The sequence below is a fragment of the Micromonospora sp. CB01531 genome, from assembly GCF_001905095.1.
In the GTDB taxonomy this organism is placed as follows: Bacteria; Actinomycetota; Actinomycetes; order Mycobacteriales; family Micromonosporaceae; genus Micromonospora.
Genome location: NZ_LWLS01000083.1, coordinates 113,146 through 170,816, shown reverse-complemented (window position 1 = coordinate 170,816; position 57,671 = coordinate 113,146). Strand labels below are relative to the sequence as shown.

49 protein-coding genes (1 of these 49 running past the window's edge) are annotated in these 57,671 nt (G+C 72.0%); 29 read left to right on the top strand and 20 right to left on the bottom strand.

Going from position 1 to position 57,671, the window contains the following annotated elements; translation table 11 throughout:
• Both A6A27_RS24640 and A6A27_RS24635 read left to right on the top strand, forming a co-directional pair.
• Positions 1-901, top strand: partial view of a metallophosphoesterase gene (locus A6A27_RS24640; RefSeq protein WP_443189999.1) — the 3' portion only. It extends 473 nt beyond the left edge of the window; only the last 901 of its 1,374 coding nucleotides appear in the window; the start codon falls outside the window, past its left edge; it ends in the stop codon at positions 899-901.
• Between the two features lie 94 nt (positions 902-995).
• On the top strand, positions 996-4,187 hold the full coding sequence (locus tag A6A27_RS24635) for a UvrD-helicase domain-containing protein (RefSeq protein ID WP_073837008.1): 3,192 nt from the start codon (positions 996-998) through the stop codon (positions 4,185-4,187).
• A 17-nt stretch (positions 4,188-4,204) separates the two neighbouring features.
• Here A6A27_RS24635 and A6A27_RS24630 read toward each other — a convergent pair whose 3' ends face one another.
• On the bottom strand, positions 4,205-5,200 hold the full coding sequence (locus tag A6A27_RS24630; RefSeq protein ID WP_083672823.1) for an EamA family transporter: 996 nt from the start codon (positions 5,198-5,200) through the stop codon (positions 4,205-4,207).
• An 87-nt stretch (positions 5,201-5,287) separates the two neighbouring features.
• Here A6A27_RS24630 and A6A27_RS24625 point away from each other — a divergent pair, with 87 nt between their 5' ends.
• On the top strand, positions 5,288-6,040 hold the full coding sequence (locus A6A27_RS24625; RefSeq protein ID WP_073837007.1) for an LppU/SCO3897 family protein: 753 nt from the start codon (positions 5,288-5,290) through the stop codon (positions 6,038-6,040).
• 183 nt (positions 6,041-6,223) lie between these two features.
• Positions 6,224-7,459, top strand: coding sequence for an ATP-binding protein (locus A6A27_RS24620; protein ID WP_073837006.1), 1,236 nt, complete (start codon positions 6,224-6,226; stop codon positions 7,457-7,459).
• A gap of 9 nt (positions 7,460-7,468) precedes the next feature.
• Here the strand turns inward: A6A27_RS24620 and A6A27_RS24615 are convergent, their stop codons facing one another.
• Positions 7,469-8,014: a GNAT family N-acetyltransferase gene (locus A6A27_RS24615; RefSeq protein ID WP_073837005.1), complete on the bottom strand. Its 546-nt coding sequence runs from the start codon at positions 8,012-8,014 to the stop codon at positions 7,469-7,471.
• Positions 8,015-8,160: 146 nt separating this feature from the next.
• Between A6A27_RS24615 and A6A27_RS24610 the strand changes: the two genes are divergently transcribed.
• Positions 8,161-8,706, top strand: coding sequence for a DoxX family protein (locus A6A27_RS24610; protein WP_073837004.1), 546 nt, complete (start codon positions 8,161-8,163; stop codon positions 8,704-8,706).
• Between the two features lie 204 nt (positions 8,707-8,910).
• On the top strand, positions 8,911-10,347 hold the full coding sequence (locus A6A27_RS24605) for a glycosyltransferase 87 family protein (RefSeq protein ID WP_073837003.1): 1,437 nt from the start codon (positions 8,911-8,913) through the stop codon (positions 10,345-10,347).
• A gap of 39 nt (positions 10,348-10,386) precedes the next feature.
• On the opposite strand, the gene A6A27_RS24600 is transcribed toward A6A27_RS24605, so the two are convergent.
• From A6A27_RS24600 to A6A27_RS24580, 5 genes are all read right to left on the bottom strand, one after another.
• Positions 10,387-10,818, bottom strand: coding sequence for a molybdenum cofactor biosynthesis protein MoaE (locus A6A27_RS24600; protein WP_073837002.1), 432 nt, complete (start codon positions 10,816-10,818; stop codon positions 10,387-10,389).
• A gap of 55 nt (positions 10,819-10,873) precedes the next feature.
• The gene (locus tag A6A27_RS24595; protein WP_073837001.1) at positions 10,874-12,133 is read right to left on the bottom strand and encodes a molybdopterin molybdotransferase MoeA; all 1,260 of its coding nucleotides are present in this window, start codon (positions 12,131-12,133) and stop codon (positions 10,874-10,876) included.
• 31 nt (positions 12,134-12,164) lie between these two features.
• On the bottom strand, positions 12,165-12,635 hold the full coding sequence (locus tag A6A27_RS24590; RefSeq protein WP_073837127.1) for a MogA/MoaB family molybdenum cofactor biosynthesis protein: 471 nt from the start codon (positions 12,633-12,635) through the stop codon (positions 12,165-12,167).
• Positions 12,632-13,123 carry a cyclic pyranopterin monophosphate synthase MoaC gene (gene moaC / locus A6A27_RS24585; protein ID WP_073837000.1) on the bottom strand — a complete coding sequence of 164 codons (492 nt, stop codon included), beginning with the start codon at positions 13,121-13,123 and terminating at the stop codon, positions 12,632-12,634. The genes A6A27_RS24590 and moaC overlap by 4 nt, the downstream gene beginning before the upstream one ends.
• Before the next feature lie 240 nt (positions 13,124-13,363).
• Positions 13,364-16,369 (bottom strand): AfsR/SARP family transcriptional regulator, encoded by a 3,006-nt coding sequence (locus A6A27_RS24580; RefSeq protein WP_158074039.1) that lies wholly within the window; start codon positions 16,367-16,369, stop codon positions 13,364-13,366.
• A 671-nt stretch (positions 16,370-17,040) separates the two neighbouring features.
• Between A6A27_RS24580 and A6A27_RS24575 the strand changes: the two genes are divergently transcribed.
• The 5 genes from A6A27_RS24575 to A6A27_RS24555 all read left to right on the top strand — a co-directional run bounded on the left by A6A27_RS24575 (position 17,041) and on the right by A6A27_RS24555 (position 22,818).
• Positions 17,041-19,527: a putative bifunctional diguanylate cyclase/phosphodiesterase gene (locus A6A27_RS24575; RefSeq protein WP_073837126.1), complete on the top strand. Its 2,487-nt coding sequence runs from the start codon at positions 17,041-17,043 to the stop codon at positions 19,525-19,527.
• 116 nt (positions 19,528-19,643) lie between these two features.
• The gene (locus tag A6A27_RS24570; RefSeq protein ID WP_083672821.1) at positions 19,644-20,981 is read left to right on the top strand and encodes a glycosyltransferase 87 family protein; all 1,338 of its coding nucleotides are present in this window, start codon (positions 19,644-19,646) and stop codon (positions 20,979-20,981) included.
• 10 nt (positions 20,982-20,991) lie between these two features.
• Positions 20,992-21,624 carry a phosphoribosyltransferase gene (locus A6A27_RS24565; RefSeq protein ID WP_073836998.1) on the top strand — a complete coding sequence of 211 codons (633 nt, stop codon included), beginning with the start codon at positions 20,992-20,994 and terminating at the stop codon, positions 21,622-21,624.
• 23 nt (positions 21,625-21,647) lie between these two features.
• The gene (locus A6A27_RS24560) at positions 21,648-22,028 is read left to right on the top strand and encodes a TFIIB-type zinc ribbon-containing protein (RefSeq protein ID WP_073836997.1); all 381 of its coding nucleotides are present in this window, start codon (positions 21,648-21,650) and stop codon (positions 22,026-22,028) included.
• 94 nt (positions 22,029-22,122) lie between these two features.
• Entirely contained in the window at positions 22,123-22,818 is a 696-nt protein-coding gene (locus A6A27_RS24555) for a maleylpyruvate isomerase N-terminal domain-containing protein (protein WP_073836996.1), read from the top strand.
• Positions 22,819-22,827: 9 nt separating this feature from the next.
• On the opposite strand, the gene A6A27_RS24550 is transcribed toward A6A27_RS24555, so the two are convergent.
• Positions 22,828-22,950, bottom strand: coding sequence for an SDR family oxidoreductase (locus A6A27_RS24550; protein WP_083672820.1), 123 nt, complete (start codon positions 22,948-22,950; stop codon positions 22,828-22,830).
• An 18-nt stretch (positions 22,951-22,968) separates the two neighbouring features.
• Entirely contained in the window at positions 22,969-24,372 is a 1,404-nt protein-coding gene (gene dnaB, locus A6A27_RS24545) for a replicative DNA helicase (RefSeq protein ID WP_073836995.1), read from the bottom strand.
• A 393-nt stretch (positions 24,373-24,765) separates the two neighbouring features.
• On the opposite strand from dnaB, the gene A6A27_RS24540 reads away from it, so the two are divergent.
• Positions 24,766-26,106 carry a hypothetical protein gene (locus A6A27_RS24540; protein WP_073836994.1) on the top strand — a complete coding sequence of 447 codons (1,341 nt, stop codon included), beginning with the start codon at positions 24,766-24,768 and terminating at the stop codon, positions 26,104-26,106.
• A 169-nt stretch (positions 26,107-26,275) separates the two neighbouring features.
• Here A6A27_RS24540 and rplI read toward each other — a convergent pair whose 3' ends face one another.
• From rplI to rpsF, 4 genes are all read right to left on the bottom strand, one after another.
• Complete coding sequence (rplI, locus tag A6A27_RS24535; RefSeq protein WP_073836993.1) at positions 26,276-26,722, bottom strand: 50S ribosomal protein L9; 447 nt, start codon at positions 26,720-26,722, stop codon at positions 26,276-26,278.
• A 14-nt stretch (positions 26,723-26,736) separates the two neighbouring features.
• Positions 26,737-26,976, bottom strand: a complete 240-nt coding sequence (rpsR, locus tag A6A27_RS24530) for a 30S ribosomal protein S18 (RefSeq protein WP_013289355.1) — start codon at positions 26,974-26,976, stop codon at positions 26,737-26,739.
• Positions 26,977-27,017: 41 nt separating this feature from the next.
• Positions 27,018-27,545 carry a single-stranded DNA-binding protein gene (locus tag A6A27_RS24525; RefSeq protein WP_198940427.1) on the bottom strand — a complete coding sequence of 176 codons (528 nt, stop codon included), beginning with the start codon at positions 27,543-27,545 and terminating at the stop codon, positions 27,018-27,020.
• 78 nt (positions 27,546-27,623) lie between these two features.
• A complete protein-coding gene (gene rpsF, locus A6A27_RS24520; RefSeq protein ID WP_073836992.1) occupies positions 27,624-27,914 on the bottom strand; it encodes a 30S ribosomal protein S6 in 291 nt (96 codons plus the stop codon).
• 671 nt (positions 27,915-28,585) lie between these two features.
• On the opposite strand from rpsF, the gene A6A27_RS24515 reads away from it, so the two are divergent.
• Both A6A27_RS24515 and A6A27_RS24510 read left to right on the top strand, forming a co-directional pair.
• The gene (locus A6A27_RS24515) at positions 28,586-29,368 is read left to right on the top strand and encodes a deoxyribonuclease IV (protein WP_073836991.1); all 783 of its coding nucleotides are present in this window, start codon (positions 28,586-28,588) and stop codon (positions 29,366-29,368) included.
• On the top strand, positions 29,365-31,533 hold the full coding sequence (locus tag A6A27_RS24510; RefSeq protein ID WP_073836990.1) for a hypothetical protein: 2,169 nt from the start codon (positions 29,365-29,367) through the stop codon (positions 31,531-31,533). The genes A6A27_RS24515 and A6A27_RS24510 overlap by 4 nt, the downstream gene beginning before the upstream one ends.
• 45 nt (positions 31,534-31,578) lie before the next feature.
• On the opposite strand, the gene A6A27_RS24505 is transcribed toward A6A27_RS24510, so the two are convergent.
• The 3 genes from A6A27_RS24505 to A6A27_RS24495 all read right to left on the bottom strand — a co-directional run bounded on the left by A6A27_RS24505 (position 31,579) and on the right by A6A27_RS24495 (position 36,721).
• Positions 31,579-33,111, bottom strand: a complete 1,533-nt coding sequence (locus tag A6A27_RS24505; protein ID WP_073836989.1) for a glycosyltransferase family 87 protein — start codon at positions 33,109-33,111, stop codon at positions 31,579-31,581.
• A 119-nt stretch (positions 33,112-33,230) separates the two neighbouring features.
• On the bottom strand, positions 33,231-36,062 hold the full coding sequence (locus A6A27_RS24500) for a transglycosylase domain-containing protein (protein WP_073836988.1): 2,832 nt from the start codon (positions 36,060-36,062) through the stop codon (positions 33,231-33,233).
• 194 nt (positions 36,063-36,256) lie between these two features.
• Positions 36,257-36,721, bottom strand: a complete 465-nt coding sequence (locus A6A27_RS24495; RefSeq protein ID WP_073836987.1) for a DUF5318 domain-containing protein — start codon at positions 36,719-36,721, stop codon at positions 36,257-36,259.
• Between the two features lie 174 nt (positions 36,722-36,895).
• Between A6A27_RS24495 and A6A27_RS24490 the strand changes: the two genes are divergently transcribed.
• Positions 36,896-37,534: a PadR family transcriptional regulator gene (locus A6A27_RS24490; protein ID WP_073836986.1), complete on the top strand. Its 639-nt coding sequence runs from the start codon at positions 36,896-36,898 to the stop codon at positions 37,532-37,534.
• Positions 37,535-37,558: 24 nt separating this feature from the next.
• Positions 37,559-38,638 carry an inositol-3-phosphate synthase gene (locus tag A6A27_RS24485; protein ID WP_073836985.1) on the top strand — a complete coding sequence of 360 codons (1,080 nt, stop codon included), beginning with the start codon at positions 37,559-37,561 and terminating at the stop codon, positions 38,636-38,638.
• An 83-nt stretch (positions 38,639-38,721) separates the two neighbouring features.
• On the opposite strand, the gene A6A27_RS24480 is transcribed toward A6A27_RS24485, so the two are convergent.
• Positions 38,722-39,201 carry a methylated-DNA--[protein]-cysteine S-methyltransferase gene (locus A6A27_RS24480; RefSeq protein WP_073836984.1) on the bottom strand — a complete coding sequence of 160 codons (480 nt, stop codon included), beginning with the start codon at positions 39,199-39,201 and terminating at the stop codon, positions 38,722-38,724.
• Between the two features lie 160 nt (positions 39,202-39,361).
• On the opposite strand from A6A27_RS24480, the gene A6A27_RS24475 reads away from it, so the two are divergent.
• The 4 genes from A6A27_RS24475 to A6A27_RS24460 are packed head-to-tail and all read left to right on the top strand — an operon-like array spanning position 39,362 to position 43,075.
• Positions 39,362-39,883 (top strand): SigE family RNA polymerase sigma factor, encoded by a 522-nt coding sequence (locus A6A27_RS24475; RefSeq protein WP_073836983.1) that lies wholly within the window; start codon positions 39,362-39,364, stop codon positions 39,881-39,883.
• Positions 39,880-40,980, top strand: coding sequence for a TolB family protein (locus A6A27_RS24470; protein ID WP_073836982.1), 1,101 nt, complete (start codon positions 39,880-39,882; stop codon positions 40,978-40,980). Before A6A27_RS24475 ends, A6A27_RS24470 begins: the two co-directional genes overlap by 4 nt.
• 39 nt (positions 40,981-41,019) lie before the next feature.
• Positions 41,020-41,541, top strand: coding sequence for an NfeD family protein (locus A6A27_RS24465; RefSeq protein ID WP_198940439.1), 522 nt, complete (start codon positions 41,020-41,022; stop codon positions 41,539-41,541).
• 28 nt (positions 41,542-41,569) lie between these two features.
• The gene (locus A6A27_RS24460; RefSeq protein WP_073836980.1) at positions 41,570-43,075 is read left to right on the top strand and encodes a flotillin family protein; all 1,506 of its coding nucleotides are present in this window, start codon (positions 41,570-41,572) and stop codon (positions 43,073-43,075) included.
• Positions 43,076-43,180: 105 nt separating this feature from the next.
• Here the strand turns inward: A6A27_RS24460 and A6A27_RS24455 are convergent, their stop codons facing one another.
• Positions 43,181-44,641, bottom strand: coding sequence for a CCA tRNA nucleotidyltransferase (locus A6A27_RS24455; RefSeq protein ID WP_073836979.1), 1,461 nt, complete (start codon positions 44,639-44,641; stop codon positions 43,181-43,183).
• 132 nt (positions 44,642-44,773) lie between these two features.
• Between A6A27_RS24455 and murJ the strand changes: the two genes are divergently transcribed.
• The 7 genes from murJ (at position 44,774) to A6A27_RS24420 (ending at position 53,321) form a co-directional block, all read left to right on the top strand.
• Complete coding sequence (murJ, locus tag A6A27_RS24450) at positions 44,774-46,513, top strand: murein biosynthesis integral membrane protein MurJ (protein ID WP_073836978.1); 1,740 nt, start codon at positions 44,774-44,776, stop codon at positions 46,511-46,513.
• Between the two features lie 529 nt (positions 46,514-47,042).
• Entirely contained in the window at positions 47,043-48,653 is a 1,611-nt protein-coding gene (locus tag A6A27_RS24445; RefSeq protein WP_073836977.1) for a protein kinase family protein, read from the top strand.
• Between the two features lie 43 nt (positions 48,654-48,696).
• Complete coding sequence (gene sigM, locus A6A27_RS24440) at positions 48,697-49,428, top strand: RNA polymerase sigma factor SigM (protein ID WP_073837124.1); 732 nt, start codon at positions 48,697-48,699, stop codon at positions 49,426-49,428.
• A complete protein-coding gene (locus A6A27_RS24435) occupies positions 49,425-50,471 on the top strand; it encodes a hypothetical protein (RefSeq protein ID WP_073836976.1) in 1,047 nt (348 codons plus the stop codon). Before sigM ends, A6A27_RS24435 begins: the two co-directional genes overlap by 4 nt.
• Positions 50,472-50,649: 178 nt before the next feature.
• Entirely contained in the window at positions 50,650-51,603 is a 954-nt protein-coding gene (gene trxB / locus A6A27_RS24430) for a thioredoxin-disulfide reductase (protein ID WP_073836975.1), read from the top strand.
• A 38-nt stretch (positions 51,604-51,641) separates the two neighbouring features.
• Positions 51,642-51,965, top strand: a complete 324-nt coding sequence (gene trxA / locus A6A27_RS24425; protein ID WP_073836974.1) for a thioredoxin — start codon at positions 51,642-51,644, stop codon at positions 51,963-51,965.
• A gap of 195 nt (positions 51,966-52,160) precedes the next feature.
• Positions 52,161-53,321 (top strand): N-acetylmuramoyl-L-alanine amidase, encoded by a 1,161-nt coding sequence (locus A6A27_RS24420; RefSeq protein WP_073836973.1) that lies wholly within the window; start codon positions 52,161-52,163, stop codon positions 53,319-53,321.
• 13 nt (positions 53,322-53,334) lie between these two features.
• On the opposite strand, the gene A6A27_RS24415 is transcribed toward A6A27_RS24420, so the two are convergent.
• Positions 53,335-54,000, bottom strand: a complete 666-nt coding sequence (locus A6A27_RS24415; RefSeq protein ID WP_073837123.1) for a GNAT family N-acetyltransferase — start codon at positions 53,998-54,000, stop codon at positions 53,335-53,337.
• Positions 54,001-54,407: 407 nt separating this feature from the next.
• Between A6A27_RS24415 and A6A27_RS24410 the strand changes: the two genes are divergently transcribed.
• Both A6A27_RS24410 and A6A27_RS24405 read left to right on the top strand, forming a co-directional pair.
• Complete coding sequence (locus tag A6A27_RS24410) at positions 54,408-55,721, top strand: aminotransferase-like domain-containing protein (RefSeq protein WP_073836972.1); 1,314 nt, start codon at positions 54,408-54,410, stop codon at positions 55,719-55,721.
• A gap of 7 nt (positions 55,722-55,728) precedes the next feature.
• Positions 55,729-56,727 carry a D-alanine--D-alanine ligase family protein gene (locus A6A27_RS24405; protein ID WP_073836971.1) on the top strand — a complete coding sequence of 333 codons (999 nt, stop codon included), beginning with the start codon at positions 55,729-55,731 and terminating at the stop codon, positions 56,725-56,727.
• A gap of 18 nt (positions 56,728-56,745) precedes the next feature.
• Here A6A27_RS24405 and A6A27_RS43360 read toward each other — a convergent pair whose 3' ends face one another.
• Positions 56,746-57,507 (bottom strand): hypothetical protein, encoded by a 762-nt coding sequence (locus tag A6A27_RS43360; RefSeq protein ID WP_241825438.1) that lies wholly within the window; start codon positions 57,505-57,507, stop codon positions 56,746-56,748.
• Positions 57,508-57,671 lie beyond the last annotated feature (164 nt).

The following is a 57,671-nucleotide window of genomic DNA, read 5'->3' as shown; positions in this document are numbered from 1 at the left end:
GGCGACCGGTCCCGCGAATCCGCCCCCGGCCGGCACCGCCACGGCACCGGCCCCCGGCCATGACCCGTCCCGCAGGTTGCTGCTCACCCGGGGCGCCGCGATCTTCGCCGGGCTCACCGCCGCCGGTCTCACCGGGTACGGCGTCCGCACGGCGATGGGACCGCCGCGGCTGGACCGGGTGCAGATCCCGCTGGCCAAGCTCCCCCGCAGCATGGACGGACTGCGGATCGCCACGGTCTCCGACATCCACCTGGGGCCGCTGCGCGGACGGTCGCACACCGAGCGGATCGTCGCGATGATCAACCGGCTCGACGCCGATCTGGTGGCGGTGGTCGGTGACCTGGTCGACGGCTCGGTCGCCGAGCTGGGCGCGGCGGCGGAACCGTTGCGCGACCTGCGGTCCCGGTACGGCAGCTTCTTCGTCACCGGCAACCACGAGTACTACTCCGGCGTCGAGGAATGGGTCCAGGAGGTGGACCGGCTCGGCCTGCGGGTCCTCCAGAACGCGCGCCAGGAGATCCGGGCCCGGGGCGGCGTACTCGACCTGGCCGGGGTGAACGACGTCACCGCCGCCGGCACCGGGCTGGCCGCCCCCGCCGACTACGCCGCCGCCCTCGGCGACCGGGACCCGAGCCGCCCGGTGGTGCTGCTGGCCCACCAGCCGGTGGCCGCGTACGAGGCGGCGAAGTACGGCGTGGACCTTCAGCTCTCCGGGCACACCCACGGCGGGCAGATGGTGCCGTTCAACCTGCTGGTGGGGCTTCAGCAGCCGGTGGTCTCCGGCCTCGGCGAGGTGGACGGGACCAAGGTCTACGTGACCAACGGCGCCGGTTTCTGGGGCCCGCCGGTGCGGGTCGGCGCGCCGCCGCAGGCGACCCTCGTCGAACTCCGCGCTCAATAGCCCGAACCGGCTGCCGGGTCCAGCAACGGATTGCTCAGGTCACGCGTACGCGTGGCGGCGGGCGGGCCGGGGACGGCTCGTGACAGGATGCGGCGTGCCTCCGTTCAGCGCCGTACCCCCCGGTGGCCTCCCGCCGTTCGTCGCGGATCTGCACATCCACTCGAAGTACTCGCGCGCGTGCAGCCGGGACCTGACCCTGCCGAACCTCGGATGGTGGGCCCGGCGCAAGGGCATCGGTGTCCTCGGCACCGGTGACTTCACCCATCCCGCCTGGTACGACCACCTCCGCGAGACGCTGCACCCGGCCGAGCCCGGCCTGTTCCGGCTCAGCCCGGATGCGGAGCGGGACATCGCCCGGCGGCTGCCACCCCGGCTGGCCAGCACTGCGGAGGCGGACCCGGTCCGGTTCCTGCTCAGCGTGGAGATCTCCACGATCTACAAGCGGGACGACCGGACCCGGAAGGTGCACCACCTCATCTACCTGCCGGACCTGGACGCGGTGGCCCGGTTCAACGCCGTGCTGGGGCGGATCGGCAACCTGGGGTCGGACGGCCGGCCGATCCTCGGCCTGGACTCCCGGGACCTGCTGGAGATCACGCTGGAGGCAAGCCCGGACGGCTACCTGGTGCCGGCGCACATCTGGACGCCGTGGTTCTCCGCGCTCGGCTCGAAGTCCGGCTTCGACGCGATCGCCGACTGCTACGCCGACCTGGCCGAGCACGTCTTCGCCGTGGAGACCGGCCTCTCCTCCGACCCGGAGATGAACTGGCGGGTCGGCAGCCTGGACCGCTACCAGCTCGTGTCCAACTCGGACGCGCACTCGCCGCCCGCGCTGGCCCGCGAGGCAACCGTCTTCAGCTCGGCCCGCGACTACTTCGCGATCCGTGAGGCGTTGCGCACCGGGGACGGGCTCGCCGGCACCATCGAGTTCTTCCCGGAGGAGGGCAAGTACCACGCCGACGGGCACCGCCTCTGCGGGGTGAACTGGGCGCCCGAGCGGACCCGGGAGGCCGGCGGCCGGTGCCCGGAGTGCGGCAAGCCGCTGACGGTGGGCGTGCTCAGCCGGGTCGAGGAGCTGGCCGACCGGCCCGAGGGGCACCGGCCGGCACACGCCCGCGAGGTGACCCACCTGGTGCCGCTGGCCGAGATCCTCGGCGAGATCAACAAGGTGGGTGCCCGGTCGAAGAAGGTCGAGGGGAAGCTCAACGAGCTGGTCGCCGCGCTCGGCCCGGAGCTGGAGATCCTGACCGGCACCCCGCTGGACGAGATCGGCCGGGTCGGCGGCGAACTGCTCGCCGAGGGCATCGGCCGGCTCCGCCGCGGCGAGGTGCGCCGGGTCCCGGGCTACGACGGCGAGTACGGGGTGATCACCTTGTTCGACCCCGCCGAGTTGGGTGGCGGTGCCGCGCCGAACGCGCAGGACACCCTCTTCGACGTACCCGTGCCCGCGCCGCGGAAACCCGCGGAGCCGGCGCCGAAGCCGAAGGCGAAGCGCCCGGCGACGGCCAAGCCGGAGCCGAAGCGGAAGCCCGTCCCGCCACCGCCGCCACCGATCGCGCCGGTGCCCTCTCCGCACGAGCCCTTCGAGCCGATGCTCGCCGGCATGGAGGAGGTCGGCACCGGCCTGCTGGACCGGCTCGACGCGATGCAGCGGGTGGCGGCCTCCGCACCGGGTGGCCCGCTGCTCATCGTGGCCGGTCCGGGCACCGGCAAGACCCGGACGCTGACCCACCGGATCGCGTACCTCTGCGCGGAGCTGAACGTCTTCCCGGAGCAGTGCCTGGCGATCACCTTCACCCGCCGGGCGGCCGAGGAGCTGCGGCACCGCCTGGACGGGCTGCTCGGCCCGGTCGCCGAGGACATCACGGTCGGCACCTTCCACTCGCTGGGGCTGACCATCCTGCGGGAAAACGCCGAAGCCGCTGGGCTGCCGGCGGATTTCCGCATCGCCGACGACGCGGACCGCGTGGCGGCCCGGACCGAGGCCGGTGCCGACGACGACCGGTACACCTCGCTGCTGCGCAAGCGGGACCTGGTCGACCTGGACGAGCTGCTCACCCTGCCGGTGGCGCTGCTGACGGCGGACCGGAAGCTGGTGCGCGAGTACCGCGAGCGCTGGAAGTGGATCTTCGTCGACGAGTACCAGGACGTCGACGCCGTCCAGTACGAGCTGCTGCGGCTGCTCAGCCCCGCCGACGGCAACCTCTGCGCGATCGGCGACCCCGACCAGGCGATCTACTCGTTCCGGGGCGCGGACGTCGGCTACTTCCTGCGCTTCTCCCAGGACTTCACCGACGCCCGGCTGGTCCGGCTGAACCGCAACTACCGCTCCTCGGCACCGATCCTGGCCGCCGCGGTGCAGGCCATCGCGCCGTCGTCGCTGGTCCGTGGCCGCCGGCTCGACCCGGCCCGGCTCGACCCGGAGGCCCCGCTGGTCGGTCGTTACGCCGCGGCCTCCGTCGCGGGCGAGGCCGATTTCGTGGTACGCACCGTCGACGAGCTGGTCGGCGGCCTCTCCCACCGTTCGCTCGACTCGGGCCGGATCGACGGCCGGTCCACCTCGCTGTCGTTCTCCGACATCGCCGTGCTCTACCGCACCGACTCGCAGGCCGCACCGATCGTGGACGCGCTGGCCCGGGCCAACATCCCGGTGCAGAAGCGCTCGCACGACCGGCTCCGCGACCGGCCCGGGGTGACGGCGATCGCCCGCGAGCTGCGGCACGCCGGGCTGGACGGCTCGTTGGCCGCCCGCGTCCGGCTGGCCGGGCAGATCCTGGCGGAACGCTTCGCCGTGCCGACGCTCGACGGCGCCGGCTCGGTACGCCCCGAGGACGTCCGCACCGCGGTGGACCTGCTCACCCCGCTGGCCCGGCGCTGCGGCGACGACCTCGGGCTCTTCCTCTCCCAGCTCGCCACCGGGGCCGAGGTGGACGCCCTGGACCCGCGCGCCGAGGCGGTCACCCTGCTCACCCTGCACGCGGCCAAGGGCCTGGAGTTTCCGGTGGTCTTCCTGGTCGGCGCTGAGGACGGGCTGCTGCCGCTGCGCTGGCCGGGGTCGGAACCGGGCGACGACGCGATCGCCGAGGAGCGCCGGCTCTTCTTCGTCGGGCTCACCCGGGCGCAGGACCGGCTGTACGTGAGTCACGCCGCCCGGCGGATCCGGCACGGGTCGGAGCGCGAGTGCCGCCCGTCACCGTTCCTCGACGTGATCGACCCGGGGCTCTTCGAACGGTTCGGCGAGGCCGAGCCCCGCCGCCCCAAGGACCGCCAGCTACGCCTGATCTGAAGGGAGAGGGGCCCTGCTCAACGGCGGACGGCCTGCCGGGGTGCCCGGTCGACCGACCGGCGGGGACGCTCGGTGCTGACCACCACGGCCACCCCGGCGACGATCACCGCCCCGCCGAGCAGCACCTGGGTGGTGACCGGTTCGGCGGCGAACAGCGCACCGAGCCCCACCGCGACCACCGGGTTCACGTACGCGTAGGTGGCGACGAGGGAGATCGGGGCGTGGTGCAGCAGCCAGACGTACGCGGTGAAGGCGACCAACGAGCCGGCCACCATCAGGTACAACAGCGCCGCCCAGGAGCGGCCGGTCACCTGGGCCGGGGAGAAATCGCGCAGCTCGCCCCGGACGGTGGCGAGCACGGTGAGCGCCGCCGCGCCGGCGACCATCTCGTAGACGGTGGCCACGAACGGGTCGGCGGGCATCCGGATGCGCCCGGAGAGATAGGAGCCGACGGACCAGCAGGTGGCGCCGACGACCACGGTGAGCGCGCCGACCATGGGTACGCTGCCCGGCCCACCGGTGGGAAGCACGAGCAGGACGAGCCCGACGAAGCCGAGGGCCACCCCGGCGAAGGTCCACAGCCGGGGCCGGTCGCCGCCGAGCGTACGCAGCAGCACGACCAGCAGCGGGACGGTGGCCACCAGCAGCGCGGCGATGCCGGAGGGCAGCGCCACGCCGGCCGGGCCGGACTCGGCGAGGACCACGAGCCCGTTGCCGCCGGCGAGCAGGAGCACGCCGACCAGGGCGGCGGACCTGAGCTGCCGAAGATCGACGCGGAGCGCCCCCGGCCCGCGGCGGAGCCGGAGCACCAGGGCGAGCACTCCGGCGGCGGCGGCGAACCGCATCGCCGCGGAGGCGAGCGGCGGCAGCGACTCGACCGCAACCCGGATGCCCAGGTAGGTCGAGCCCCAGAGCACGTAGACGAGGACCAGTGCGGTCCAGACGAACGCGGGACGGGCGGCGGTGGGAGCGTGGTCGACGGTCGACGTCGCAGCTGTGGGGCGTGAGCTCATCGGTGGACCAGGCTACGGTGACCAGGGCACGGTGTCCCCCGTTGGTGGCCGGCCTCTCACCCACTGGCGTACCCAGGAGGACGTCCCATGTCGAACTTCGGACCACCGGGTGGCGGCTCCCCTGGCCCGTGGGACGGACGGCGACCCGAGGACGAGTACGCCCCGCTGGCCGGCCCTCGCTACGACCCGGGGTACGCCCGGCAGCCGGGCGGGTGGGGCGAGCCGCCCGCCCAGCGGCACGAGCCGACCGTCGGCTGGGACACCGGGCAGCCGGTCCACCAGGGGTACCCGCCGACCGTGCCCGGCTACGCCGAGCCGACGTACGCCGAGCGATCGCCGTACGCCGGCCAGCCGCCCTACACCGAGCCGGCGCCGTACGCCGAGCCGACGCCGTCGAAGCGCGGCGGGGGCCGGCTGGTTGCGGTGCTGGCCTTGCTGGCGGTGCTGGCGCTCGGCGGCGCCGGGGCGTACTGGGTCCTCGGCCGGGACGAGCCGGCCCGGGTGAGCGGCTCCGGCGCGCCGGCCGATCCGACCTCGGGGGCGAGCACGCCCCCCGAACCGGCGACCACCACCCCGACTCCGGCGACCTCGACCGACTCGCGCTTCGTCAAGGCGGGTCAGTGCGTCCGCAACGAGGGCGCGGACGGGCAGCAGCCGAAGCTGGCGATCAGCGAGTGCGGCGCGAACTCCTACCAGGTGTTGCGCCGCTTCGACGGTCCGACCAGCGGCCAGAAGGACGCCGAGGCGAAGTGCGCCAAGGTCGAGGGCTACACCGACTGGTACTTCTTCGACAGCGAGTTGGACACCCTCGACTTCGTGCTCTGCCTCAAGCGCCGCTGACCTGCGTCGCTGACCTGTGCCGCTGGCTTGCGACGCGACGGCACGGCCGATGGTAACCAAAACTAGGGCTGTCTAGCGTGAATGCTAGACAGCCCTAGTTTTCTGTCGAGGAGCCCGACACGCCGGTAGCCCCATCTACGGATGTCTAGCCTCCCAGCTAGACGGCCCGATACTCTGCGATTCGTGGATCCGGTCCGCAACCCGTACGCCCCCGGTGCCGGCCAGCGCCCGCCCGAACTCGCCGGCCGGGGCCGCGAGCTGGACGTCTTCGACGTGGTGCTGGAACGGATCGCCCGGGGCCGCCCGGAACGCAGCCTGATGCTCACCGGACTGCGCGGGGTGGGCAAGACGGTCCTGCTGAACACCCTCCGCTCGCAGGCGATCAGCCACCTCTGGGGCACCGGCAAGATCGAGGCCCGGCCCGAACAGTCGCTCCGCCGGCCGATCGCCGCCGCGCTGCACATGGCGGTCCGCGAGCTGGCACCCCGGCACCGCGCCCCGGACCGGATCGACGCCTTCCTCGGCGTGCTCAAGGCGTTCGCCCAGCGCACCGCGCCCACCGGACGCGGCGGGGCCGCGCCGAAGCTGCGCGACCGCTGGCAGCCGGGCATCGACGTGCCGGCCAGCAGCGGCCGGGCCGACTCCGGGGACATCGAGATCGACCTGGTCGAGCTGCTCACCGACGCCGCGGCGGTCGCCACCGACGTGGGCACCGGCGTCGCGATCTTCATCGACGAGATGCAGGACCTCGGCGCGGAGGACGTCTCCGCGCTCTGCGCCGCCTGCCACGAGCTGTCCCAGCTCGGCGCGCCGCTGATCGTCGTCGGTGCCGGGCTGCCACACCTGCCGGCCGTGCTCAGCGCCGCGAAGTCGTACTCCGAGCGGCTCTTCCGCTACCAGCGGATCGACCGGCTGGACCGGATCGCCGCCGATCAGGCGCTCTGCGCGCCGGCCGAGCGGGAGGAGATCGAGTACGAGCCGAAGGCCCTCGACCTGCTCTACGAGAAGTCCGGCGGATACCCCTACTTCGTCCAGGCGTACGGGAAGGCCACCTGGGACCACGCGCCCCGCTCGCCGATCACCGCCGCCGACGTCCGGGTCGCCGCACCCGAGGCGGAGGCCGAGCTGGCCGTCGGCTTCTTCGGATCCCGGTTCGAGCGGGCCACCCCGGCCGAACGCGAGTACATGCGGGCGATGGCGACACTCTCCCTGGTGGAAGGGGAGGAGAACGGCCGGGACGACATGGACGCGGCGGTACCCACCGCGGAGATCGCCCGGGCGCTGGGTCGCAAGCCGGCCAGCCTCTCGCCCGCCCGGGACGCCCTAATCAAGAAGGGCCTGATCTACTCCGGCGAGCGCGGCACGGTCGCCTTCACCGTCCCGCACTTCGGCCGGTACCTGCGCACCCAGCCGGCCTGACCACCCGGCTCACACCTTGGCCCAGGGCGGCGGGAAGAGCACCTCACCTCCCGGCGGTGGGGCCTCGTCCGTGGTGGACGGGGGCAGCACCAACGCCTGCCACGGCTCCCCGAGCCCCGACCAGGGGCTGGTCAGTCCCAGCCGGTCCGCTCGGCTGAACCCGAAGCGGCGGTAGAACGCCGGATCGCCGAGCACCACCACCAGCCGCTCACCCAGCTCGGTCGCGGCGTCCAGGGCCGCCTGCACCACCGCCGTGCCGTGCCCGATCCGCTGCCGGTACGGCGCGACCGCCACCGGCCCGAGCGCCAGGGCCGGGTACGCCGCATCGTCGCTGCACACCCGCGCCCGGGTCAGCAGCGCGAAACCGACGACCTCGCCGCCGTACTCGGCGACCATGGCCAGCTCCGGGATCCAGGCGTCGCTGTGCCGGAGGTCGTCGACCAGCCCCACCTCGGGCGGGGTGGCCACGTCGGGGCGGGCGAAGGCGGTCGCCAGCACCCGGGCGACCGGTGCCTCGTCCGCCGGATCCTCGGGTCGGAGTCGCAGGGTCGTCACCCGCGCGACCTTACCGTCCGAACCCGGTCCATCAGCGACGGTCGCTGAAATCAGCCCGGCGACCGGGCCGGCCGGACGTCCATGTCGGCCGATCTCGTTCGAGTGTTGCCGGGGTGGTGACCGGCTCGACGGGGTATGACTGGTTTATGAAGCCCGTGCGCTCCCTCGCCCGAGTCATGTTGAGCGGCATCTTCGTGGTCAGCGGCGCCCGCAACCTGCAGAACCCGGAACGGCTGGTCACGGCCGCCAAGCCGGTCACCGACCGGGTCGCCCCGCTGATCCAGAACCTGCACCCACGGATCCCGACCGACACCGAGACACTGGTCCGCGCGAACGCGGCCACCCAGCTCGTCGGCGGGCTGATGCTGGCGACCGGCAAGTTCACCCGGCCGGCCGCGCTCGTCCTCGCCGGGACCCTGGTGCCGACCACCTTCGCCGGCCATCCCTTCTGGAGCACCGACGACCCGATGGCGCGGAACAACAACCAGGTCCACTTCCTGAAGAACCTCGGCCTCTTCGGCGGCCTGCTCCTCGCCGCCGCGGACACCGAGGGCAAGCCCGGACTGCGCTGGCGGGCCGGTCACCGGATCGACCACTCGCGCCGCTCGGTGCAGCGCGCGGTCCGGACCGCCCGCCGAGAGGCGAAGATCGCCGTACGCTCTGCGGCCTCCGCCCGCCGAATACCGGGTTGACCTGCATCAATACGGCCTCCACCCCCCGCAAGGCCACTAATCACCTGAACCATCCGAGACCCGTTAACGCGATGGAAATGTCAAAAACACGTGTGGGATCGGACACGGTCGCATAACGCGGGAGGCAGCAACGTGAGGCGCCGTTCTAGGCTCCGTGCGGGACCTGGACGGGAAGTAGGATCTTGGTACGGGGGTGGCACCGCCATGCCGACGACCGTCGGTAGACGGATGGACCGCCTCGCTCCAGTCCAGCGCGGCACCCGTCGAATCGATCGCAGGACAGTCGTACGCAGCGGCGTCGTGGCCGCCGTCGCCTACGCGGCGTGGCTCGCCATCGGCGCGTTCGGACGTCCGTACAACTTCTTCGACATGCGGATCTACCACGGTGCAGTGGTGTGGTGGGCCGGCGGCAACGAGCTCTACGACTTCATCGCCCCCTCGACGACCCTCGGCTTCACCTACCCGCCCTTCGCCGGCCTGGTCATGCTGCCGATGTCCTGGCTACCGGTCGCGGCGACCGGCTGGCTCAACGCCCTGGCCAGCATCGCCGCGCTCGCCGTCGTACTGGCCGCGCTGCTGCGCCCGATCGTCGACCGGCTGGGCTGGTCGCTCTGGTTCACCGTCGGCATCGCCACGCCGCTGGCCGTCGCCATCGAGCCGTCCCGCGAGACCCTCGGATACGGCCAGGTCAACCTGCTGCTGTTCGCGCTGGTCATGGCGGACCTGGTCGGCCTGCGCTGGCGGGCGAAGCGGGGCACCCACCACGACACCGCCGACTCGGCGCTGGCCCGGTACGTCTACAGCGGAGCCTGGGCCGGCGTCGGCATCGGGCTGGCCACCGCGGTCAAGCTCACCCCGGCGCTGTTCATCGCGTACCTGATGATCACGCGGCAGTGGCGGGCGGCGATGACCGCGATCGGCACCGCCATCGGCGTGACCCTCGCGACGTTCGCCGTGGTCGGGGCGGAGTCGCGGACCTACTTCGGCACGGTGCTCTGGCAGACCGAGCGGGTCGGCGCGGCGGACATGACCGCCAACCAGTCGCTGGCCGGGCTGCTGGCCCGGCTCTACGACTCGATCGAGACACCCGGACTGCTCTGGCTGGCGTTCTCGGTGCTGATGCTGGCGCTGGGGCTGTCCCGGGCGGCCAGCGCTCGCGCCGACGGCGACGAGTTGACCGCGTTCACCCTGGTCGGGCTGACCGCCAACGTCATCAGCCCGATCTCCTGGTCGCACCATCTGGTCTGGGTGATCCCGGCGATCATCGTGCTGGCCGACGCCGCGGTACGCCGCCACGAGGCGAGCCGCGGTCTGTCGGCCCGGATCACCGGTATGCCACCCACCGGCGGGGTGCCCGCGTTGCGCCCGCCGATCTGGTATCCGGCTCTCACCGGGCTGCGGCACGGGGTCGGCGCGCTCGCCCTCTACCTGCTCTTCCTGGTCTCGCCCATCTGGCCGTACGAGCACCAACTCCCCGAGGTGTCCCACTACCAGGACGGCCTGTTCGGCGCGCTGATGGAGAACTCGCTGGCGATTGCCCTGATCGTGCTCGTCGCGGCACTGCCCTGGCGGCCCGGCGCGGAGCCCGCGTTCTACCACGACCGGCTGATCCGCGCCGCCCAGCTCGCCGGCCGGCGCTGACCGTCCCACCCGGCCGCGTTCCCTGCCCTCGTGCGCCGGTCAGGGGCAGTTCACCCACTCCTCGGTGCCGTCGGCGAACACCTGCCGCTTCCAGATCGGCAGCCGCGCCTTCACCTCGTCCACCAGCCGGGCGCAGGCCGCGAAGGCCGCCGCCCGGTGGGCGGTGCTGACCGCCGCGACCAGGGCCGCGTCGCCGATCTCCAGCCGGCCGATCCGGTGCGACACGGCCACCGCGTACACGTCCGGATCGGCGGCGATCTCGGCGGCCACCTCGCGCAGCACCGCCTCGGCGGTGGGGTGCCCCTCGTACTCGAGCAGGGTGACCGACCGGCCGTGGTCGTGGTCGCGGACCACGCCCTGGAACGACACCACCGCGCCGGCCCGCCGGTCGGCCACCGCCGCCTCGTGCGCGGCCAGGTCGAGCGGCTGGTCGGTCACCACGCCGGTGGTGAGCCCCACGACCGGGCTCACTGTTCCTCCCTCGTTCGCGACTGCGGGGCTCGCAACCCCGGCTCACTCCTCACGCTCACCATGACCGCTCCCCGGGGGTCAACGGCAGCGGTACGAGCGGCACCCGGTCGCCGGCCTCGCCGCTGGTGCCCGGGCGGATCACCGCGAAGCCGTCCGCCCCGGCCAGCCCGCGCAGCATCGCCGAGCCGACGTGGCGCAGCGGGCGGGCGGTGCCGGCCGCCCGGTCCCAGCGGACCAGAGCCAGGTGGGTGTAGTCACCCCGGCCCTGGACCGGCTCGGCGAGGGTGACCTGCGGCAGCACCGGCATCGGCCGACCCTGCAGGCCGGCGAGCAGCGGCGCGACCAACGAGACCAGCGCGACCACGGCCGACTGCGGGTTGCCCGGCAAGCCCGCCACGAACCGGACCCGCCCGTCGTCGCCCACCAGCCGGGCCAGCAGCATCGGGAACCCCGGACGCACCGCCACCGTGTTGACCACGTAGTCCGCGCCGAGCTCCGCCAGCGCCGGGTGCAGGTGGTCGACCGGACCGTGCATGGTCCCACCGGTGGTGCAGACCAGGTCGGCGTCGGCGAGCGCGCCGCGCAGCGCCGCCACGTGGGCGGGGAGGGTGTCGGCCACCGGGCCGACCACGTCGGCCGACCGCACCTGACAGCCGTACCGGCGCAGCCAGGCGGGCACCGCCGGGCCGAGGGCGTCGCGGACCCGGCCGGCACCCGGCGGGCCGGCGGTCAGCAGTTCGTCGCCGAACACCAGCAGCGCCGCCCGCGGCGAGCGGCGGACCCGCAGCGTGTCGTGACCGCAGGAGGCGGCCAGCCCGATCAGCGCCGGGTCGACCGGGGTGCCGGCGGGCAGCAGCTCCTCCCCGGCGTACGCCTCCTCGCCCGGCTCCCGCCACTCGGGTGCCGGACGCGGCGTGCCGGCCACCCGACCGTCCGCGGTCCGGGTCGACTCCTCGATCCGCAGGATCGCGGCGGCCCCCGCCGGGACCATCGCGCCGGTGGCGATCTCGACGGTGGTGCCGTCGGTGGCCAGCGGGGGCGGGGTGTGCCCGGCGAGCACCCGGCCGACCACCTGCCACGGCCCGTCTCCCCGCACCGCCCAGCCATCCACGCTGGAGGTGGGGAACGCCGGCAGGTCGGTACGGGTGGTCAGCGGCTCGGCGAGGGTGTGGCCGTCGGCGTCGGCGAGTGGCCGGTCGACCGCGGGGAGCGCGGCGGCGAGGCCCACCTCGTACACCCGGGAGCGGGCCTCCTCCCACCCGGCTGGCGGCGGCGCAGCGACCTGGGCCGCCGTAGCTGCGGTTTCCGTGCTCATTCGGCGAGCCTATCGCCGGCCGGGTGCCTCGTCAGTGGTCGCCGTTGCTCAGTTGGTCGACGGCATGCCGGAGAATCGGGCCGAGCACGGCCAGCCCGTCCTTCGCTCCACCCCGGGAGCCGGGCAGGTTCACCACCAGCATCCGGCCCGCCACGCCGGCCAGCCCCCGGGAGAGGGCCGCGGTGGGCACGGTGTCGCGGCTGTAGGCCCGGATGGCCTCGGCGATCCCGGGAACCTCGTAGTCGAGCAGGGCCCGGGTCACCTCGGGGGTCCGGTCGGTCGAGGTGATGCCGGTGCCGCCGCTGGTCAACACCACGTCGATGCCCTCGTCGCGGGCGGCCCGCAGCGCGGCCCCCACCGGCTCGCCGTCCGGCACCACCACCGGCTCGTCGACCTCGCAGCCCAGCTCCCGCAGGCCGGCGACGAGCAGCGGGCCGCTGGTGTCCGCATACACCCCGGCGGCGGCCCGGTTGGAGGCGACGATCACCCGGGCCCGGATCACGGCCGGTTCTCCGGTCGGACCCACTCGCCGGTCTTGCCGCCCTCCTTGCGCAGGACGCGTACCGCATCCACGGAGGCCGCCGGGTCGACGGCCTTGACCATGTCGACCAGGGCGAGCCCGGCGACCGCCACCGCGGTGAGCGCCTCCATCTCCACGCCCGTCCGGTCGGCGGTCTTCGCGGTCGCGGTGATCTCGACGGTGTCGGTGGTGAGCCGCAGGTCGACGGTGACGCCGTGCAGGGCGATCGGATGACAGAGCGGGATCAGGTCGGGGGTCCGCTTCGCCCCCATGATCCCGGCCAACCGGCCCACCGCCAGCGCGTCGCCCTTGGGCAGGCCGTCCCGGCGCAGCAGCTCCACCACCTCGGACGTGGTGCGGAGCCGGCCGGCGGCGACCGCGAGCCGGCCGGAGACCGGCTTGGCGGAGACGTCGACCATCCGGGCCGCGCCGGCCGGATCGACGTGGGTGAGCTGCGCGGGATCGGTCACGGCCGCGAGCCTATCCTCCGGGTACGACCAGCCGCCGGAAGCGTCGGTGGGGAGGAGCGCCGTGCCGAGCGTGCCGATCGTGCCGCACTGCGCTCCTCCCTCAGCCACCCACCGTCCAGTCGCTGGGGGGAACCTGACGGCGGGCGTCCCGTCGACCGGTCCGCCGCTGGCTGGACCACCCCCGTTCGGTCGACACGCGGAGGACGGTAGCGGGCGCCGCGATAAGAAATCGATAAGTCGTCAACCGGTCCCCGACGAACGCGCTCCGGCCCGGTCGGCGGTGTCATCCCCGGCGAGGCGCCGGGCCAGGTCCCACCGCTCGGGCGCACCGATACGCCCGAAGATCGCCAAGGCACGCCGGCGGTACCGGAGGGCCTCGTCCGACTCGTCGTCGAGGTGGTCAGCCAGCGCGACAAGGGCACGCCCCTGCTCGTACGGATGCGCGATGCGGGTCGCGAGTTCGAGGGCACGGCGATGGGCGGCCATCGCCCCATCGGTGCTCCCGATGACCGCCAGCGTCGTGGCTAAGTCATTCCACACCGCCGATTGCACGTGGCGTTCGCCTGAGTCGACCGCCAGTTCGAGCGCCAGCTCGTGCTGCTCCCGTGCGGCGTCGAGCCGGCCAAGGTGCCGGTACGCGATACCCAGGTCGTTGCGGGCCTCTGCCTCTCCGAACCGGTGTCCCGTCCGGTCACGGATCCGGAGGGACGCCGTGATGAGTCGGACGGCTTTGGCGAAGTGGCCGAGCTGGTTCTCGACGGCAGCGATGTGGCCGAGGGCGTTCGAAATGTCGTATTGACTTCCTCGGCATCGGGCCATGAACAGGTGCATCCGATGGGCGCGGATAGCCTCTTCGTAACGCCCCATGTTGGCGAGCGCGATGCCGAGGTTCGCCAGTGCCAGGATCGATTCCACGGCCGCTCCACCCGGGCGCTCCCGGAGAAGCTGCTGCCGGAGATCAACCGCCTGCGCCAGGTTGCCCGTCAGCCAGTGAACAACGACCAGATTCGCCCGGTACCGGTGTTCGTTGAAGTGGTCGCCGAGCTCGCGAGAGATGAACACCGCCGCCTCGAGGTGCCGCAGCGAGTCCAGGTAACTGCCAGTCCGGGTGCATGCGGAGGCGAGGTAGTTGTGCATGACTGCCTGCGCAGCCCGGTCGCCGTTCTTCTCCGCAGCGGCCAAGTCGAAACCATGGGTGACGAGGATGTCGTCGAAGTAGCCACGGATGTAGCAGAACCGCCACATGGAGCGAGCGAGGCGCCATGCGTAACTGTGAAGAGAGCCGCGCTCCGCGAACTCGATCAAGGCAACCAGGTTCGAGCGTTCGCGCTCCAACCACTCGACGTCGGGTGGGTCGGAACGGCCGAGTAGGTCGGGTCGTCGGGGTGGGTCCAGACGGACATGAGCGCGCAGTGCCGAGGATTCGAGCTGTTCCGCTCGCCCGGCCGATTCGTGGAGCACGTGATCGAGAAGCCGGTGAGCAGCCTCCCCCCGGTCCCGCGCCTCGTCCGGAGCCTGGGACAGCTCGGCCGAGTACTGCCGCATCAGATCGTGCAAACGGTAGCGGCCCGGCTCGATCTCCTCGATCAGATGCTGGTCGAGGAGGTCGTTCAGCATCGCCTCCACAGGGTCAAACGGCAGGTTCGCCAACGCCGCTGCCATCGCCACGTCGAAATGGGCACCGGGATGCACGCTGACCAGCCGAAACAACCGCTTTACCGGTTCGTCCAGTGGCTCGTAAGAGGCAGCAAAGGCACTCGCTACCGTCTGCTGCTCGACGGCGAGCTGGCGCAGTACGGTGCCACTGACGCTCAGACGGTGGGCCAGGTCGGCAACCCGCCAGGAGGGTCGATGGGCGAGATGCCCTCGCGCCAGCCGGACGGCGAGTGGCAGATGGCCGCAGCGACGCACCACCTCGACCGCTGCTTCCGGCTCCCGCTCTATCCGGTTCTGACCCGCCGTCCGAGCCAGCAGTTGAACGGCCTCATCGGCGGTCAGCACCGGGAGCGACACGGGAGGCCCGACGTCAGCGGTCGACAGACGACGGCGGCTGGTAACGAGTACGACCGAGCCAGGCGCGGCAGGAAGGAGTGCCCTGACCTGGTCTCTACTGGCCGCGTTGTCCAGGACGATGACGGCTCGGCGATAGCCCAGCTCGCGTTCCCACAGCTCCGCCCGCCGGACATGGTCAGTGGGTATCCGACCCGCCGGGACCCCGAGTTGACGGAGCAGCACGGTCAGGGCATCCGCCGATTCCAGCGGCACACCCCCGGAGTGCCCGCGCAGGTCGACGAAGAGCTGAGCGTCCGGGTGGCGGCTGGCAAGTTGATACGCCAGATGGACGGCGAAAGCCGTTTTGCCGCCACCTGCCATGCCGTCGATGACACATACCGGCGACGTATGCTGGCTCGCCGCCTCAGTCTCCGCCATCAGCCGTGCGGCGAGTTGCCTCCGCCCCACGAAGTCGACCACCGGCCGAGGAAGGTGATTTCCAGCCATCCGACCCTCGCGTACGAGGGTTTCGCCCCGGCGCGCCCTATGTGGTGTCGGGCCGCTGGGACCAGGTCTGGACGCCGACGGTTCGGGAAGGAGCGAGATCGGTTCCCGGTCCATGATGCGCTGGCGCAACGCCTGCAACTCGCCGCCCGGTTCGATTCCGAGATGCTCCGCGAGTGCGGACTCGGCCCGGTGGATGGCAGCCAGGGCGCCGGCCGGATCATCGTCCGCGTAGCGTGCACGGGCCAGCAACGCGTGCGCCTGTTCCCGGTAGGGATGGGCCACGATGTGGTCGGTGAGGGCAGCAATCGCGGATCTGATACGGCCGAGGCACAGATCCACCCTCGCCCAGAGCTCGATTGCCGACATGTGCTGCTCGTCCAGAGCGGCCCGACGGGCAGAGAGAATCGGCCCCACCTGCAGGCCAGCCACCAATGGGCCTCGCCACACGTGCTCGCTCCGCGTCAGTAGTCTGTCGGCGGCGTCGATCTCTCCGCTCGCCCAAGCACTCGCGGCGGCTTCAACCAGATACTCAAAAACCACTAGGTCCATCGACTCGTTGGTCGGCTCTAGCCGGTAGCCGCCCGCCAATCGGGAGAGAGCGGGACCCCGGTGCGTTTCGAAGGTGCGCCGGAGGTTGGCGGCATAGGTCCGGACGTTTGCGACGGCCGAACGAGGTGGCTCGTCTAGCCACAGTTCATCCACGAGCGACGCGACCGTGACGATGCGCCCACCGTGCACGGCGAGCATCGCCAGGACCACTTGCTGCTTCGGCGTCCCGAGACGGAGACTCCGTCCTTGGACCTCTACCGTGAGGCCGCCAAGGACTCGAATTTCCACGAGGTTCGACTCCGGTTTAGCTGGCCTCAACCAATCGCCCGAGATTCTACCGATGATCGCGGATGGTTGGGGGCCAGTGAGCATTGGCGGTCCCTCGCACAGGCCTTCCGCCGTATCGGCGGTATGGGCCGACCGAAGCAAGGTTGAAATGTGTCCCTGCGGTAGCCCACCCTGGCAGGCAAGCTGCAACTTCCATCGCTCGGGACTGCGCTCGGCGACGGAACGTGCACGTCTGGAACATGACTCGCTTCGCTCCGCACAGCATTGATGGACAGAACGTCATATAGGCCGACAGAGTTCCTTATCTTGCGCATACCGACATTTAATCTTTGATATCCCTCATCTCCTCTCCTAATCTGCTGCGCAGGAAGCAGGACGCCGATTAGGCGCTCGGAGATTCGGAGGAGGGCCGGAGCAATGCGCAGCACCGAATGGAACTGAGGCAATACCTCCTGAGCCACCACCCGGGGTACGCTGCCCGTCATCCGATTACGACGGTGAGCGACGGGTGATGCCGGTTGAGCCGAGCGACGGAACGTCGGCAAGCTGTCGAACCACGTCTGCACGCAGTCGTATTCACCCTGGTTGCGTGCGCGGCAGTGGTCGCGCTCGTCGCCCTGGTCTCGACCCTGCACCGCCCGCCGAGTTCGGTCCGCGACGTCGTGACGACGGCGACCCTTGTCGTCATGGTCGCGCTGGCCACCGTCACCAAGACTCCCGTACGTATCCGGTCGACCACACTCGCCACGGCCTGGGTCGAGACCGCGATCGTGGTCGGACTCGCCGTCGCCCCGTCGCCGTGGGTGATCCTCGCGACGGGACTGGGCGTGGCGTGCGGTTCGGTGACCCGGCTGCCCGCCATCAAGACCGCATTCGGCATCGCGAAGCACATCCTGGTCGCCGGAGGCGCCACGGCTGCCATCGCCCTGATGGGAGACCGATGGCCGCCCCGGGAACCGTTGAGCATCGTGGTGCTGCTCGGCATCGTCTACCTGGTCGCGGCACTGCTCGATGATGTGCTCGCGATCCCGGTAATCGCGCTCGCCTCCGGAACGCCGATCTCCCGGCAGTTCCGGAGCAACATCGATCTGCGGATCGCCGGCTTCGCGGTCCGGTTCGTGGTGGCGGTCTGCACCCTGCTCATCCTCCAGGCCGACCCACGGCTGCTGCTCGCCGTGCCGCCGCTGGTGCTCAGCCTGCACCTGGCGTACTCCACCCGGATCCGCGCGCGCACCGAGCAGCAGGCGTGGCAGCGACTCGCCCGCACCACCGACGCGCTCAACGTGGTGGACCTCGACCAGGTGCTGACCACCGCGGTAACCCAGGCCGCCGAGCTCTTCTCCGCCGACGAGGTCGAGATCGAACTGCACGAGGGGCGACGCACGGTCCGGGGTGGGACCGGCGGCATCGCGTACGACGGGGAGATTCCCGAGCCCAGCGTGGTGGACGGCAGGGTCATCCCGGTCGCGCTGGAGGGGCACGACCACGTGGCCGACCTCGGTGTGCTGCGACTCCGGTTCGCCGGGCCCGTCGAGCTCTCCGAGCGGGAGCAGTACACCCTGCGTACCTTTGCCTCCGCGCTCTGCACCGCGGTCCGCAACGCCCAGGCGTACGCCGAGTTGGCCCGGATCGCCGAGGAGCACGCGTACGCCGCCACTCACGACGCCCTGACCGGGCTCTCCAACCGGCGTCACCTGCTCGATGAGGGCACCGATCAGCTCACCACCCGGCACGCGGAGGGCGTCACCGCGCTGGTGCTGATCGACCTCAACCACTTCAAGGAGGTCAACGACACCCTCGGGCACGGCGCCGGTGACCGGGTGCTGATGCAGGTCGCCGACCGGCTGCGCGGCTCGGCCCGCCCGGGGGACCTGGTGGCCCGGCTCGGCGGCGACGAGTTCGCCGTGCTGCTGCGCGGGCTGCCCGCCCCGGCGGTGGCCGCGCACCGGGCCGAGGCGCTGCTGGCCGCCCTGCACGAGCCGCTCGACCTGGACGGCATGCGGATCAGCGTGGAGGCCAGCGGCGGCATCGCGGTCGCCCCGGCCAATGGCGGGATGCCCGAGCTGCTGCGCCGCGCCGACGTGGCGATGTACCAGGCGAAGCGCGCCGGCCAACGGATCTCCACGTACGCCCCGACCCGGGACACCGCGGACCTCGGCCGGCTCACCCTCGGCGGCGAACTCTCCCGCGCGGTGGCCGATCACGAGTTCACCGTCAACTTCCAGCCGATCGTCGACCTGGGCAGCGGCGAGGTGATCGGTGCGGAGGCGCTGGCCCGCTGGCACCACCCGACGCACGGCATGATCGACCCGCTGCGCTTCATCGAGGCGGTGGAACGGTCCGGGCTGCTGCCCGCGTTCGCCGAGGCGATCCTCGACCAGGCGCTGATCGCAGCCGGCAGCTGGCGGGCCGCAGGCTTCGACCTGCCCGTCTCGGTGAACGTGTCGCCCCGCAGCCTCCTCGACGCCCGCTTCCCCGGGGCGGTGCTGGCCCGGCTGCGGGCGCACGACCTGCCCCCGGACCGGCTGGTGCTGGAGCTGACCGAGACCCTGACGCTCAGCCAGCTCGACGTGGTGGACCGGGTGCTCAGCCGGCTGCGCGACTCCGGCGTACGGCTGGCCCTCGACGACTTCGGCACCGGCTACTCCTCGCTGTCGCTGCTGTCCCGCATCCCGGTGCACGAGTTGAAGATCGACCGCAGCTTCGTCACCGCCATGGAGAGTTCGGCCGAGGCGGCGGCCGTGATCCGCTCCACCCTCGACCTGGGCCGCAGCCTCGACCTGACCGTGGTGGCCGAGGGCGTGGAGAGCGAACCGCAGCGGCGGGCGCTCTGGGAGCTGGGGTGCGCCGCGGGCCAGGGCCATCTTTTCGCCCGACCGCTGCCGGCCGGCGCGCTGCTCGCCGCCCTCCAGCGGGGGGCGGGCGGCCGACCGGGCAGCCTCGTGGCGCCGCTGCACGACGCGGGTGCGGTGATCCGCCTGCCGGGTCGCCGCACCGGCGGCCGGGGGCGCGCCGCCACCTCGGCGTCCGCCGCCGGCCAGACCGCCGACGAGTCCAGCCACCACTGATCCCCCGGCGTGAACCGCCAGCTCTTGGCGGTACGCGGAACCCACCGCCGCCGGGCGGCCCTGCGACGAGGAGCACGACCCGGGCACCGGGGCACCCGTCTGCCAGACTGGGCCGCGTGACCGTCGACCCCGATCGAAGCTCCCGTCGCTGGCGGGCCGTGGACTCCGCCGCCGGGGGGCTCGCCCTCGACCTGGGCCTTTACGCCATCTCGGCGGTCTTCGCCGGGGTCACCGCCGCCACCTCCACCCTGCTCCCGCACCGGGCCTGGGGCACGGTCGCCGCCGTCGGCTACCTGGTGGCCGCGCTCGCCGTGGCCGGTCAGCTCCTCGCCCGACGGCACCGCTCCGACGCACCGCTCACCGGCCTCGGCGCCCGCTGGGCGGTCACCGGGTTCGCCTGGGCCACCACCGCGCTGCTGCCGGTCGTGGCGCAGAGCATCCAGCGGGCGGCGGGGCGTACCGACCGGGCGCAGGAGGAGGTGGTCGTGGTCGAGCACGCCGGCGCCCGGCTGGCCGAGCACGGCACCCCCTACCTGGGGCACGACGCGATCGCCGCGCTACCTCCGGCGGAACAGCTGCTCGGCTACACCCCCTACCAGCCGGGCATGGCGCTGTTCGGGCTGCCCCGTGCCGCCGTCGACGCCTGGTGGACCGACGCGCGGGTCTGGTTCGCCCTGGTCACCGCCGGTGTGCTGGCCCTCGCGGTGGCCACGCTGCGCAGCCGGCCCGCCCCGGCCACGCCCCGCCGCCACGCCGCGCTGCTCCGGGCCGTCCAGGCGGCCACGGTGCTGCCGGTCTGCGCGCTCACCCTGGCGACCGGCGGCGACGACCTGCCCGTACTCGCGCTCTGCCTGCTCGGGCTGGCCTTCGCCGCCGCCGAGCGGCCCGGTCGGGCCGGCCTGGCGGTCGGCGCGGCGGGCGCCCTGAAACTCTTCGCCTGGCCGGTCGCGCTCGTGCTGATCTGCTGGGCCGCCACCCGCCGGGCCGGCCTCCGCACCGCCCTCGGCGCCCTCGGGCTGCCGGCGCTCGCGCTGGTCCCCGCCCTGCTGGTTGACCGTGACGCGCTGGTGGAGAACGTGCTGCGCTTCCCGCTCGGGCACGGGCTGGTGACCAGTCCCGCGCAGTCCCCGTTCCCCGGCCACCTGATCGCCACCGCGCTGCCCGCCGGCCGGATCGTCGCCGCCGCGCTGCTGGTCGCGGCCGGGGCGGCGATCGCCGTCCGGCTCCTCCGCCGTCCGCCGCGCACCGCCGCCGCCACCGCGCTGATCTGTGGGTACGGACTGCTCGCGGCGATCCTGCTGATGCCCTCGACCCGTTTCGGCTACCTGCTCTACCCGGTCGCCCTGCTGGTCTGGGCCCCCGCGCTGGCACTCCCGGAAGCCGCGCTGCGCCCTGAGGCGCCCGCCCCGGCCGCTTCCGCCAACTCCCGGACGCGGCCGGTCGGCAGGGCGTAAACCTGAGGACATGACCACCTATCGCGATCGGGCCGAGGCGGGCCGCATGCTCGCCGACAAGCTCACCGACCTCGCCGGGCGGCCGGGGGTCATCGTGCTCGGGCTGGTACGCGGCGGCGTGGAGGTCGCCCGGGTGATCGCTGAACGGCTCGGCGTGCCCCTCGACGTGCTGGTGGTCCGCAAGCTCGGCGTGCCGTACGCACCCGAGGTGGCGTACGGCGCGCTCGGCCCCGGCGGCGTGCAGGTGCTCAACGAGATGGTCGCGAACCGGCTCAGCGAGGTCGACAAAGCTGAGGTCCGGCAGCGGGAACAGGCCGAACTGGAGCGCCGCGAGGGCCTGTACCGGGCCGGCCGGCCGCCGCTCGACCTCACCGGGCGAACGGCGGTCATCGCCGACGACGGGCTGGCCACCGGCGCCACCGCCCGCGCCGCCGTGCAGGTCGCCCGCCATCTCGGTGCGGCCCGGGTCGTCGTGGCCGTGCCGGTGGGCTCCCGAGAGGCGTACGAGATGCTGGCCGGCGAGGCCGACCAGGTGATCATTCTGGAGACGCCGCCCGACTTCATGGCGGTCGGCGCGTACTACGAGGACTTCCACGAGGTCTCCGACAGCGAGGTGACGGAAACGCTGAAGGCCACCGCGTGAGGTCACCGGGTACCGTCGGTGCCATGCAGCTCACCTGTCCCAAATGTCATGGCGAAATGCGCCAGTACGAGCGCAGCGGAGTGATCATCGACCAGTGCGGCGAGTGCCGAGGCATCTTCCTCGACCGCGGCGAGCTCGAGAAGCTGTTCGAGGCCGAGGCGAACTGGAACCAGCAGCACACCCCCCAGCCGGCAGCCCCGGCCGCCGGCGGCTACGCCCCGCCGCCCCCACCGCCACCCGCCGCCGCCCCGCACCAGCCCGGCTACGGCGCCGTCCCGCCCCCTCCGCCGCCGCCCGGCCACGGCTACGCGCAGCCCGCGTACGGCCACGGCCAGCACCACGGCTACCACGGCCACTACCGCCGCAAGAAGCGCCACGGCTTCCTCGGCGAACTCTTCGACTGACCGGTACCCGGCCGGGCCGGGGCACACCCCGGCCCGCCCGCGCGGCACCTCGGTCGAGGTGCCGCGCGGCGTTTCGTGTGCGACGCTCACCCCCATGAAGCCCACCGGGCAGCACATCGCCCTGGCGCAGGCCTACGACGGCATCACCCGAGTGGTCGCCGATCTCGACGACGCCGACCTGCAACGACCGACCCGCTGCCGGGGATGGCTCGTCGCCGACCTGCTCTTCCACATCCTCTGCGACGCCCAGCGGGCCCTGGTCGCGCTCGCCAGCCCCGCCGACCGCCCGGCCGACGTGGACGACGTCAGCTACTGGCGCGCGTTCACCCCGGGAGGCGGCGACGAGGCCAGCGTGCGGCACGCCTGGTGGGTCCGCCGCTCGGCCGCCGCCTTCGACCGGCCCAGCGGGGTGGTGCGGCTCTGGTGCGACACCGCCCCCGCCGCCGTCCGCGCGGCCGGCGTGGCCGTACACGGCGCTGATCCGCACGCCTGCGTCACCACCCAGGGCCAGGTGATCGCCGTACCCGATCTGCTGGCCACCCTCACCACGGAGGCCGTCGTCCACCACCTCGACCTGGTGGTCGATCTGCCGGACGCACCCCCACCCGGCGCCGCCGCCGTCGGCGTCGCGGTGACCACCGTCGACGGCCTGCTCAGCGACGACGCGGTCCGGCCGACCGGCTGGGACAACCGGGAGTACCTGCTCAAGGCCACCGGCCGGCTCCCGCTCACCGACCGCGACCGGCGGGACCTGGGCGAATCCGCCGGCTGGTTCCCGCTGCTCGGCTGAGCCTCACCGTCAGTCCTGCACCGCACCAACGCTGACGTTGGCCACCGTGCCGGTCATCCCGCTCGCCCGATCCGAGGCCAGGAACGCCGCCACCTCGGCGACCTCCGCCACGGTCAACGCCCGGCGCAGCATCTCCCCGCCGACACCATGTCAGACGATGGCCATGTCGACGAAGCGGGACAGGTGCAGCTGGGCCGCGACCGTCACGGTGTCGGTGGGGCCATTCCTGTGTTTGGCAACGATGAAGTCGGCTTCCCCGGCCCGCGGCGACTCCTTGTCGTAGTAGTCGTCCCGGTGCAGCAGGATGACAACGTCGGCATCCTGCTCAATTGAGCCTGATTCACGCAAGTCGGACAACTGGGGTCGCTTGTCGGTGCGCTGCTCGGGGCCACGGTTCAGCTGGCTCACCGCGATCACCGGGCACTCGACCTCCTTGGCCAGCAGCTTGAGGCCACGGGAGAGGTCGGCCACCTCCTGCTGCCGGCTCTCGGTGCGCTTGGGCGAGGTCATCAGCTGGAGGTAGTCGACCACGATCAGCTTGAGGTCGTGCTTCTGCTTGAGCCGGCGCGCCTTGGCCCGGATCTCCATCAGGTTCATGCTCGGCGTGTCGTCCACGAAGAGCGGCGCCTCACTGATCTCGCCCATGCAGCGGGCCAGCTTGGTCCAGTCGTCGTCGGAGAGCTGGCCGCTGCGCAGCACGTGCAGCGGTACGCGCGCCTCGGCCGAGAGGAGTCGCATGACGATCTCGACCTTGCTCATTTCCAGCGAGAAGATCGCCGACGCGTGGTTGGAGCGAATAGAGGCATTCCGGGCAAAATCCATACTTGCCGTTGACTTGCCCAAACCAGGCCTGCCGGCCACGATGATGAGTTGGCCCGGGTGCAGGCCGTTCAACAGTCGATCAAGGTCGCTGAAGCCGGTGGGCACCCCGGTCATCACGCCGCCCTGGGCACCCACGGCCTCGATCTCGTCCAGCGTCGGCTGGAGCATGTCGGCCAGGATGGCGAAATCCTCGCTGACCCGCTTCTCGGTCACCTCGTAGACGGCCTGCTGGGCGAGGTCGACGATGTCGTCGACGTCCCGGCTGCCGCCCTGGCCGGTGCCGTACCCGAGTTGGACGATCTTGGTGCCGGCCTCGACCAGCCGGCGCAGCACCGCGCGCTCGCCGACGATGCGCGCGTAGTAGGCGGCGTTGGCGGCGGTGGGCACGCTGGCGATCAGCGTGTGCAGGTAGGGCGCGCCGCCGATCCGGGCCAGGTCGCCGGAGTCGGCCAGGGCGGCGGCGACGGTGATCGGGTCGGCCGGCTCGCCCCGGCCGTAGATGTCGAGGATCGCGTCGAAGATGGTGGCGTGCACGGGGCGGTAGAAGTCGTTGGACTTCAGGATCTCCACGACATCGGCGATGGCGTCCTTGGAGAGCAGCATGCCGCCGAGAACGCACTGCTCAGCGGCCACGTCCTGAGGCGGGGTCTTCTCGAACTGCGCGTCCCGTTGTGCCTGCGCGGGCGGCGGCCCCCCGGTCCGCTCCGTCCGCGCGTCGTCGGTGACCGACACGGGTCCCCCCTCGCTGCGTCGGATCGAGTCCAGCTCTACCGCCGGGGTATGACATCTCCGACGACCCTCCGGTCGATCGGGGGCCACCGCCCGGACGGTCGGGGGACCACGATACGGAACCCGAGGTCAGACCCTCAACAATGCCGGTGGACGAGCCTCGGGACAACCTGTGGACGCCCGGGGCCGGACATGTGCGCAGCGTGTGCACAGGGTGTGGATAAGTCATGGAGAATTCTGGCTCGACCGCCTCTGACCTGTGGCTTTGCAATCCACAGCCTGTGGACGACAGATTTCCGGTCGGGCCTGGGCACCGTTCGTCCCGTACCATCACCGCGAACGGCTACACCTGGACAGCGGATTGCACTTTCGGTTGAGAAGGGTCACGCTCCGGCCGTGAGACACCGGGACTGGGGAGGCGGGGAGGGCAGCCCGCGCGAGCGCCAGCCGACCTCCCCGTGGGACGAGCCCGCCGAGTCGTTCCCGGTCCCCTCCAGCTCGGCGGCGCCCGAGCACTACCGCACCCCGAGCCGCCGCCGCGCCATCGAGCGCGGCCAGCAGGAGCCGGTGGACACGTACCTTCCGCAATGGGCGGTGGAGTCGGGCGTCCGCCGGGCGGACGGCAGAGGCCGGCACGCCGCCCCCGACGACGATGACGACGTCGAGCCGCCGTACCCGGCTGACGGCTGGCGGGCGGACGTCGGATGGCGCCGGGAGGCTGGCCGGCGCGGGCTGCCGGCCATCGACGCCGGCCCGGCCGGCGAGCACACCGCCGAGTGGACCCTGGACACCCCGCAGGAGCAGGGGTACGTCGGGAGCCGGCGGGCCGAGTCCACCGAGGACGAGCCGGTGTCCGGGCCGGCCGTGCGGAGCCGGCCGCGCCGCGCGCAGTTGCGCCGGCCGCAGGTGACCTCGGGCCTGGCGGACAGCACCACCTCGGGCGGGGAGGAGGCCCGGTCGGATGCCGGGCGGAGCCGGCGGGCGGCCTCGGAGTCCTGGTCCCGGCCGGCGGTGGACCCGTGGGAACGGGGCCGGTCGGCCGAGCCTGATCCGGTGGCGCCGCCGGCGGTCGATCCGTGGGACGCCTCGGGTGTGCACGCCTGGGGCCGTTCGGCCACGAGCCGGTGGGACCAGGCGGATGACGCGGACCGCTGGGACCGGACGGAGCACACCGGCGAGCGGGACCGGCTCACCGACACCGGCGAGTGGGGCCGGTACGCCGAGGTCGACCAGTGGGACCGCACGATGCCGCCGAAGCCGGTCCGGGAGGGCTGGGCGTCGCCGGAGCAGGCAAAGGGATTCTGGTCGGGGACCCGGCTGGCCGGTGACGATCCCACGGGTGGCGGCGGGTCGTGGCACCGCCGGACCGAGGACAACCTGCTGGATCCGGACACGGGCGGTCCGGTCCGGTCGCTGGTCTACACCGCCGCCTGTTATCTGATGCCCGCGCTGCTGGTCTTCGTGGGGCTGCTGTTCCTCGACGGGCAGGCCCCAGCGGGATGCGTCACGGACATCACCGGCGGGGGTTGTGACTCGCCGCGGGCGCACGCGTTCGCCTCGCTGGTCGCGGGTGCGCCGCGGTTCGGGATGGCGCTGCTGAGCAGCCTGGTCGTCGCGGTGGTGCTGCGCGGTTTCGGGACGACGTGGCGGCCGGGGACGGTGGCGCCGGCGGCGGCGGCGGTCGGTGGCCTGCCGACGGTGATGATCAGCGTGGTGACCGGCCAGCCGATCGGCTGATCGACAACGGCGGATTCGCCGGACGGCGGCTCCAGGTCGCGGCGTAAGACGCGCCGAGCTGGAGTTGTCGCAAACTCGCTGACCACCAGCGCCGGGCGGCCCCGCAGGAGCATGCGGAAGGGCCCGCACCGGTCTCCCGGTGCGGGCCCTTCCGTCGTGCTGTCCGCTGTCAGCTCGGGGTGACGTTCAGGTTGAACTTGGCGGTCACCTCCGGGTGCAGCTTGATGCTCACCGGGTAGGAGCCGGTCGACTTGATGTGACCGGGCAGTTCCAGCCGGCGGCGGTCCAGGCTCGGACCACCGGCGGCCTTGACGGCCTCGACGACCTCGGCCGGGGTGACCGAGCCGAAGAGCCGGCCGCCGTCGCCGGCGCGGGCCTTCAGGTTGACCTTCAGGCCCTCGATCTGGGCCTTGACCTCGTTGGCGTGGCCGAGGTCGCGGATCTCCCGGGCCGAGCGGGCCCGCTTGATGACCGTGACCTGCTTCTCCGCGCCCTTGGTCCAGGCGATCGCGAAGCCCTGCGGCAGCAGGTAGTTACGGCCGTAGCCGTTCTTCACCTCGACGATGTCGCCCGGAGTGCCGAGGCCGGACACCTCCTGAGTCAGGATGATCTTCATGTCCGTGCCTCCTCTCAGCGGGTCGTGGCCGTGTACGGCAGGAGCGCCATCTCGCGGGCGTTCTTGACCGCACGGGCGATCTGCCGCTGCTGCTGCGAGGTAACGCCGGTCACCCGCCGAGCGCGGATCTTGCCGCGGTCGGAGATGAACTTGCGCAGCAGCGCGGTGTCCTTGTAATCGATGTAGGTGATCCCGTCCTTGTCGAGCGGGTTCACCTTCTTCTTCGGCTTGCGCAGTGCCGCAGCCTTGGCCATTGCTCTTGCTCCTGGTTTGCGATCGCGGGCGCTCGGCGCCATTAGAACGGGGGCTCCTCGTCGAAGTTTCCGCCGCCCGAACCACCGCGCGAGGGAGCCGGGGCAGCCGAGGCCCAGGGGTCGTCGAAGTTGCCTCCGCCGCCGCCCTGGCCGCCACCACCACCGAAGCCGCCACCGCCACCCGAGCGGGACATCTTCTGCACCTTCGCCGTGGCGTAGCGCAGCGACGGGCCGATCTCGTCGACCTCCAGCTCGATGACGGTGCGCTTCTCACCCTCGCGGGTCTCGTACGACCGCTGACGCAGCCGGCCGGACACGATCACCCGGGCGCCGCGCTGCAGCGACTCGGCGACGTTCTCGGCGGCCTGCCGCCAGACCGTGCACGAGAGGAACAGCGGCTCGCCGTCCTTCCACTCGCCGGACGCCTTGTCCATGAAGCGGGGCGTCGAGGCGACCCGGAACTTGGCGACGGCCGCCCCGGAGGGGGTGAACCGCAACTCGGGGTCATCGGTCAGGTTGCCGATGACCGTGATGGTGGTGTCTCCTGCCATGACCATCTCCTCGCGCACTCATCGTGTTGCCCTACAGGCTCTCAGAGCCCTCCGACACCATCGATGAGGCTTGATCCAGACGTGCCGGGTCGAATGTCAGCGCATCTCCGGACGGATGACCTTGGTGCGCAGCACGGACTCGTTGAGCCGCAGCTGACGGTCCAGCTCGGCCACCGCCTCAGGCGTTGCCTGGAGGTCGATGACGGCGTAGATGCCCTCGGCCTTCTTGCTGATCTCGTACGCGAGGCGCCGGCGGCCCCACACGTCGGTCTTCTCCACCGAGCCACCCGCGGTCCGGATCACGTTCAGGTACGTGTCGAGCGACGGGGCGACGGTGCGCTCCTCGAGGCTGGGGTCGAGGATCACCATGATCTCGTAATGACGCAAGACGTGCTCACCTCCTGTGGGCTAAGCGGCCACGGTCCTTCCGTGGCAGGAGGTCGTGCGTCGTGGCCCGTGACCGGCAGCGGGGGAACCCGGCCGGGCGCGGACAACCGGACCAGGATACCCGGTCCGGACGATCATGCCCGGGCCGGTCGTGCGCGGCGCCCGGGCGCGGCGACAGGGGCCCACCTCCGGCGTCGCGTACCGGTGGTGGGCCCCTGTCCACAGGGCCGCGGGGCGTCCCGTCCGCATTCCTTGGGTGGGACCTGGGGAGGAACGACCACACCGATGAGGTTGGATCGAGGACGCCCCGCGGAGCTTTATCGTGTTGTCATCTGGTCTGACCATACAACGACTCTCGTCACCACTTGGGGGAAATGGAGGAATTTGCCCCAGCGACCGAATGCTTGGCCGTCGGGTCTGACGAGTCGGAGGATCCCGCCCCGTCGTGCCGGGCCGCACGGCGGGGCGTCCCGTTTCCGGGGGTCTCCCCTGCACCAGTACCCGCTGTGGACCCGGGCCCGGGTGCAGGGTTGACCGTCGATCCCACCTGGAAAACGAGCGCCCGGCCGGCGGGTGACGCCCGGCGCGACGCGCCCGTCAGGCGCCGCCGCCGGTACGCCGGTCGGCTGCGGTCACCCCGCTCGTCAGGGCCGCGACGTAGGCTGCCCTGCATGCGAATCGGAGCCCACGTCGATCCGTCCGACCCGTTGGCCGAGGCCGCCGCCCGGGACGCCGAGGCCGTGCAGTTCTTCCTCGCCGACCCACAGGGTTGGAAGGCCCCGAAGCCACGGGAGGACGCCGACCGGCTGCGTGACGCGGGCGTCGACCTCTACGTCCACGCGCCGTACGTCATCAACGTGGCCACCCTGAACAACCGGATCCGCATCCCCAGCCGCAAGCTGGTCCTCGGCCACGCCACCGCCGCGGCGGCCGTCGGCGCCAAGGGCCTGATCGTGCACGGCGGCCACGTCAACGCCGGCGGCGACCTCGCCGCCGGCTTCGACAACTGGCGCAAGACCTTCGCGTACGCCGCGGAGTCGGGCGGCTTCCCGCTCCCGCTCCTGATCGAGAACACTGCTGGCGGTGACAACGCCTGCGCCCGTCACCTCGACGCCCTGGCCCGGCTCTGGGACGCCCTCGCCGACTACGAGGTGGGCTTCTGCCTGGACACCTGCCACGCGTACGCCGGCGGCGAGGAACTGCTCGGGCTGGTGGACCGGGTGAAGGCGATCACCGGCCGGATCGACCTGATCCACGCGAACAACTCCAAGGGCGCCTTCAACTCGGGGCAGGACCGGCACGACAACCTGACCGGCGGGACCATCGACCCCGAGTTGGTGGTGGCGGTGATCCGGGCGGCCGGCGCGCCGGTCATCGTGGAGACCCCGGGCGGCGCCGCGGGCCAGGCGGCGGACATCGCCTTCCTGCGGGAGCAGTTGGGCAAGGCGGCATGACCACCGAGCAGTCCGACACCACCGACGGCGCCCGCCCGGCCGGCAGCGACTCCCAGCCGACCGCCGGCGGCAGCGACCCGGACGGCTCCGCCGCGGCGACGCCCGAACCGGTCATCCGGCAGCCGGGCGCGGACACCGCCACGCCGGCGGAAGAGCCGGCCACGGGTCAAGCCGCCACGTCGACGAAGGAGTTGACCACCGAGCCCGCCACCTCGAAATCCGCCGGCGGTGAGGCGGACGGGACGGCTCAGCCGACCGACGGGAACGGCACCGGGAAGTCCGCCGCAAAGCCGACCGGAAAGGCTGGCCGCGACGACACCGCCGCCGACGCGTCCGGCAAGGCCGACGCGTCCGGAACGAAGGCCGACGGCAAGTCGGACACGCCGGCCGATCCGTGGTCCGCCTTCGGCCCCGCTCCGGACCCGGTGCTCACCCGGCCCCGCCGGGCGGTCCGCGCGGTGGGCCGCTTCCTGATCCACGAGTGGACCCTGGCCACCGTCGCCTCGCTGGCGCTGGCCGTCCTGATGACCTGGCCCACGCTGCGCTACCCGAACTACACGCTGCCGCAGGACTACTGGGACCCGAGCCTCCAGGCCTGGCAGATGGCCTGGTCCGGGCACATCCTGCTGACCAACCCGGCCCAGCTCTGGCACTCGAACAGCTTCTTCCCCGAGTCCTGGAGCTTCGCCTTCTCCGACACCCTGCTCGGGTACGCCCCGGCCGGCATGCTCGGTCACGGTCCCGAGGCCGCCGTACTGCGCTACAACATCATGTTCGTGCTGGCGCACGCGCTCGCCACGCTCGGGGCGTACGCGCTGGCCCGGCAGCTGGGCGCGGGCCGGATCGGGGCCGCGGTGGCCGGTGCCGGCTACGCGTACGCCCCGTGGCTGCTCGCCCAGGCCGGGCACCTGCACATCCTCTCGAACGGTGGCATCCCGCTGGCGCTGGCGATGCTCGCCCGGGGCCACGGCTGGTCCCTGCGCCACGGCTACCGTCCGCACCGCCGCCACGCCGGTTGGGCGTTCACCGGCTGGCTGGTGGCGGCGTGGCAGCTCAGCCTGGGCTTCGGCATCGGGCTGCCGTTCGCGTACCTGCTGGCCGGCATCGTGCTGGTCTCGGCCGTGCTCTGGTTCGCCCGGCGCTGGCTGGTCCGGCGGGTGAAGCGCCCGTTCGGATGGCGGCTGCTCCTCGCCGACGTATTCGGCGGGCTGCTCTTCGCCGCGGTGGGCGCGCTGTTGGCGTTGCCGTACTTCACCGTTGCGCAGCAACACCCGAACGCGGCCCGGACGCTAGCCGACATCGAGATCTACTCGCCACCGGTGAGCGGCTTCTTCACCGCCCCGGCCGAGTCGCGGATCTGGGGTCCGCTGCACGAGGGGGCGCGAGCGGTGCTGCCCTGGCACCCCGAGATGACGCTGCTGCCCGGCTTCGCGCTGTACGCCCTGGCTGCCGGCGGGCTCTTCTTCTCCGTCTGGCGGGTCCGGCACCGGCTCTTCCTGCTCGCCGGGGTGCTGGTGACGATGCTCCTGGCCATGGGCACGCGGTTCTTCGGCGGCCGGTTCAGCTACGTGCCGCTGTTCGACTACCTGCCCGGCTGGAACGGGCTGCGGACCCCGGGCCGGATGATGCTCTGGACCACCCTCCTGCTCGGCCTGCTCGCGGCGGGTGCGGTCACCGCGTTCTGCGCCCGGGTACGCGAGGTGGCCGCCGAGCGGGTCCCACCGTGGCCCGGCCCGTGGCTGCGCCTGGCCACCCTGCTGCCCCTGCTGCTGGTGATCGTCGAAGGGCTAAATGTCACCCCGCATCCGGTCGTGCCGGCGCAGCCGGCGGCGATGCGTACGGTCGACGGCCCGCTGCTGGTCCTGCCCAGCAGCCAGAACCTCGACCAGCCGGTGATGCTCTGGTCGACCAGCCGGTTCCAGGAGATGGTCAACGGCGGCAGTGGCTTCACCCCGGACAGCCAGGCCCGGGTCCGCGACGCCGTCGTCAGCTTCCCCGACCAGCCCAGCATCGCCTACCTGCGCGAGCTCGGGGTGAAGAACGTGGTCGTGTTGCCCGGGAAGCTCGCCGGCACGCCGTGGGAGGGGCTTCTCGACCGACCTTCCGACGGGCTGGGGGTGACTCGCACAGAGGTCGGTGACGCCGTCGTCTTCCGTCTTGAGTAGATCTGTTGGGGCGGGATTGCCGGGAGCCCAGCCGGCTCCCGGCGGTCAGGCGGTGACGGGCTCGGCGGGACGGTTTGTGGCTGCGGGGCGGTGGCGCCACCGGACGAACCAGAGGGCGTCTTCGGCACCGTTGAGGACGCCGCCGTCCGGGTCGTCGGCGTAGGTGGCCCGGACCGCGTCCCGCTCCGGGCGCAGGATGTCGCGGATCACCAGGCCGCAGAGCACCGCGACGGTGATCAGGCGCAGGCTGGCGGCCAGCACGAAGACCCCCTCGGGGAAGACCGGCCGGCCGGTCGCCGCGCCGAGCAGCTCGCCGTAGAAGGCGGCGAAGTAGCAGACCTCGGCGACCTGCCAGGCCAGGAACGCGCCCCAGCGCGGCCGGGCGAGCACCGCGAGCGGGAGCAGCCAGAGCACGAACTGCTGCGACCACACCTTGCTGAAAATCAGGAAGGCGGCGACCACCAGGAAGGCGAGCTGGGCGAGCCGGGGCCGGCGCGGGGCGAACCACGCCAGCGCGGCCACGCCGAGGCACGCCAGGCCGAACAGCAGGTACGACACCCAGTTGAGGGTGGCGATGTGGGCGTTCAGCCACTCGAAGGGTCCGAGGTCACCGGGCGCTGCCGGGCTCACCTTGCCGTCCAGGTACCGGCCGATGTACCAGAGGGTGCCCCAGTCGATCGGCCGGGTGGTGTTCAGCTCGAAGAAGCGCCCCCAGTTCTCCCGGTAGGGAATCGCCACCGGCAAGTTCACCACCACGACCGTCACCGCAGCCGTGATGACGGACAGGAGGGCGGCTCGGACCCGGCCGGCGCGGACCGCGAGCACCAGGATCGGCCCGAGGATGAACAGCGGCCACAGCTTCGCCGCGCCGCCGATCCCGAGCAGCACCCCGGCCAGGGCGGCCATTAGGGCACCGAACCGGCCGGGTCCGGTACGCGCCCAGGCCAGCAGCCCGAACGCGGCCAGCCCGACGGCGAGCAGGTCCCAGTTGACGGTGGCGGTGAGCAGCAGCGCGGGGGCGAGCGCGAACATCGCCGCGTCCCACGGTCGTCGGCGGCGCAGCCGGAGGATGACCGCCACGGTGGCGACCGCGAGGACGCTGAGCACCAGCGCGTTGAGGTTGTAGAACCACCGCCCCTGGTTGATGCTCGGGTTGTCCACGCCGAGGGCGTGCACCGGCAGCCCGAGCGCGCCCATGAAGTAGCCGGTCAGTACGGGGTACTCCACCGGGTGGTCGGCGTAGGGCACCTTGCCCTCGTTCAGCCCTTCGGCGTAGTACAGGGCGAGCACATCCGTGTAGCACATCCGGGTGTACTGCGTGTTGTTCTGCCAGGCGCCGTCCTGGCAGGGCGACTTCTGCACCCAGTGCAGCGCCAGCGTCAGGCAGGCCAGGGCCAGCACGATCCGGGCGGCCGTCCAGAACCGTCGCTCGCCGCCCGCCGGCCGGTCCAGGGCTGCGGCATGGTCGCCCAGCGGGCCGCCGATCAGTTCCGAGGTGCCCCGCACAAAGCCATCCGAGCGGGACGGGTGGTCCACAGTCCCGGTGTCGTCGATGCCTGCCGTCGACTGGGTGCTCATGGAGAGGCATCCTGCCGTACGTCGGGCCTTCGCGTCCCGCCGCGACCACAGATTTCCGGTGCCCGGATACGCCGACGGCGGCCGGACCAGTGGTCCGGCCGCCGCCGTAGGTGCTGCGGTCAGTAGGTCTGCCGTGGAGGTGTGCTCGGCAGGATGCCGCCTCCACCACCACCGCCGCCGTTGCCGGGTCCGGGCGGGAAGCCCGGGAAGCCGCCGGGGTTGCCGCCGCCGTTGTTGCCTCCGCCGTTGTTGCCACCACCGTTGTTGCCGCCGTTGTCCTGGCAGAACACGCCGAGCGGGTTGTCACAGCCCGCCGGGGGCGGGGGCGGGGGCGGCGCCTCACCGTTGCCGGTGTCGTCCTTGCCGACGTGCTCGGCGGGTGGGAAGTCCTTCTTCTCCTTGCCCTTGAGCGCGTCGTTCATGAACCGCTGGAAGATGGCACCGGGCATGCCCTTACCGCTGATGTTGGCCCCGCCCTTGGTCTTGATCGCCTTCCGGTCCTTGACGTTGCCTACCCAGACGGCGGTGGCGAGCTGGGGCGTGTACCCAATCATCCAGGCGTCGCCGTTCGCGGTCGTCTTGGAGTTCAGTTCCCAGGTACCGGTCTTCTCGGCGGCCTTCCGGCCGTCGTCGAGCCGGCGGTTCACCTTGCCAGGGTACTGCTCCAGCACCGAGGTCACGTCGGCCACGACGTCCTTGGGAATCCGCTGCACGCCCTTCTTGCTTGGGCCCGGGAGGATGCGCCACTTGCCGGTCTGGTCTTGCTTCTCCACCTTCTTGATGAAGTGCGCCTTGTGATAGACGCCCTGGTTGGCGAAGGTCGCGACGCCGTTGGCGTGGTCCAGCACCGTGATCGGGTATTGGCCGTAGCCGACGACGTGGAAGAACGGATCCGGGGCCACGTCCTTCGGGTCCGCCTTGGTCAGGTCGTGCGCCTTCGCCGGGTTGGTGTCGGTCTGCCACATCATCGTGACGCCGGCCTTCTTGGCCATGTCGACAACCTTGTCCGGGCCGATCTGCTCGGTGATGTAGTAGAACGGCACGTTCAGCGACTTCAGCGTCGATTCCTCGAGGGTGCAGGAGTCGCCGCAGGTGACCTTGTCGGCGCCGGCGTTGCTGACCTTGAACTCCATGTCCTTCGGGGTGAACGCCGAGCCCTTCCACCGCGACTTGAGGGAGATACCCGCATTGAGCGCCGCCGCGAGGGTGTAGATCTTGAAGCTCGAACCCGGCGAGTGGCCGCCGCTGATCACACCGTTGTCGTTGTTCTTGCCGGCATAGTCGGTGCCGGTGCCGTCGTCGCCGCCGTAGTAGGCGCGCACCTCGCCGCTCTGCGGGTCGATGGACACCAGGGCGGCCATCAGGTTGCTGGGCTGACCGTCGAGCTCCGACCCCTTCTTGGCCCGCTGGGCCGCCTCCAGCGCGGCCTCCTGCATCTTCGGGTCGATGGTCGTCGTGATCCGGTAGCCGCCCTTCGACAACGCCTGGGAACAGAGCGGCTTGTCCGGGGTGGCGGCGGCCTCGTCGTCGGTGCAGAGCTTGAGGTCCCGCAGCTCGCTCTTGACGTAGTTGACGATGTTGCCGTTCGGGGTCTTTCCCACGTTGGTCAGCCCGCTGGTGTTCTTCGGCATGGGCTTCAACGTCTTGGGGTACTCGGTAGGGTGCGGCTGCTTACCCGGCGCGTCGAGCCACTTCTCGGTGATCATGCCCTGAACGACGTAGTTCCATCGGTCCAACGCGGCCTGCGGGTTGATCGCCGGGTCGTAGCCCTGGTGGGTGGCGCTCGGCTCGGGCTGCTTGATCAGCGCCGCGAGCACCGCCGCCTCCGCCACGGTCAGCTTCGACACGTCCTTGCCGAAGTAGGTCTGCGCCGCCGCCTGGATGCCGTACGCGCCCCGGCCGAAGTAGATCACGTTCAGGTAGTGCTGCATGATCTCCGGCTTGGAGTACCGGTCGTTCAGCTTGGAGGCGAGGATCGCCTCCTTCACCTTGCGCGCGTACGTGTCCTGGTTGAGGTTGTCGAACGCGTTGCGGGCGTACTGCTGGGTGATGGTCGAGGCGCCCTGCTTGTCGCCGCCGGTGAGGTTGTTCCAGGCGGCCCGCGCGATGCCCTTGTAGTCCACCCCGGAGTGCCGGTAGAAGTTCCGGTCCTCCGCCGCGGCCACCGCGTTCTGCACGTATTCCGGGACGTCCTTGATGTTGACGAAGGTGCGGTTCTCCGCTCCCACTCGGGCCATCTGCGACCCGTTGCTGTAAAGGATCGTGGTGGCCAACGGTGGGGGGGTGTCCTGGGGCAGGATCACGTTCGTCGAGTAGTAGGTGAAGCCGACGACGCCGATGCCGGCGAGCATGATGAAAACGGCGAAGCCGGCGATCAGCATGTTGATCCGCCGGCGCTTCTTCGCCCGAGCCCGCGCGCCCGGGTCGTCGCCGTGACCGCCGCGACCGCCCCGGCCGGGGCCGGTCGGGCCGCCCGGCCCACCCGGACCGCCACCCGCCATGCCGGGCACACCGGCCCGGGCCACGGTGGCCCGGCCACCGACGGATGCCGAGCCGACGCTCGCCCGGCCGGCCGTGCCTACGCTGGCCGCGCCGACCGAGGCGCGCCCCGCCGGGCCGGCGGGAGACACCGGCACCGAGGCGCGGCCGGAGCCGGCCCGCCCGGAGGCACCGCCAGGAGCCGGCGAGACGGGCACCGAGGCGCGTCCCGCACCGGCCTGGCCCATTGAGGCCGAAGCCGAGGCGCCGCGCGGCGCCGGGGCGGCGCCGCCGACGGAGGCGCGCCCGCCGGACGCAGAGCCCCGGGGCGTCACCGAGGCACGGGCCGAGGCGCCGCCTTCGGACCCGGATGACCAGCCGTTCCCGTGTGGGCCACCGCCGTAGTCGGGGTCGCCGCCCGGGCCCGGGATCTGGGCCCGCCCACGCGAAGAACTGGGATCGCCGTAGTTCATTCCTCACACCCTGCCGCTCGCGGTGGGGCGCGAGGGCGCCGCCACCCGGTTGCCGTGAGCTGGAACACGAGACGCTACACCCCGGGCTTGCCGGGGCGCAGCCGTCAAATCCGACCTAATCGGACTAATCTGAGCTGAAAGCTGTCGGTCGTCCCGCCCGGAGATCGGGCCGGATGCGACCGGACCAGCCAAGTTCACCGTTGCGCCTCTCGCCTTCGACGAGGGGTGGAGCCGGTCGGCGCGGCCGAGCCGCTCACCGCCCCCTGCTCCGACCCGTCCTCCGTACCGCCGGCCAGCCCGTCCCGGCCGAGCAGGAACTGCTCGACGAGATGGTTCCAGTCGCAGCCGGGGCACACCTCCACCACGAAAACCTGGAACTCACGCAGCGTCATCGCCAGCATCGACAGCTCGGCCCGGCTGCGCGCCTGGCCGGCAGACTGCTTGAGTTCGTCGCCGTAAATGTAGTGGACGTGGATGAGGTTCTCGCTGCGACAGATCGGGCAGCGCTCCTCGGTGGGCTCGCCGTGGAACCGGGCAGCGTTTTTCAGGTACGGCGAGGCATCGCAGACGTCGTACGTGCCGACCCGGTTGGCGAGGAGGTCACGCAGCACCGCTCGCTTCCGGAGCGAGTAGTCGACGACCTGGCGCTGCGTACGCATGCGGCAAAGGGTACGCGACCCCGCCGGGCGAGGCGACCGCCGTCACGATCCGTGACAACAGGACCGCGTAAACGAGGGTTTGCCCTGATCATTTGTCTCCGCTAACGTGCGATGTATCGGTCCGATACATCGCGGCGGTTACGACTCCGCGCCGGGGGTAAGAAGGGGTGGCCCATGCTCGAGCTCGCCATCCTCGGCCTCCTGCAGGAGGCTCCGATGCACGGCTACGAGCTGCGCAAGGAGTTGGCCGCCAAACTCGGCGCCATCCGGGCGGCGATCAGCTACGGCTCGCTCTACCCGACCCTGCGCCGGCTGCAGGCGGCGGGCTGGATCACCGAGGCCGCCGAGACACCCGCGACCGCCGAGGAGGTTCCCGCGCTGACCAGCCGGCGTGGTCGGGTGGTCTACACCATTACCGCGGAGGGCAAGGAACGGTTCGCCCAGCTCATAGCGCAGGCTGGACCCGAGACGTACGACGACACGGGCTTCGGCGTGCACTTCGCGTTCTTCGCCCGGACCGACCAGGCCACCCGGCTCCGGATCCTGGAAGGTCGTCGTCGCAAGATCGAGGAGCGTCGCGAAGGCCTTCGTGACGTGCTCGGCCGGGCAGCCGAGCGGCTCGACGCGTACACCCTGGAGCTGCAGCGTCACGGCCTGGAGGCCTGTGAGCGCGAGGTCCGCTGGCTGGAGGAGCTCATCGCCAACGAGCGCTCCGGCCGAGCCCCGACGGTCCCGGAAGCCGGGACGGCCGGCGGCCGACGAGAAAACGACAGCCCGCCCCCGCCTGGCGAGTCCAGGAAAGAGCGGCCGTGATGAAAGAAGAAGGAGGCAGACGCTATGGGCTCCGTCCGCGTCGCCATCGTCGGCGTAGGTAACTGCGCCTCGTCCCTCGTGCAGGGCGTGGAGTACTACCGCAACGCCGACCCGACCGACCGCGTCCCGGGTCTCATGCACGTCACCTTCGGCGACTACCACGTCTCCGACGTGAAATTCGTCGCGGCGTTCGACGTGGACGCCAAGAAGGTGGGCATGGACCTCGCCGAGGCGATCGTCGCCAGCGAGAACAACACCATCAAGCTGTGCGACGTGCCGCCGACCGGTGTGACCGTGCAGCGCGGCCCGACCTTCGACGGTCTCGGCCAGTACTACCGGGAGATCATCGAAGAGTCGGACGCCGAGCCGGTCGACGTGGCCCAGGCGCTGCGCGACGCGCAGGTCGACGTGGTCGTCTCCTACCTGCCGGTGGGCTCCGAGCAGGCCGACAAGTTCTACGCCCAGGCAGCGATCGACGCGGGCTGCGCGTTCGTGAACGCCCTGCCGGTCTTCATCGCCTCCGACCCGGAGTGGGCGAAGAAGTTTGAGGACGCCGGCCTGCCGATCGTCGGTGACGACATCAAGAGCCAGGTGGGCGCCACCATCGTGCACCGCGCCCTGGCCAAGCTCTTCGAGGACCGCGGGGTCGAGCTGCTGCGCACGTACCAGCTCAACTTCGGCGGCAACATGGACTTCATGAACATGCTGGAGCGCAACCGCCTGGTCTCGAAGAAGATCTCGAAGACCCAGTCGGTGACCTCCCAGATCCCGCACGAGATGGCCAAGAGCGACGTGCACATCGGCCCGTCGGACCACGTGCCGTGGCTCGACGACCGCAAGTGGGCGTACATCCGCCTGGAGGGCCGCTCCTTCGGCGACACCCCGCTCAACGCGGAGCTCAAGCTCGAGGTGTGGGACTCGCCGAACTCGGCCGGCGTCATCATCGACGCCGTGCGGGCCGCGAAGATCGCGCTGGACCGGAAGATCGGTGGCCCGATCCTCTCCGCCTCCTCGTACTTCATGAAGTCCCCGCCGAAGCAGTACGCCGACCACGAGGCGCACGCCGCCGTCGAGGCGTTCATCAAGGGCGAGGTCGAGCGCTGACGCGCTGACCGCCGCACCGTCGAGGGCCGGGTCCGCTGCGGACCCGGCCCTTCGCGCGTCCCGGCCGGTCTGCCCGGGGTACGTCAGGACCAGGCGCGTTGCAGGGCCACGCCCGCTTCCAACTCCAGCAGCGTCACCTTGCGCGGCAGCCCACCGCCGAAGCCGACCAGCTTGCCGCCGGCACCGACGATCCGGTGGCAGGGCACGATCACCGGCACCGGGTTCCGGTTGCAGGCCACCCCGACCGCCCGGGCCCCGCCCGGGTCCCCGACCGCCTTCGCCACCTCGCCGTAGGTCCGCGTCTCCCCGTACGGGATGAGGGTCATCTCCCGCCACACCGCGCGCTCGAACTCCGACCCCCGGGGCGCCACGACCGGCACGGTGAAATCGGTCAGCTCACCGGCGAAGTACGCCCGCAGCTCGGCCAGCGCGCGGGCGGCCACCTCGTCGCCGGGCCGGTCGGTCGCCGACTCCACCCGGCCGAAGTGCGCCCCGCGGACAGCCGCGCCGTCGGTGGCGACGGAGAACTCCCCGATCGGCGAGTCGAGCACGGTCCAATGCATGACCCGATTGTCCCGCCCGGAGCCCGGCCGCCACCACCAGGCTCACTGTCCGAGCAGCGCGACACCGAGCAGCGCAGCGCCGACGTGACGTTTCACCGTTTCTCCGATCGATGGGGCAAAATTCCGCGGTCGACGCGCGTCTTCCATACGGAGGTGGGCGGTGGCAGAGGTGACCGACGGGGAGTTCACCGCGTTCGTCAACGAACGGGGGCCCGCCCTGCTGCGCGTCGCGTACGCGCTCGCCGGGAACCAGCACGCGGCAGAGGACCTGCTGCAGAACGCGCTGGCCAAGGCGTACGCACGCTGGCCGCGGATCCGGGGCGACGCCGAGCCGTACGTGAAACGGATCCTCTACCACGACCAGATCTCCGGCTGGCGGCGCCGGTCACGGCGCCTGGAGGTCCCGGTCGCGGAGCTGCCGGAGCGGGCCGCGGTGGGGGACAGCGGCGACGACAGCGACCTGCGGCTGCTGCTGCGGGCGGCGCTTCGGTCGCTGCCGCCCCGGCAGCGGGCCGTGCTGACCCTGCGCTATCTGGAGGACCTCAGCGTCGAGCAGACCGCGGCGCTCCTCGGCTGCCGGGCCGGCACGGTGGCCAGCCAGTCCGCCAAGGCGCTGGCCCGGCTGCGCAAGTTGGTGCCGGGGCTGGACGAGCTGACGAGCCGCGCGGAGGTGACGCGATGAGCCGGGCCCTCGACGCGACCCTGCGGGCGGCCGTGCACGACCTCGCCGACGGGGTCCGGCCAGCGCCCGACCTGGCCGCCGGCGCGCTCGGCCGGGGTCGCCGGCTGCGTCGCCGCCGGCGGGTCACCGCAGCCGGTGCCGCCCTGCTGGCGGTCGTGGCCGTGACACTGCCCTTCGTGCTGCTCCGACCCGGCCCAGCCGCACCCCCGGCGACACCGACCCCGACCCCGACGGCCACCCCCTCGCCGACCATGCTGGCCGCGCCGGGGGCGAACTGGACCGCGAAGCCGCTGGTGCTGCCCGGCGACTGGGTGGTCACCCGGGCGCAGGCCGCCGGTGGATCCGGCAACGGCTTCCTGCTCGACCGGAAACGGGGCCGCTACCTCACCACCGACCGCTACGACGGCATCTACCCGGCGCCCACCGGCTCACTCGTCGCGGTCACCGACGAGGCCCGCCCCCGCGACGTCGGCCTGATCGACCTGTCGAGCGGAAAGACCCGCTGGTACGAGGTGGGCCGGGCCCTTGCCGGCCTGCAGTGGTCGCCGGACGGACGGCGGCTGCTGTTCACCACCCGGCAGCTGGACCACTTCGGTTTCATCGTGCTGAAGACGGACGGCACGAAGCGGACCTTCCTGGTGGATCAGGGACGCTGGTTCTGCACCGACATATGCAACTTCACCTGGTCGCGCGACGGTCGAGAGGTCCTACTCCCGCAAACGGGCGGGACGGGTCACAACGAGGCAGTCCGGGACCCCCGCGCGGGGGTGCGGTTCTTCTCCCCCGACGACGGCCGGCAGCTCCGCCTCGTGCCGATCCCCGGCGATCCGGCCGGCCCATGGGCCTGGTCGCCGGACGGGAAGTTCGTCGTGGTGCAGGGGCAGCAGGAACCGCTGCTGGTGGAGACGGGCACCGGGAAGGTGGTGAACCCGCTGCCGGCCGCCGACGTGGCCTGGGTCTCCGCCGACCGACTGCTCTACCGGCGGCCGAACGGGTCGCGGGATTTCGTGCTCGCCGACCCCACCGGCCGGGAGCTGGTCCGTCAGCCACTGCCGAAACAGCTGGTCGATCTTGAGCTGACCGTTGCTCCGCGCTGAGCGTTCGGACAGCCGTCGACCTTGCGCGACATCGATACCGTGCAGGTCGTGGCCACGGGGACGCTCATCTTTCTGATCATCGGTGGGGTCGGGGTCGGCGTGTTGGCGCTCGCCCTGCTCGGTACCGAGCTGTTCACCTTCGGCCATCCGGACGTCGACGGCCCGGTGTCGCTGGAGGCGGTCGCCGGGTTCACCGGCGCCTTCGGCTTCGGCGCCGCCATCGTCAACGAACTGCTCGGCGGGCGTACCCCCGGGATGATCGCGGCGGCGGTGGCCGGCGGCGTGTTCGCCGCGGTGCCCACCGGGTGGCTGGCGGCCCGGCTCAGCCGAGCGGCCCGCAACATGCGCACGGATCCCACGCCAACCCGGGACCACCTGGTCGGCGCGATCGGCCTGGTGGTGACCCCGGTCCCCGCCGGCGGCTACGGCGAGGTCCGGGTACGCCTCGCCGGCCAACCGGTCAAGCTCAACGCCCGCGCCGACCAGCCGATCCCGGTCGGCGCCCGGATCTTCGTGGTCGCGGCGCTGACCGAGACCAGCGTGCACGTCGAGACCTACTGATCCCCCCATCGCAGAGACGGGAAGTCCCATGCTCCTGCTCGTCGCCATCGGCGGCGCGGTCCTCCTCGCCGTCGTCCTCATCCTCTTCGTGCTCTCCCGGATCAAAGTGGCCGGACCGAACGAGGCGTTCATCGTCACCGGCCGCAAGGGTCGGACCACCCAGACCGCCGACGGCGGACGCTCCACCGACATGTCCGGGCAGAAGGTCGTGCTCGGCGCGTCGGTCTTCGTCCTGCCCGTGGTGCAGAAGCTCCAGTCCCTCGACCTGTCCAGCCGCCGGATCGACGTCGGCATCCGGGGCGCGGTGAGCAAGCAGGGCATCCGCGCCGACCTGCACGGCGTCGCCATCGTCAAGGTCGGCGGCACCGAGGACGCGATCCGGGCCGCCGCCCAGCGGTTCCTGCACCAGCAGGACGAGATCGACAACTTCACCCGCGAGGTGCTGGCCGGTGCGCTGCGCTCGATCGTCGGCCGGCTCACCGTCGAGGAGGTCATCCGGGATCGGGCGGCGTTCGCCAGCGCGGTGGCCGAGGAGGCGGAGCACTCGATGACCAACCAGGGCCTGGTGCTGGACACCTTCCAGCTCCAGGACATCCTGGCCGAGGGGTCGTACCTGCAGGACCTGGGTCGGCCGGAGGCGGCCCGGGTGCTCAAGGACGCCGCCATCGCCGAGGCCCGGGCTCGGCAGCAGGCCGAGCAGGAGCGGCTGCTCGCCGAGGAGGCGATCGCCGAGGCGAACCGGAACCTGTCGCTCAAGCAGGCCGCCATCCAGGCCGAGATCGATGCCGCCAAGGCGAAGTCGGCGGCGGCCGGGCCGCTCGCCCAGGCCGAGCGGGACCAGGCGATCCTCTCCGAGCAGCAGAAGGTCGCCGAGCGGAACGCCGAGCTGAAGCAGCGCCAGCTCGACACCGAGGTACGCAAGCCGGCCGACGCGGCCCGTTACAAGGTCGAGCAGGAGGCCGAGGCGGCCCGCAACGCGGCGGTGCTGCGGGCGGACGCCGAACGGCAGGCCACCATCGCCGCCGCACAGGCCGCCGCCGAGCAGGCCCGGCTCACCGGTGAGGGCGAGCGGGCCCGCCGGGCCGCGCTGGCCGAGGCGAACGCGATCGAGGGCGCCAAGGAGGGCGAGGCCGAGCAGCGGCGGCGTACCGCGATCGCCGAGGCGATCGAGCGCGAGGGTCAGGCCGAGGCCGCGGCCATCCTGGCGAAGGGGCAGGCGGAGGCGGAGGCGATGGGTCGCAAGGCCGAGGCGTTCGCCGCGTACGGCGAGGCCGCCGTGCTCGACCTGCTGGTCAAGGTGCTGCCGCAGGTGGTCGAGGCGGCCAGCGCGCCGATCAGCGCGATCGACAAGATGACGGTGATCTCCACCGACGGCGCCTCCTCGCTGACCAAGTCGGTGGCCGGCAACGTGGCTCAGGGCCTCCAGCTCGGCAGCGACCTCACCGGCATCGACCTCGCCGGGCTGCTCGCCAAGCTGGGCGGTACGCCGACCAACGGCCGGACCGCGGTGGACAGCAGCGCGGTCGAGCACTGACCGGTGGCGGCCGGGCCGGCGGCGGGCCCGGCCGTCGCACCGGAGCAACGACGGCGCCCGCCGGACCCCCTGCTCAGGGGACTCCGGCGGGCGCCGTCATGATCATCAGTCGACGACGCCCTGCTCCCGGGCCCACCGCAGCAGCTCCGCCTCGGCCTCCTCGCGGTCCAGCGGGCCGTGCTCCAGGCGCAGCTCCTTGAGGTGCTGCCACGCCTTGCCGACCAGCGGCCCCGGCGGCACGCCGAGCAGTTCCATGATCGCGTTGCCGTCCAGGTCGGGCCGGACCCGGGCCAGGTCCTCCTCGGCGGCGATCCGGGAGATCCGCTCCTCCAGCGCGTCGTAGTCGGCCGCGAGCTGGGCCGCCTTACGCCGGTTGCGGGTGGTGACGTCCGAGCGGGTCAGCTTGTGCAGCCGGGGCAGCAGGTCGCCGGCGTCGGTGACGTACCGGCGCACCGCCGAGTCGGTCCACTCGCCCCGGCCGTACCCGTAGAACCGCAGGTGCAGTGCGACCAGCTTGACCACCTGGGCGGTGACGTCCTTGGGGTAGCGCAGGGCCTTCATCCGGGCCTTGGTCAGCCGGGCGCCGACCACCTCGTGGTGGTGGAAGCTGACCCGGCCGTCCGGGCCGACCGCCTTGGTGGCCGGCTTGCCGGCGTCGTGCATCAGCGCGGCCATCCGAAGCACGAAGTCGCAGCCGTCCGCCTCCAGCGCCATCGCGTTGCTGACCACGGTGAGGGTGTGCTCGTAGACGTCCTTGTGCTGGGCGTGCTCGTCGATCTCCAGCTTCAGGCTGGAGAGCTCGGGGATGAACCGGTCGGCCAGCCCGGTGTCGACCAGCAGCCGCAGCCCGGTGATCGGGTCCGCGCCGCAGAGCAGCTTGGTGAACTCGTCCCGGATCCGCTCGGCGGTGATCCGGTCCAGGTCGGCGGCCATCCGGGTCATCGCCTCGCGAACGTCCGGGTGGACCGCGAAGCGGAGCTGGGCGGCGAACCGGGCCGCGCGCAGCATCCGCAGCGGGTCGTCGCCGAACGACTCCCGGGGCGTGCCCGGGGTACGAATGATCTTGGCGGCCAGGTCGGCCAACCCACCGTACGGGTCGGTGAACCGGTGGTCGGGGACGCTGACCGCCATCGCGTTGATGGTGAAGTCCCGGCGCTTGAGGTCGTCGACCAGGCTGGTGCCGTACTCCACGATCGGGTTGCGGCTGACCTGGTCGTACGCCTCCGCCCGGAAGGTGGTGATCTCCAGACGGAGCCCGGCGCGCTGGCAGCCGATGGTGCCGAACTCCCGCCCGGTCTCCCAGATCGACTCCGCCCAGCCCCGGACAATGCCGAGCGTCTGGTCCGGGTGGGCGTCGGTGCAGAAGTCGAGATCCTCGCCGAGGCGACCGAGCAGCGCGTCCCGCACCGATCCGCCCACCAGGTGCAGTTCGTGACCGGCCCTGGCGAACCGCCGGCCGAGTTCGTCGGCGACCGGCGAGACGCGGAGCAGTTCGGCGACGGCGTTACGCTGCGCGGCGGTCAGCTCGCGGCGGTCGGCGGCGTGGGAGGCGGAGGCTTCGGACATGGGATCGCCAGCCTATCGGGCCGGACCGGAGGGTACTGCGCCGGGCGTGGGTAAGCGGTCGAGGTTGACTAAGGTCATGGGCGTGCGGGCCCGGTGGTCCGGCTCCGACGTAGTACCCCTTGGAGGCTGGAGATGAGCGGCGGGCTGTACCGCAGCGCGAACGCGCACGGTGGCGGCCAGCCGCCGAACGACGGGGCCACCTTCATCTCCGCGGAGCCGCTGAACCAGCCGGGCGTGGCGGCCACCGCGCCCCCGCAGGAGGTGGTCGCGGAGACCAGCGCCGCGGCGAACAGCGCGGTGATGGCGATCGGCAGCCTGGTCAGCCGGGGTACGGGCTTCGTCCGCAACCTGATGATCGGCGCCGCCCTCGGCAACGCGGTCGGCAACGTCTACACCACCGCCCAGTTCCTGCCGAACCAGGTGTACGAGTTCCTGCTCGGCGGCGTGCTCACCAGCGTGCTGATCCCGGTGCTGGTCCGGCGCCGCAAGATCGATCCGGACCGGGGCGAGGCGTACGCGCAGCGGCTGCTGACCCTGGCGGTGCTCACGTTGGCCGCCGCCGCGCTGCTGGCGGTGATTTCCGCGCCGGTGCTCACCGCGATCTACGCCGCCGGCAAGGACAACACGTACAAGGGACTGGTCAACGACCTGTCCTACCTGATGCTGCCAATGCTGTTCTTCACCGGCGTGAGCGCGCTGATCGCCGCGGTGCTGAACACCCGGGGGCACTTCGCCGCACCCATGTGGGCGCCGATCCTGAACAACCTCGTGGTGATCGGCGTCTTCGGCCTGTACATCGGCGTCTACGGCGCCAAGGCGCTGCAGCCGGGACAGATGACCCCTGGTCGGATCCTGCTGGTCGGCGGCGGCACCCTGCTCGGCGTGGCGGTGCAGGCCGCCGGCCTGCTGCCGGCGCTGCGCAAGGTCGGTTTCCGGTGGAAGTGGCGGTTCGACTTCCGCGAGCTGGGCCTGCGCGAGCTGGGCCGGCTCGGGGCGTGGATGTTCTGCTATGTCGCGATCAACCAGCTCGGCCTCTTCGTGGTGGTCAACCTGCTCACCCGGGCCGCCGGCAAGGAAAACGCCGGCCTGCTGATCTACAACAACGTCTTCCTGCTGCTGATGATGGCGCACGGCATCATCGCCGTCTCGATTATCACCGCGCTGATGCCCCGGATGAGCGCCGCCGCCGCCGAGGGCCGGCTCCGCGACGTCACCGCCGACCTGTCCCGGGGCACCCGGATGGTCAGCGCGGTCCTCGCCCCGGTCGCGGTCTGCTACGCGGTGCTGGCCGGCCCCATCTCGGTCGTGATCTTCCGGTACGGCGCGTTCACCGGCGAGAACGCGGTGGCCACCTCGACCGTGCTGCTGGTGGCGGCGGTCGGCCTGGTGCCGTTCGCGATCAGCCAGCTCTTCACCTTTGCTTTCTACGCGCTGCCGGACACCAAGACCCCCGCTATGATCAACATCCCGGTGGTGGCGCTGCGGGTGCTCCTCCAGATCGGCCTCTTCCTCGCCTTCTCGGCCACCTTCGCGGCGGCCGGCATGATGCTCGGCAACGCCATCTCCTACCTGGCGGCGGCGGTGATCTCAGCGATGCTGCTGCGCCCCCGGGTGGGCCGGATCGGGCTCGGTGCGATCATGCGGACGCTGGGCCGCGTACTCGTCGCCGCGCTGGGCGCCGCCCTGGTCGGGCTGCTGGTGGTCCGGCTGCTGCCCGGCGACCCGGCGAACCTGAGCTGGCTCGCCGCCGCGGTGCAGTTGGTGATCGGCGGCGTAGTGATCGGCGGGACGTACCTCGGGCTGGCCATGGCGCTGCGGATCGGTGAGATCACCGAGGTGGTCGGGATGGTCCGCCGCCGCCTCGGCCGCTGACCCGACCAACCTCGGCGACGGACAGTGAACGAGGATCACCAGCCTGGGGATACGGCTGTGGATAACTCGAAGTTTCCCGGCCCAGTGGGCCACTCGGCCTGTGGACAACCAACCGTAAGGATGAGGATGACCCTCCTGACCGGGGGAATCCGCCGAGGCGTCGCGGGGCCCGCCACACCGGGCGACGACGCCAGGTCGCTGCGCGGTGCCACACCGGCCTGCGTTCGGTCCGGAGCGCCGCGGCGGCCGAATTGTGGCCGCCAGCCGAGCCGGCGTCGTCGAAGCCCCTGCGCCGACCAGTTGTTGCCAACCTCTAGATTGGCTGGTGCGTGTGCCAACGCCGAAATGGGACGCGACCGTGACCCGGTCGACCGCCCCGGTCACTGGCGTCCCACCGGCTACGGCGGGAAGATGACATGTCGAGGAACCGGGCATCCCGGGTAAGGTCGGTCTCGACGGGTACGGCAGGTGCCGACGGGGACGTCGACGCCGGTCTGCCGGTTCCTTCGAAGGCAGAGCAGGAAGCCACATGCCCAGCAGCACGGGTCCATCGATCGACACGATCACCGAGGGAGGACGGGTGACCCAGGTCGGCGAGGGTCAGGAGGCGGAGGAGACTGCCCCTCCGGTCATGACCTTCGGTGCTCCCACGGTCGGTGAGCTCCTTGCCGAGCGGTATGAGCTGGTCGAGCACATCAACAACGACAGTGCGGGTCGGCTGGTGTGGCGCGGGGTCGACGTCGTGCTGCGCCGTCCCGTCGCGGTGGTCCTCCGCTACCCGGGTGGCGACTCCGCCACCGAGATGCTCCAGGCCGCCGTCGCGGCCAGCCGGGTGATCCACCCCAATCTGGTCGGCGTCTACGACGCCATCGACGAGGCCGACCGGGCGTACGTCGTGCGCGAGTGGGTGGACGGCCAGTCCCTGCGCGAGATGGTCGCCGCCGACGGTCCGCTGGACCCGGCCCGGGCGACCGCCATCGGTAACTCCGTGGCCAGCGCTCTCGCCGCGGTGCACGCCACCGGCATGGTGCACGGCAACCTGCATCCCGGCACTGTCATGATCAGCGACGACGGCCGGGTGGTGCTGGCGGACGCGCGTACCGACGGCGCGGACAGCCAGGAGAACGACCTCCGGGCGGTCGGCGGGGTGCTCTACTTCGCCCTGACCGGGCACTGGCCGCACGGCGAAGCCCCGCTGCACGGCGCCACGGCCGGGCACGGCCGCGCCGCGATCCCGGACGCGGTCCGCGACGCCAGCGGCGCCATCGCCGCACCCCGGCAGGTACGCGCCGGCGTGCCGGCGTACCTCGACGACCTCACCATGGACCTGCTCGACCCGGAGATCGCCCCGCCGTCGTCGGACGTGCTGGCCGCCGAGCTGAGCCGGCTGGACGTCCCCACCGACGACCACTTCCTGGAGCCGACCGGCCCGCTGCGCTTCACCGCCGAACCGGGCGAGGAGCCGTCGCCGCTGGCCGTCGCCGGTGGCCGCAAGGTGGCCGTGGGTGTCGCCGGGCTGCTGGCGGTGGCCCTGGTCGGGCTTCTCATCGGGATCAGCATGCTCGGCGGCGACGACAAGAAGCAGCCGAAGGAGCCGGTGGCCCGTCCGTCCAGCAGTGCGCCCGCCGAAGCCGGGAACACGCCGGCCGCCCAGGTCCGCAAGCTCACCATCCAGGACGTCCGGATCATCGACCCAGAGAGCCGGGACCGCGCCGAGGTGAAAAACGCCGAAAAGGTGATCGACGGCGATGAGAACGAGGGCTGGGCGACCGCCAGCTACCGGAACAACGGCAAGTTCGGCGGGCTGAAGAAGGGCATGGGGATCTGGATCGACCTGGGCGCCCCGCACACGGTCAAGTCGCTGGAGGCCGTGCTGTCCCCCGGCGCCTCGGCCCAACTGCTCGCGGGGACCGACGACTTCCCGTCCAGCACGTCCGGCGACAAGGATCTCGTCGCCAGCTACAAGACCCAGATCGGCCAGCCGTTCGAGAAGTACGACGGCAACACGATGAAGTTCAACGGGTTCGACCCGGAGCAGAAGTACCGCTACCTGCTCTTCTGGATCACCGAGCTGCCGAAGAAGGACAGCGGGGACGGCTGGAAGCTGGAGGTCCAGGAGATCACGGTCCAGGGGTCGTGAACCGTCGGCCGCGGCTGCCGCGCCGCCTCGTGTGGACGTGGTGATGGCGGGTCGCGGGGGGCGGACGCCCGAGCCGTCGACCGGGGACGGGCCGCCGGCCGGGGCGTCCGACCTCGATCTGCTGCGCGCGCACGTCGCCGGCGACCGGGACGCCTTTACCGAGCTGTTCCACCGGCACCGGGACCGGCTCTGGGCGGTGGCCCTGCGTACCCTCGGCGACCGCGAGGAGGCCGCCGACGCGCTCCAGGACGCCCTGCTGTCGGCGCACCGCGCGGCGGCCCGGTTCCGCGGCGACTCGGCGGTGACCACCTGGCTGCACCGGATCGTGGTGAACGCCTGCCTGGACCGGATGCGGCGACGCCAGACGCACGCCACCGTCCCGCTGCCGGACGGCGTGCACACCGACGGGGAGCCCGGCCGGCACACCGGCGGGGTGGAGCCGGCCGCCCCGGCCCACGACCACGACACCGCCCTGGTGGTTCGCCAGGCCCTGGCCGAACTGCCGGTCGAGCAGCGGGCCGCGCTGGTCCTGGTGGACGTGCAGGGCTATCCGGTGGCCGAGGTGGCCCGGATCCTCGGTGTCGCCGAGGGGACGGTGAAGAGCCGCTGCGCCCGCGGGCGGGCCCGGCTGGCCGTGCTCCTCGGGCACCTGCGTACCGGTTCCGACGAGAAGAGGGACGTGCCGCGCGTCACCGGGGGGAACCCCCGGCCGCCCGAGGGCGTCGGATCGACGTCGGGGTGGTCCCGGCGGGACGCCAGCCAGGAGGAGACGTGACTTCCCGGGAGTTCAGCGGGGTCGACCCCGACCTGCTCGCCGACTACGTCGGCGGCGCGCTGGACGGCACCCCGGAGCAGGCCACGGTGGCCCGGCTGATCGAGTCGGACCCGGCCTGGGGTGACGCGTACGTCGCCCTGGCGCGGGCGGTCGACCTGGTCCGCGCCGACCTGGCCGACTGGGCTGCCGCCCCCGCGCCGGAGCTGCCGCTGGCCGTGGCGGAGCGGATCACGGCGGCGCTCGCCGGCGCCGGGCCGGCCCCGACCGCCGCCGCCGGGTCCGACGCCGAGGAACCGGCCGGTGTGCCCGCGCCGGGCGGCCTCGAGATCGTCGGTTCGGATCCGGACTCCTCCCGTCCGGCCGAGGTCCGCGCCGCTCGGACGTCGCCGCCGGCCGTCGTGCCGGCCCAGCCCCGACGTGCAGACGGGGTGACGCGGCCGGCCGAGCGCCCGGCCCGCAACACGGGACCGGGCCGGCGCTCCCGGCGCTGGGCCCGGATCGCCGGGCCGGTCGCCCTGGCGGCTGCTTCGGTCACCGCGGTCGGGTTCGGGATCAGCCACCTGGTCGGCGCCAACCGCGGCGTGACGTCGATGGCGGACAACGCTGGGCCGGCCGCCGGCCGGGCGCAGCCGGAGCTGGCCCAGGGGGCCGGCGCGCCCTTCCGGACCGCCGCACCGCCCCAGCACAGCGGCACCGACTACAGCCCGGACCAGTTGCCCGGCAGCATCATGACGCTCGCCTCGCCCTCGGCGGTTCACGGGCCGGGGTTGGCGCCCGATGACCGGCGCCAGTCGGACGCGGCCGGGCTGGAGCGGCTCACCCGCCCGGAGGCGCTGGAGTCCTGCCTCGGGGCGATCAGCGCCGAGCACCGAGCCGGGTTGATCACCCTCGATCTGGTCGACTACGCGTCGTTCCAGGGCCGGCCGGCACTCGTCGTCACCTTCGTCGACGGCAGCGGCGAGCGCTGGGCGTGGGTGAGCGGAGCCGAGTGCGGGGTGCCCGGGTCCGGCGCGGACACCCGCTTCCGCACCCGGGTAGGGTGAGGCCACGGTCACCCGGGCGTGTCCCGCCACGTGACGTGACCCACCGGATGACCGGCTCGGGAATCCCCACTTCGTACGATGACGTTCTGCAAGTCAGGCGCCGACGCCGCTGAGCCGTCGGCACTCGGGATCGACATCGGTGCGCGCCGGTGACGAACACACACATCGGGAGACGGCAGTGGACGAGGTCCGCAACCTGATCATCATCGGCTCCGGGCCGGCCGGTTACACGGCGGCGGTCTATGCCGCGCGCGCCAACCTCAAGCCGCTCGTCATCGAGGGCGTGCAGTCCGGTGGCGCGCTGATGACGACCACCGAGGTGGAGAACTTCCCCGGCTTCGCGGACGGCATCCTCGGCCCCGAGCTGATGGACAACATGCGCAAGCAGGCCGAGCGGTTCGGCGCCGAGTTCCTGACCGACGACGTGACCCGGGTCGAGCTCAAGGACACCGGCGAGACCGGCTCGGACGCGGTGAGCACCGTCTGGGTGGGCGGGACGGCCTACCGGGCGAAGGCCGTCATCCTCTCCACCGGCTCCGCCTGGCGACCGCTGGGTGTGCCGGGTGAGCAGGAGTACCTCGGCCACGGCGTGTCGTCCTGCGCCACCTGCGACGGCTTCTTCTTCCGCAACCAGCACATCGTGGTGGTCGGCGGCGGCGACTCGGCGATGGAGGAGGCCAGCTTCCTCACCCGGTTCGCCGAGTCGGTGACGATCATCCACCGCCGGGACTCGTTCCGCGCCAGCAAGATCATGGCCGACCGCGCGCTCGCCAACGACAAGATCAAGGTCGAGTGGAACACCGTGGTCGAGGAGATCCTCGGCGACGACGGCAAGGTCAGCGGCGTCCGGGTGCGGAACGTGCACACCGGCGAGGCCAAGGTGCTCGACGTCACCGGGGTCTTCGTGGCGATCGGCCACGACCCGCGCAGTGAGCTCTTCCGCGGGCAGATCGAACTCGACGACGAGGGGTACGTGAAGGTGCAGGCGCCGAGCACGCGGACGAACGTGCCGGGCGTCTTCGCCGCCGGTGACGTGGTCGACCACACCTACCGGCAGGCGATCACGGCGGCCGGCACGGGTTGCGCCGCCGCCTTGGACGCCGAGCGCTTCATCGCCACCCTGCAAGGCTGAGAAACATCTTCAGAAAAGTCCCGGAGGAGGGGTTCATAGTGGGAGCAACCAAGGCGGTCACCGACGCGAGCTTCGCGAGCGACGTGCTGAAGTCCGACAAGCCGGTCCTGGTCGACTTCTGGGCGGAGTGGTGCGGGCCGTGCCGCAAGGTCTCGCCGCTGCTCGAGGAGATCGCGGGCGAGATGGGTGACCAGGTCACCATCGTCAAGCTCAACATCGACGAGAACCCCGAGACCGCGCGGACGTACCGGGTGATGTCGGTGCCGACCCTCACCATCTTCAAGAACGGCGAGCCGGTGCAGTCCATCGCCGGCGCCAAGCCCAAGGGCGAGCTGGTCAAGCTCATCGAGTCGGCGCTCTGAGCCGATCGACGACCACGGGAACCCCCGTCGCCACCCGGCGGCGGGGGTTCCTGCTTTCCCGGCTGGGTATCCCGACCTGCCCGAACGGGAAGCCGATAGTGAGCGGCCACGGTACGCTCCGTAAGCGTCCCCAGCCATGGGGGCCACCTCCGTCGGAGTCTCCGGCCAGCCAGTGTCCGTGCAGAGGGGGTCGTCGTGCGTCCCATCCGACCCGGTGACCGGGGACCCGCGGTGGCCGAGATCCGTACCGTCCTCACCGGCCTCGACCTGCTTCCGGCCGATGGGAAGGGCGACGACTTCGACGCCGAGACCGAGCGCGCCGTCCGGGCGTTCCAGCAGTCCCGCGGGCTGAGCGTGGACGGCCGGGTCGGGGCGGAGACCTGGCGGGCGCTGGACGCGGCCCGCTGGCGGTTCGGCGCCCGGACCCTGTACCACGCGGTGCCCGAGCCGCTGATCGGCGAGGACGTCCGGTCGCTCCAGGAACGTCTCCTGGAGATGGGGTACGACGTGGGCCGGGCCGACGCCATCTACGGCATCCGCACCTCCCGGGCGGTCGCCCAGTTCCAGCGGGAGATGGGGCTGAAGCCGGACGGCGCGTGCGGCCCGCACACCATGAACGCGCTGCGCCGCCTCGGCCGGAAGGTGGTGGGTGGGCGGCCGCAGTGGCTGCGCGAGTCCGACGCCATCCGGCAGGCCGGGCCGACGCTGGTCGGGCGGACCGTGGTGATCGACCCGGGACACGGCGGCACCGACCCGGGGGTGGTGGTGCCGGACGGCCCGCTCCGCTGGACCGAGGCGGACATCGTGCACGACCTGGCCAGCCGGCTGGAGGGGCGGCTCGCCGCAGCCGGCGTACGGGTGCAGCTCACCCGCGGCCCGTCGCCGGAGACCTGCCTGCCGGACGCCGATCGTGCCCAGCTCGCCAACTCGCTCGGCGCGGACGTCTTCATCTCGCTGCACACCGACGGGCACGCCAACCCGGCGGCCAACGGAGTCGCCACCTACCACTACGGCACCGACAACGGCGTCACCTCGGCGACCGGGGAGCGGCTGGCCGGGCTGGTGCAGCGGGAGATCGTGGCCCGGACCGGGCTGCAGAACTGCCGTACCCACGCGAAGGCGTGGGACCTGCTGCGGCTGACGAGGATGCCGGCCGTCCGGGTCGAGGTGGGCTACCTGACCTCCCCGGAGGATCGGGGCCGGCTGGTCGACCCGCGGTTCCGGGACAAGGTCGTCGAGGCCATCGTCGCCGCCGTGCAGCGGATGTACTTCCCGATCGAGCGGGATGTGCCCACCGGCTCCATCGACGTGAGCGAGCTGCGGGCGATCGTCGCCGCCGGCACGGTGGTGGACTGACGGCGCGGGGCGGTCAGCGCATCGACCGGGTGGCCGGGGCGGGACGCACCGGCCGGAGCAACGTCTCCGGGCTCATCGAGCCGAGCAGTTTCTCCAGCGCGTACTCGACGTCGGACTTCCAGCTGAGCGCGGTGCGCAACTCCAGCCGCAGGCGGGGGTAACGGGGGTGCGGGCGGACCGTCTTGAACCCCACCGACAGGAAGAAGTCGGCCGGTGCGAGGCAGGCCCGGGTGGGGTCGTCCCCGTCGTCCCCGAACTTCGCGTCGCCGAACGCCTCGATCGCCTTGATGCCGCGCTTGGTGAGGTCCCGGGCCACGCCTTGGACCAGCATCCGGCCCAAGCCGCCGCCGGCGAAGGCGGGCACCACGTTGGCGGTCATCAGCAGCGCGGCGTCCGCCGAGACCGGCGAGGTGGGGAAGGCCATCGAGCGCGGAACGTACGCCGGCGGGGCGTACATGACGAAACCGGCCGGCATGCCGTCGACGTACGCGAGTTTGCCGCAGGAGCCCCATTCCAGCAGCGTCTGGGAGATCCAGGCCTCCTTCTCCAGCCCGGGGTCGCCGGCGGCGCACGCCCGGTCGGCGGAGACGGGGTCCAGCTCCCAGTAGACGCACTGCCGGCACGGGCGGGGCAGGTCCTCGAGGGTGTCGAGGGTCAGACTGACCAGACGTCGCGACATGAGCGCCATCCCCACCAGTAGGCTCGGAGCGGGAACCAGCGACGGCTCCGGGTCGCGGCGCGGCATCAGACCGGCCGTCATTCGGTCCGAACCGCCGCCGAGCGGCGCGGAGACCGAACTATGGCCACCAGCCGAGCTGGAGTTGCCGGAGCTGACCACTCCGCCGCGTCCCTGCCCCCGACGAGCGATCGTACGCCGTTGTCCGGCGGTACGGGAGAGGACGCGCGTAGGCCCACCCGGGACGGGGAGGGCCGGTCCGGGATGTGGACTTTCTTCACATGGCGGCGCAGGTGGAGGCCGTCACGGACTACGATCGACCAACCGGTGTCCCGGGCCGCCATGGTTGCCGGTATCGCGGGTACCACATCCGGGCGGCAGCCCCGCCGACACCCGATCGAGGTGATGTCATGACCGGCACGACGCTCGACGACTACACCGACCGGTACGCCCGCCGGGTCCGGGGAATGACGGCCTCCGAGATCCGGGCACTCTTCGCGGTGGCCAGCCGGCCGGAGGTGGTCTCACTCGCCGGTGGGGCCCCGTACATCGCGGCGCTGCCGCTGGACGCGGTCGGCGAGATGCTCGGCCGGCTCGGCTCCGAGCACGGCGTCACCACCCTGCAGTACGGCATCGGTCAGGGCACCCTGGAGCTGCGCGAGCGCATCTGCGAGGTGATGTCCCTCTCCGGGATCGACGCCTCGTGCGGTGCCTCGCCCGAGGACGTGGTGGTCACCGTCGGCGGCCAGCAGGCGCTCGACCTGGTGGCTCGGCTCTTCCTGGACCCGGGCGACGTGGTGCTCGCCGAGGGCCCGACGTACGTCGGCGCGCTCGGGGTGTTCCAGGCTGCCCAGGCCCAGGTGGCCCACGTGCCGATGGACGAGCAGGGGCTGATCCCGGAGGCGCTGGAGAGCGCCATCGCCGACCTGGCCCGCGCCGGCCGGCGGGTGAAGTTCCTCTACACCATCCCGACCTACCAGAACCCGACCGGCGTGACGCTGAGCGAGGAGCGGCGCGAGCGGGTGCTCGACATCTGCGAGCGGGCCGGCCTGCTGGTGGTCGAGGACGACCCGTACGGCCAACTCGGTTTCGAGGGGGACGCGCCCGCGCCGCTGCGGGCCCGCCGGCGGGACGGGGTCTTCTACCTGAGCACCTTCTCCAAGACCTTCGCCCCCGGCCTGCGGGTGGGTTGGATCCTCGCGCCGCACGCGGTCCGCGACAAACTGGTCATCGCCAGCGAGGCGCAGATCCTCTGCCCCAGCGGTTACGCACAGGCCGCCGTCTCGACGTACCTCGGCACCATGCCCTGGCGGGAACAGCTCAAGGTCTACCGGGAGGTCTACCGCGAGCGCCGGGACGCCATGCTCGCCGCGCTGGCGGACCTGATGCCGGCCGGCACCACCTGGACCAACCCGGGCGGCGGCCTGTTCGTGTGGGCGACCCTGCCCGACGGCCTCGACTCGAAGGCGATGATGCCGCGGGCGATCTCGGCCCGGGTCGCGTACGTGCCGGGCACCGGCTTCTACGCCGACGGCACCGGCAGCGGCAACATGCGGCTCAACTTCTCCTTCCCGTCGCCGGAGCGGATCCGGGAGGGCGTCCGCCGGCTGGCCGGCGTGATGGAGCAGGAGATCGCGATGCGCCGGGTCTTCGGCGCGGTGGGCGGCTCGGGGCCGCGGCGTCGGCAGGGCGGCTCGGACGCGCCCGGCCCCGACTTGGCATGATTCCCGCATGGCCGTCAGCCCTGCCGAGCACACTTCCGTGACCGAATCCGCCGTCACCGACGAGCTGCACGTGCTGGTGCTCGCCGGTGGACTTTCGTACGAGCGGGACGTCTCCCTGCGATCCGGCCGGCGCGTGCTCGACGCGCTGCGGGCGGTCGGGGTGGAGGCCGAACTTCGGGACGCGGACGTGGCCCTGTTGCCCGCCCTGGCCGCCGACCCGCCGGATGCCGTGGTGATCGCCCTGCACGGCGCCACCGGCGAGGACGGTTCGCTGCGTGGGGTGCTCGACCTGTGCGGCGTGCCCTACGTCGGCTGCGACGCCCGGGCCTCCCGGCTTGCCTGGGACAAGCCGTCGGCCAAGGCCGTGCTGCGCGAGGCCGGCATCCCCACCCCCGACTGGGTGGCCCTGCCGCACGACCGTTTCTCCGAGCTGGGCGCGGTGGCTGTGCTGGACCGGATCGCCGGCCGGCTCGGCCTGCCGCTGATGATCAAGCCGGCGCAGGGTGGCTCCGGACTGGGCGCCGCGGTGGTCCGGGACGCCGCGTCGCTGCCGGCCGCCATGGTCGGTTGCTTCGCGTACGACCAGACCGCGCTGGTGGAGCGCTACGTGCCCGGGATGGACGTAGCGGTCTCGGTGGTGGACCTGGGCGAGGGACCGCAGGCGCTGCCTCCGGTCGAGATCGTGCCGCGCAACGGCGTGTACGACTACGCCGCCCGCTACACCGCCGGCCGGACCACCTGGCACGCGCCCGCACGGTTGGACCGGGAGACGACCGAGCGGGTGGCCGAGGTGGCGCTCGCCGCCCACGGCGCACTCGGCCTGCGCGATCTCTCCCGGGTCGATCTGATCGTCGACGCGGACGGCCAGCCGCACGTGCTGGAGGTCAACGTCTCCCCGGGGATGACCGAGACCTCGCTGCTGCCGCTGGCCATTCAGGCCGCCGGTCTGGACTTCGGGCGGGTGCTCGGCGCATTGGTTACCCGGGCCGCCGCCCGTCGCCCGTAAGATCGCCTGCTCGGTCGCTCAGCCGGCGGGCTCCTTGCCCGCCGGCTCCTTGCCCGCCGGCTCCTTGGCCGCTGCCGCTGGCTCGCGCTCAGGCTCGCTGCTCGGCTCGGCGTCGCTCTCCGGCTCCGGGATCTCCTCCGCCGCCTCGATCACCGACGCGCTCTCCTCTTCCTCTTCGGCCGTCACCCGCTCCGCAGACGGCGAGGAAAGGCTCGACGGGGCCTGCCACTGGATGCGGGGCGGCTCGGCGAGCGGGCGGCCGCCGAACTCGGCCAGCCACGCGGCGACCAGAGCCAGATTTTCCCGCCACTGCGACTCGGAGATCGGGGGCAGGATCGAGTCCCACAGGGAGAGGAACGTGCCCCGCAGTTGCAGCCGCCCGTACGGCCGGGCCAGGAACCACATGTGCAGGTGCGCCGAGCCGTCGCCCCAGCGGTTGACGTGTACCCGGGCGACGCCGTCCAGCGAGCGGATGGCCCGCTCCAGGCGGACGGTCATCACGCCCAGCTCGGCGGCGAGCAGGTTCGGCAGGTCGCCGAGATCGAGATGGGAGCGGGACTCCAGGATCAGCACCATCGGCAGGCCGGTGGGTCGGTCCATCGCGCGTACCCGCCACCGCTCGCCGACCCAGATGTACGCCTCGTCCGGGGCGTTACAGGCGGTGCATTCCCGGTTTCCCTCGCCCCGGCGGGGCGGTTCGACCGGTACCGGATCGTCGAGCTGCTTGACGCGGAGGTCGCCCTCGAAGGGGAAGGAGGGCCACTGGGTGAAGTCCGGCACTGAGGGAGGGGTGTCCTGCACGAGGCTGACCCTAACCGAGTCGGCGACGCCTGTCCCTACCCGTTTCGTCGGTTGACGAGCGTCCGTCGTCGATCGCCGCGATGTTGTCCACCGCGTTGTCCACAGGCCGCTGAGCTCACCACCACACCGCGTCATCCACAGCT

Excerpts from the sequence above, each read along its gene's own strand:
- A6A27_RS24630 (WP_083672823.1), bottom strand. The coding sequence starts at position 5,200 with ATGAGCTCACGCCCCACAGCTGCGACGTCGACCGTCGACCACGCTCCC.
- A6A27_RS24625 (WP_073837007.1), top strand. The coding sequence starts at position 5,288 with ATGTCGAACTTCGGACCACCGGGTGGCGGCTCCCCTGGCCCGTGGGAC.
- A6A27_RS24610 (WP_073837004.1), top strand. The coding sequence starts at position 8,161 with ATGAAGCCCGTGCGCTCCCTCGCCCGAGTCATGTTGAGCGGCATCTTC.
- A6A27_RS24605 (WP_073837003.1), top strand. The coding sequence starts at position 8,911 with ATGCCGACGACCGTCGGTAGACGGATGGACCGCCTCGCTCCAGTCCAG.
- A6A27_RS24595 (WP_073837001.1), bottom strand. The coding sequence starts at position 12,133 with ATGAGCACGGAAACCGCAGCTACGGCGGCCCAGGTCGCTGCGCCGCCG.
- A6A27_RS24580 (WP_158074039.1), bottom strand. The coding sequence starts at position 16,369 with ATGCTCGCCGTGCACGGTGGGCGCATCGTCACGGTCGCGTCGCTCGTG.
- A6A27_RS24565 (WP_073836998.1), top strand. The coding sequence starts at position 20,992 with ATGACCACCTATCGCGATCGGGCCGAGGCGGGCCGCATGCTCGCCGAC.
- A6A27_RS24560 (WP_073836997.1), top strand. The coding sequence starts at position 21,648 with ATGCAGCTCACCTGTCCCAAATGTCATGGCGAAATGCGCCAGTACGAG.
- A6A27_RS24555 (WP_073836996.1), top strand. The coding sequence starts at position 22,123 with ATGAAGCCCACCGGGCAGCACATCGCCCTGGCGCAGGCCTACGACGGC.
- A6A27_RS24550 (WP_083672820.1), bottom strand. The coding sequence starts at position 22,950 with ATGCTGCGCCGGGCGTTGACCGTGGCGGAGGTCGCCGAGGTGGCGGCG.
- rplI (WP_073836993.1), bottom strand. The coding sequence starts at position 26,722 with ATGAAGATCATCCTGACTCAGGAGGTGTCCGGCCTCGGCACTCCGGGC.
- rpsR (WP_013289355.1), bottom strand. The coding sequence starts at position 26,976 with ATGGCCAAGGCTGCGGCACTGCGCAAGCCGAAGAAGAAGGTGAACCCG.
- A6A27_RS24515 (WP_073836991.1), top strand. The coding sequence starts at position 28,586 with ATGCGAATCGGAGCCCACGTCGATCCGTCCGACCCGTTGGCCGAGGCC.
- A6A27_RS24510 (WP_073836990.1), top strand. The coding sequence starts at position 29,365 with ATGACCACCGAGCAGTCCGACACCACCGACGGCGCCCGCCCGGCCGGC.
- A6A27_RS24505 (WP_073836989.1), bottom strand. The coding sequence starts at position 33,111 with ATGAGCACCCAGTCGACGGCAGGCATCGACGACACCGGGACTGTGGAC.
- A6A27_RS24500 (WP_073836988.1), bottom strand. The coding sequence starts at position 36,062 with ATGAACTACGGCGATCCCAGTTCTTCGCGTGGGCGGGCCCAGATCCCG.
- A6A27_RS24495 (WP_073836987.1), bottom strand. The coding sequence starts at position 36,721 with ATGCGTACGCAGCGCCAGGTCGTCGACTACTCGCTCCGGAAGCGAGCG.
- A6A27_RS24490 (WP_073836986.1), top strand. The coding sequence starts at position 36,896 with ATGCTCGAGCTCGCCATCCTCGGCCTCCTGCAGGAGGCTCCGATGCAC.
- A6A27_RS24485 (WP_073836985.1), top strand. The coding sequence starts at position 37,559 with ATGGGCTCCGTCCGCGTCGCCATCGTCGGCGTAGGTAACTGCGCCTCG.
- A6A27_RS24480 (WP_073836984.1), bottom strand. The coding sequence starts at position 39,201 with ATGCATTGGACCGTGCTCGACTCGCCGATCGGGGAGTTCTCCGTCGCC.
- A6A27_RS24470 (WP_073836982.1), top strand. The coding sequence starts at position 39,880 with ATGAGCCGGGCCCTCGACGCGACCCTGCGGGCGGCCGTGCACGACCTC.
- A6A27_RS24460 (WP_073836980.1), top strand. The coding sequence starts at position 41,570 with ATGCTCCTGCTCGTCGCCATCGGCGGCGCGGTCCTCCTCGCCGTCGTC.
- A6A27_RS24455 (WP_073836979.1), bottom strand. The coding sequence starts at position 44,641 with ATGTCCGAAGCCTCCGCCTCCCACGCCGCCGACCGCCGCGAGCTGACC.
- murJ (WP_073836978.1), top strand. The coding sequence starts at position 44,774 with ATGAGCGGCGGGCTGTACCGCAGCGCGAACGCGCACGGTGGCGGCCAG.
- A6A27_RS24445 (WP_073836977.1), top strand. The coding sequence starts at position 47,043 with ATGCCCAGCAGCACGGGTCCATCGATCGACACGATCACCGAGGGAGGA.
- sigM (WP_073837124.1), top strand. The coding sequence starts at position 48,697 with ATGGCGGGTCGCGGGGGGCGGACGCCCGAGCCGTCGACCGGGGACGGG.
- A6A27_RS24415 (WP_073837123.1), bottom strand. The coding sequence starts at position 54,000 with ATGTCGCGACGTCTGGTCAGTCTGACCCTCGACACCCTCGAGGACCTG.
- A6A27_RS24410 (WP_073836972.1), top strand. The coding sequence starts at position 54,408 with ATGACCGGCACGACGCTCGACGACTACACCGACCGGTACGCCCGCCGG.
- A6A27_RS24405 (WP_073836971.1), top strand. The coding sequence starts at position 55,729 with ATGGCCGTCAGCCCTGCCGAGCACACTTCCGTGACCGAATCCGCCGTC.